Raw genomic sequence first — 40,574 nt, 5'->3', positions numbered from 1 at the left:
TATGGCACAAAGAAAATAGTTGCATATCAAATATCTAAACAAAATAATAATCAAATCGTTAAAGATACTTTTAATCAAATAAAGAGAAAGATAATTCCAACAAAAACAATGATTCATAGTGATCGAGGATTTCAATATACTTCTCATTTCTTTAAGCACTTTATAGAAAAAGGACAAATAACACATAGTATGTCACGTCCTGGCAGATGTATCGATAACGGACCAATTGAATCATTCTGGGGAACATTAAAGGAAGAAGTATATCGTTTATATCATTTCAAAACCTATGAGTCTCTCTTCAAGAAAGTTGAAGAGTATATCCACTTCTATAATGAGAAAAGAATTACTTTATCAATGGGGTTAAAAATCCCTGCATAAACAAAAAGACGAGTTCTTATGAACTCGTCATACAATTTAATTATTTTCCTGTCTACTTGACAGGGTGCACTTCAATGTTACATTTTGCTTTTTTGCTCTTTACTGAATTAACTTGTCAATCGCCTTAATAACGCCATTGTTTTCATTGGTATCTGTTACGATATCTGCAATAGCTTTTACTTCTTCGCTGGCATTTCCCATTGCAATCGCAAGTCCTGCATATTCTAACATTTCGATATCATTAGCTGCATCTCCAATAGCTGCGATTTCACTTGGTTGAATGTTTAATTTTTGGGCTAATTTTTCTAATCCAAAAGCTTTGTTCACACCTTTTGTTAGAACCTCTACTAAATACTTTTGACTACGAACCACATAAAATTCATCTCTCCACTCTTCTGGAATAAATGTTTCAAACTCATTAAGTTGTTCTTCTTCTCCCATTAGTAGAATTTTATAGAAATCAGTGTTTAAAGACTCTTCGGTTGGAATTCTTTTCAGCTTGCCACTCACAAGTTTTACATCAAACTCCATCCATTCTGTTGGATCCTCATCGAATGAATAATAGTAATCAACACCAGCCCCCATAACGCTAACTCCGTGTTTCTTGCCTAGTTCAATCCATTTTTGAATTGCAGCAGAATCAACAAAGGCATCCATCACGCGTTTACCGGTTTGACTCTCATAAATGTTCGCACCATTTTGGCTAATAATATAGTGGTTTTCTTCTAAATAGCCTAAGTCTTTTAAATAAGGACGAATTCCACTCTCAGGGCGTCCAGTACAAAGAACTAATAAAGTATCCGTTCCTTTTTTATGGAAATCTTTGAAGTATTTTTTTGTATCTTCTAGTATTTCTTTTTTACTGTTTAATAATGTGCCATCCATGTCGATAGCTACTAGCTTAATCATAGAAATCCTCCTAGTTCTAAGTTGCTAATATCTATTTTATCAAATTAACAACCATTTAACCATTCAAAAATGACATCGTTTGTGACAAAGGATGCTCCATTCTGACAGTGAAGCTCACTAAAGTATTTTTCTTTATCAAATACAACTAATCTCTTTTCTTTTATACTGAGTGAATGGTAGTATTCGATCCCTAATGACGAATCATAATAGTTATCTTTTTTTGAAACACAAATTAACACTGGATTTTTCACCGGAAGCTCTTCAAATTCCCTACAATAACGAATAAGTTCATTTAAGGAGCTCCTTCCAAACACCCATTTTGCGTTTTCTATTTGCCAATTTAAGAATGGAACTTTCTTGATATAGAAAGAAACAATTTTCTCAATTGCTATTGGGAATCCAGTTTCAAGATAACGATGAAGGAATTTTGGAATATTCATTTTAAAGGAATCTAGTAAGGACGGAAAATAATTATACAATACTACTTTGTCTAATACTTGTGGATTTAAATTAGAAGTACGAGCCATAAGTAAACCACCTAAAGATAATCCAATTCCAATTTTAGGAGATACAATTTCATCCTTGTAAGCATCTACTACCTGAGAAACAACCGTATCCCAGTTGGGTATAAAAGCTTTATGTTGATAGCGTATGACATTGGATTGCCCTGGTCCTTCAAAAAGGATACAATTATATCCTTCGTCTAAAGCTGCTTTAACATTTGTGAAATAAAGTTCCTCCAACAATCCATCAAAACCACTACAAATTAGTAAAGTTCCTTTACAATTTTTTGTTGTTCTAAATGATAAAGTACGTAAAGTCACTTCTTTAAAATGTATGTTTTTCATTTGATACGGAATTCGTAAAAGGTCTAATCCACGATAAAAGTATTCAACGGAATTGTTATAGACTTCTAACTTCCGAGAGTCAGTTGGATGTAAGAAAAATTCAGCAGCTTGATAATAACGACTAGCTCTTAAAAAAGTCTTTCCTTTAGAGATATCACTTATATAAAATCTACTTGTTAATAAATCCCCAACCTCCTTCCACTCAGTATACCAAGACTCATAGTCTCTTTCTTTAATTTTTTCTGAAGTAGTAGAAACCTCAGCAAAATCACTTCCCCCATATGGGCAGTACCACATTAAGCGTCTCGTCTCAAAATCAAATTCAAACGTCTTAAAAAACATTTTTATCCTCCTTAATAGTCTAAATACATGTTAATATGTATAATTATAAAGAATAATTATACAATTAATAGAAGTTACTTTGAGGTGCCTGCACATGGAAAATGAAACATATTTACGAAAATTAGCTCTCCCCTTGTTAGGAAAATGGAGTGTCTTTATCTTATTAACTCTCGAAAAAGAAGAAATGTATTTTGCGCAAATTGAAAGAACACTCGGTTCCATTTCTCGTAAAGTCCTTACCCAATCTTTAAATGATTTAATCGAAATCGACATTCTATACAAACGTGGTATGGCCAGTACTGGTCATAAAACCTATTATGGATTGACGCCTTTAGGAAAAAGGCTACTTCCCCTGATTCATCAAATTAAAGAATGGATTCGTGAAAACAAAGACGAATTAGAAAATTAAATCATAAAAGAATATTAATAACAAAAAAACACTCTTGGTCTCAAGAGTGTTTTTTTGTTATTTTAAGATTTTAATTGTAACTGTTCTTCTTCCCCATTGATTGGCTTGATCGACAGAAACGAAATGAAGGTCAATTTTATTTCCCTTTATCGCACTACCAGTATCTCCAGCAATTGCAACGCCATAACCAGGAACCTCAATCAAACTTCCTAAAGGAATGACACTTGGATCGACTGCAATAACGGTTGGATTAGAGCGCAAATCAATTCCTGTTGCTGTATAGTATCCTAAACCAGGTTCATTATATGAATATCCAGTTGCGACTACTTGTAGTGTTCTTCCGCTAGATTGTGAGGAACTTGAACTGTTTGAGGTTGTCGTTGGCGTCTCAGTCGTAGTAGGAGCTGCTTGAGTCGTCGACGTTGAAGGCTCAGCGGCTACTGGTTTAGCAACGGTCGTATCCTGACTCGAAGTAGATGGCGCCACCTGATTCGTTTGTTTGGAATCACTCGTTAAAGCAGCAATTGTAGGTGAAAAAGCTACTTTTGCTTCTTTCTTTTCCTTTTCCATCTTCTCAAATGTTGCTTTATTATCAGCAATCAACTGCTTAAGTCCTTCAATTGAACTTTGGTAGGATTGACTTTCAGAAGTTAATTTTTCTTTCTTGGTTTCTAAATCACTTTGTGCCTGAGAAGCTTCAGTTTTCAAACGATTCAACTCATTCACTTGATCTGCCAAGCTCTTCAATACTTCTTCATCGGATTGGAAGAACTGTTGAAACACAAATAAACGATTTAGAAAATCTGAAATACTTTCTGAATTTAGTAAGTGAAGGATACTATAAGTTGCCAAATCTGAAATTTGCATCAATTGCAATCTTTTGCTAGCAACCACTTTTCGTTCTTCCACTTTCGCTTCTTGAGTTTTCACTTTTTCCGCAAGGGTTTCTTGCTCTTTATGAAGCGATTCAATCTGTTGGTTTAAACTTTCAATTTCTTGATACTTTGTATTCACTTTTTGTAGTTCTGACGATAATTGAGCTTCTAATTTTTGCACATCCGTTTCTTCTGCAAACACAGAAGGAGCTAAAGGTCCTGCAACTAAAAAGAATGCTGTTGTTGTCAAAAATAGTTTTTTCATCTTTTTCAAAAGCGATATTCACCACACTTTCTCCAACATACTCCTTATTTTACAAGAGGAACATATGGAGAACGTATCAGTTATATTACAAAGTTGTAACAAAAGTTTACAGTTTTATGATTCCTTAAGATAGGCTTTTAGAGCTTCTAATAATTCATCACTGCTAGAAACAATCTCTCCACGAAGTTTTACCAAGCCTACTGTATATAAATTAACATAGCTAAATTGGGATTCAGCTACCTCTTGCAAGGCAGCTATTTTTTGAGGATTATCTGCTCCTTGTTGACGACTGTCTGTGTATAAGCCAAGTATCGGCATGTCTGCATGGTATGCTACTCCAATTTCACTTGCAACACCAACATCAATGACCGCTCCATCTAATACCGCAATCATTAAATCTGAATCTAATAATGCATCTGTATCGTACTGTGCAATCATCGTTGAGTCCGCATACGAGCTCTTATCATTAATCGCCATTTGTTCTTGTGGCAAATACACCTCTACTCCTGGAAACTGATGGCGAATTTTTTCTACGAGTACTTTGTTAAAGGCTATTTCCATTTCCGAGAATAATGGACTTGCAAAATAAATTTTTGTCATTTGAATACCTCCTCTAATAACTTTATCCTACACTAAAAACACCAAAAAGACCAGAAGACTTTAATCCTTCTGGTCTAATAATTTATTAATTGTATAAAGCATCTACACGTGCTTGAACTGCCTCATCTTCAAGGAACTCATCATAAGTAGAGCCAAGTCGGTCTACAATGCCTTTTGGTCCAATTTCGATAATGCGGTTTGCTGTTGTTTGAATGAACTCGTGGTCATGACTTGAGAATAGTAATGAACCTTTGAACGCGATTAAACCATCATTCAATGCTGTGATTGATTCTAAGTCTAAGTGGTTTGTTGGATCATCTAAGATTAACACGTTTGCTTTAGAAAGCATTAATTTAGATAACATACAACGCACTTTTTCTCCCCCTGAAAGAACGGTTACTTGTTTCATAACATCGTCTCCGGAGAATAACATACGACCTAAGAAGCTACGTAAGAAGGTGTTATCTTGCTCTTCCACTGGCGCGTATTGACGTAACCACTCTAAGATGTTTAATTTTTCGTTTGAGAACTCATCTGTCATATCTTTTGGTAAGTATGCTTGACTAGTTGTAACACCCCATTTGAATGTACCACTGTCAGCTTCCATTTCGCCTGTTAAAATCTTGAATAATGTGGTGATCGCAATATCTGAACGGCTTAAGAACGCAACTTTATCATCTTTAGATAATTGGAAGCTTACGTTTTCGAAAATCACTTCGCCATCAATTGTTTTTGATAGGCCTTCGACTAATAATAAGTCATTCCCAATTTCACGCGCTGGTGAGAATCCAACGAATGGATATTTACGGCTTGAAGGTTGAATATCATCCAATGTAATTTTATCCAACATTTTCTTACGAGAAGTCGCTTGTTTTGATTTAGAAGCATTCGCAGAGAAACGAGCGATGAATTCTTGTAACTCTTTGATTTTTTCTTCTTTTTTCGCGTTTTGGTCTGCTAATAATTTCGCAGCTAATTGGCTTGAATGTAACCAGAAATCATAGTTCCCGACGAATAATTTAATCTTACCAAAGTCAACGTCCGCCATATGTGTACACACTTTATTTAAGAAGTGACGGTCATGGGAAACAACGATGACTGTGTTATCAAAGTTGATTAAGAACTCTTCTAACCATGCGATTGATTTTGCATCCAAACCGTTTGTAGGTTCGTCTAATAAAAGAACGTCTGGTTTACCGAATAACGCTTGTGCAAGTAACACTTTAACTTTGTCTGCTTCGACTAATTCGCTCATTAATTTGTAGTGTTGGTCTTCAGTGATTCCTAAGCCTTGTAATAATTGAGAGGCATCACTTTCAGCTTCCCAACCGTTTAATTCAGCAAATTCGCCTTCAAGTTCAGCAGCACGGATACCATCTTCATCAGAAAAGTCTTCTTTCATGTAGATAGCGTCTTTCTCTTTCATAATGTCATATAAATGTTTATGCCCCATGATTACAGTATCGATTACACGTTCATCTTCGAATGCGAAGTGGTCTTGTTTTAAGACTGTTAAACGTTCATGTGGATCTAGAATCACTTCACCAGTTGTTGGTTGTAATTCTCCAGATAGGATTTTTAAGAAAGTTGATTTTCCGGCACCATTCGCACCAATAACCCCATAACAGTTTCCTGGTGTAAAAGTGATGTTTACATCATCAAACAATTTACGGTCTGAAAATAATAGACTTACGTTTTGTACTTTTAGCATTTCGTTCTCCTTTGTTTTTGAATTCGATTCATTCTATCATACTCTCACTCTTTTTTAAACCTTTGTACTAACTGTGACATAAAAATAAGCTAGCCTGCTTCAGACTAGCTCACTTGCTTACTTGGTAAATTTTAATTCAACCTTGTATCCATTTTTTGCAGCCAAATCAATAATGGTCGATAGTCTTGAATTACTCTTCCCGTTTTCAAGAATGGAGACTTTATTTTGCATTAGTTCATTCGCTTTGGCGTATTTTCTCTGAGAAAGTCCCGTTTCCAATCGCAGCTCAACTAACTGCAAGGCAATCTTTTGCTTCGAATACTCCTTATTAAAATCCTCTACAAATTCAGGATAAGTAGACTCTAACTCTGTGTATAACTTCTTTTGGTATTGGCCCATTTGGTACACCTTCCTTATAGTTTCTGGATACTTCGAAAACTAAAGTATCACGATTATCCTTAACCTCTCCCCATTTTTCCCAGACGGATGGCGTAATCCCTTCCTCTTCAACAATGGTCAGTATCGCAAGTATTTTTACTAACTCATCATAAGGAAAATCTTTAATCTGCTCGTATGTCGATTCTCCAATTTCATATGTTTCCCCCATAAACATCCCTCCTAATCTCATTATACTTTATAAGAGTGATACCGTATACGGTATCACTACACTTTTACAAAAAAATCCGTAGACAAAATGCCTACGGATAATTTAATTATTCAGTTACAATAACCGGACGTTTTAAACGTTCCACAGTTTCAGCAATGTTTCTGAAATGGTCACTCACACGTTCTAAGTTACTGAGTAGATCCATAACAAAGATTCCAGATTCCGCTGAAGCAATTCCTTTATTCATACGTTTCATATACTTATCGCGTACTTCAATTTTTAATTTATCAACGTCACGTTCAATTTGGATTGCTTGTTGGACTTTATCTTGGTCACCAGTAGATAATGCATCAATGGATAACGCAAAACCTCTTTTAATAAGCTCATAGATTCCGTCTAATTCTTTAACGGTATCTTCATCAAGAAAAATTTCACGTTCGATAATCGATTTTGCAAAGTCAGCAATATTTTCTGCATGATCCCCGATACGTTCAATATCATTTGCAGTACTAAATAATTCATCGATTGTTTGCTGGTCTTTAGCAGAAACTTTTTGTTGAGAAATTTCCACTAAATACTTAACAATCGCTTTTTCATAAGCGTTGATATTCTTCTCGTTCTCAAGTGCCTTTTTAACAAGCTTTTTATCTCTGTTACGAGCAGCACCTACTGCATTATCAAGAGCTTGAATGGTTTCTTGAGCCATTGCCGCAAATTCATACATGGTATTTTCTAAGGCGATTGAAGGAGTAACCAAAATGCGTTTATCAAGATAACGCGTAATGCTTTCTTCTTCATCTTCCCCATCTGGAATAATCATTTGGATTAATTTCACTAGAAGATTTGTGAATGGGAATAAGATAATTACATTTACGATATTAAAAATCGTATGCGCATTGGCAATTTGTCGAGCCACATTCCCTGGATCAATGCTTTCAACGACATTCACAAGAATGTTACTTAAGAAAAGCATGAAGTAAATTGTACCAATGATATTAATCATTAAGTGGAATAAAGCTACTTGTTTTCCTCGGCGAGAAGTACCCAAACTACTAATTAATGCGGTCGTACATGTTCCAATGTTATCACCAAAGATAATGAAAATAGCAGTTGTAATTGGAAGCATACCTTGACTAGCAAGAGCAATTAAAATCCCGATCGTTGCTGAAGAACTTTGCAACACAAATGTCATTAAAAGACCGATTCCTACACCCACGAATGGATTGCTACCATATTGAAGAATCCAGTTTGTAAATTCAGGTAATTCTTTTAGAGGTTCTAGTGAGTTACTTAATGTACTCATCCCGATAAATAGAATCCCAAAACCAATAAAGATTTCACTCGCTTCTTTTACTTTTGGATTTTTCGTTAGCATGTTGGCTACTAAACCAGCAGCTATGACAAGCGGTGCCCATTGTGACAAATTAAAAGAAACCATTTGTCCTGTAATGGTCGTCCCAATATTTGCCCCGAAGACAACTCCAACTGCTTGAGCGAGTGTCATAAGACCAGCATTTACGAAACCAACAACCATTACTGTCGTTGCTGAAGAACTTTGAATAATCGTAGTTACAAACATCCCTACTAATACGGACATCAAACGATTTTTTGTCAATCTACGAATGATTCCTTTCAATCCTTCACCTGCAACTTTTTGCAATCCGTCGCCCATCAATTGCATCCCGTATAAGAATAAACTGAGTCCTGCAATTGCGCCTAGAATCATCTGCGTGTACATAAAATTGTAACTCCTTTAAAGTATAACGTTTAGGTATAAATTCATTTTCAGAAAGATTGTAACACATCAATTTTAATTACGAAAGTGTTCGCTTTATATCAGCTTCTTCAAAATGGTTTACAAGCGGTTTGATATCTTGAACATATTCAAGACAGCCCATATATTTCCCTTCTTCATCCCAAACAGTATGGTAGGTCACATGAACCATTTTATCTTCTGTTTTAAACCACATTTCTTCTTTTTCTTTTTGTTTTGATTTTAACTGTTCAAAAATAGTTTGGACCGTTTCATGGACACGAGGCGGGTGACACAGAATAACATCTCTTCCAATTGCACTTGGGGTTCTCTTAAAGATTTTTTCTTCGCCCTTTCCTTCGTTGTAGTACTTAACTATATTTTGATCGTCAACAAAAGATAATTCCATCGGTAATAAATTTAAAATTAAATTCAATTCTTTTAACGAAAGCGAACCGGTAGATAAAGGAATATCTCCCTCTGATTCAACTTGTGTTTCCTCTTTTACTGGGGAAAACGATTTCTTAACAGCCCATTCTTTTTCAGGTTTAACGATACAGTATCCATATTCAGGTGACTGAGACGCTATTGCTTCCCAATCGTCTACATGAAACACTTGCTCTACCATTGGGATTAAGATATTTTCTTCTTTTTGAATCATCTCTAACATTTCGTCACGGGCTATTTGAAATTCTTCCAAAGTGGATTCTTTACCATCGTTCAAAGCTTTTTTGAAATCACGGTACAAATCTCTTATTTGGTCGTGTACTCCCCACATCACTTTTGGTGGGGCTGTAATTCCCTTTTTTTCCATTAAAGGAAACATTGCATACTCTTTACGTTGATAATGATTTTCAAACTGATCCAGCAAAGAAATTTGTCTTCTTAATCCTTTTTCAATTGTAGAATCCTTTGTTTCGAGATAATTGACTAAGAGGCGCTCCACTCTATCTAAAGCCCCTCTAATAGCCAAGTTTTCCATTTTCATCACGTGAACTGGATGTCCTGGTTGTTCAAAGTCCGCTACAGTTGTCTGCGTATTCACTTTAGAACCCATCAAATTGGCGTGAACATTACATAAACTCATGATTTCAGCAAAAGTAATACCTTCACTCATTAAGTTTCTTTCCATCAATTGAATCTCGTATGGAGAAATCTCGTCAAACACTTCATTGAACTCTTCTTGAATAACTTCTTTATCCTCACCCGCGTGAAGTCTGAGCATTAGATTTTTTAGAATTTCTTGACGTTCTTCCATAGTGTAATCTTCTTTAGCCATCTAATCCCTGCTTTCTTTTACGATATATCCATTCGCTTCAAGAGTTTCTACAATGGTAGTCAGTGGAATTTTAGCGATCTTTGACCCTTTTTTTAGACTCGTTATTCTCCCCACTGTTTGTACCATTTGTGGTTGATTTAAGGGGGTAAACCCGATTTCCACTAACAAATCCTTTACTTCTGGGTGTTCCTTTAAAGTAGTAAATACAGTGTCTTCTAAATAGATTGTATTCATTGTAAACCTCCTAGAAACCACGTTGGATAAAGTAAATTCCAACTGAATAGTACAATATCACTAGAATATATAAAACAATCTGCCATTTAGTAAAAGTGATGAACCCAATTCCTTTAAAGGCATGATTCTCACTAATGTAAGCTTTAATCTCTGGTAATTTTGCAAATAAAATATAAATTAATAGAACAAATCCTAGAAGTTCTAAAATCGAATGGAGTGGATGTTTGTCTATCACAATGGCAGGAGAAAGGTAAACATCCACAATAATTGCAAATATAAAGTTATTAATCATATGAAACGCTACAGCCCATTGGAATCCATACTCAAATGCAATATAGGCTAACAGAATTCCCAAGAAGAATGTAAAAATTTCTTGTGATAAATTTGCATGGAATAAAGAGAAAATCATTGCAGAAAAACCAATCGCAAATATTTTCCCATAGCGTTCCATTCGGTATCCAATAAAACCTCTAAAAATAACTTCTTCAATAAATGGAGCAACAACGCCTAAATAAAGTACAAATACAATACTACTCGTAATTTCTGGAGAAGCATCTCCTAAAAGCGTAGCAGGAATCCCCATTTGTGTAAATAATTTATCGATTCCTATTAGAATCAACTTAGAAACGAAACGAATCCCAAAAATGGAACCAGATATTAAGAAGAAAGTTCCTACGTTCATTTTCTTAGGAGCAACATGTTCAAAAATCCGTTTAAATGGGAATTTAGTTTTAACGACCCAAGCAATAAGGCCAACAAACGCACCAATGTACAAAAATACAGCTGTAATGGTATAAACAAAGCTAGTATCCATCAGTAAATAATGATATTTTGAATCTAATTGCATTTGTCTTAATACAGATCTTCCTAAAAGACTAAAGAAGAAAAAGATTATAAAATAGATTAATAGTCTTCTTGCAATTGATAAAATATCTTTCTTGTATTCAGATTTTACATTCTCTTTTGAAGGAGAAGTTTCCTCAATATTAAAATCATCATTTTGTGTTTGATACATCATTTCCACCTCTATTAATTTTATTTTTAATAACAGCTCGTTTTAGACGAAAGACTAAAAACGTGCAATTGGACATTAAGCCCAAAATTAATCCTATCCAATATGAAAATGGACCGAAATTAAAACCATAATGTAAAAGGAAACCAATGGGTAGCCCAATGAGCCAATATCCAATTAAACACAAGATAAACGGCATTTGAACATCCTTAAATCCTCTTAAGATTCCTTGGATAGGAGCAGCAATAGCATCAAATAGTTGAAAAAGTAAACTATATGCTAAAAATTGAATAGTAAGTTTAATAAACTCCTCTTCACTTCCATAGAAACTTGCTATGGTATTCAAATTTAACGCTAAACATATAAGCGTCACAACTGCAATGATAAAGGATGTCAAAATCCCTATCTTACTATATTGAACCGCTGATAAAATATTTTTCTGCCCAACTTCAAAAGATACAATAATCGTTAAAGCAGTAGAAATACTAATAGGAAAAGCATAAATCAATGTAGCAAAGTTCATAGCAGCTTGGTGAGCTGCTATAACCGTTGTTCCAAAGCCAGCCATTAATAATCCTACAAAACAAAATATAGCAACTTCTGCAAAAATCGATAATCCAATGGGAAATCCAATTTTAAAAGGTTCCTTCCATAAGGATAAACGGATTCCTTCCCACTTAAAAATGGGATATTCTTTTAATTCTGAGTGCCATTTAAAAACAAAATATGCAATGACCAATAGTCCCCAATAAGCTAAAGCCGTTCCCAGCCCTGCTCCTGGCCCTCCCATTTCTGGAAAACCAAATTGACCGTAAATCAGAGAATAGTTAAAAAATACGTTCAATGGAACTACTAAAACCATTAATAGCATTGAAAGTTTGGTTAACCCTAGGGCATCTACAAATGATCGCATTACGCTAAATAATAGTAAAGGTACTAACCCAAGAGATAACCAGGATAAGTACTCAAACGCAATCATTTCTACTGACAACTCTAAATTCATGATTCCTAAAGTGGGCTTCAAAAATATACAGCCAAAAAGAAATAATAGAAAAGCTAGAAATATTCCAATCAGTAAATATTGACGCATGACTTCTATAATTTTCTCTTTTTTCTTTTGACCTAAATATTGGCCAACGATTGGAACTAACCCAGAGACTATCCCTGTCAACATTGTAAAGAACGGTGAGTATAGGCTTCCTCCAATCGAAACCCCAGCTAAATGAACTTCATTGTAACGTCCTGTCATTACTGTATCGATAAATTGAGCTGAATAATTCGCTAACTGATAAATTAAGACAGGAATCAATATTTTTAGTAAATGTTTTATTTTATGATTTTTTTGAGTAGTAAGTTCCATTAATTCTCCTTTATTAACTCCTCGATGGAATTTACTTTAACGAATGCGGTTTTAAAACAATTCTCATTGTCTTCGTTATTCACAACAGCTACAAAGCCTGCAGTATGACTCGCAAACTCTTCATCAATAGAAGAATCTCCAATATAGATCATTTCATGAAATAATACGTGGAACTCATTCGAAATAACCTCTAATGCGTCGATCGCGGGTTTAGAAGGAAATTCATCAGTCGTTCCGATAAAATCAAATAAAGATTCTACCTTCAATACTTCTAATACGGCTTTAGTTGGTAATTTGGAATCATTTGTTACTAAAGCTAACGTAAAACCCAACTCTTTGAATCGTTGAAGAGTCTTTTTAACATTCCCAAGAGCGATAATTTTATCTGGATTGGAAGTAATATATTGATAAAAAAATTGAACCGTAAACTGATAAATCTCCTCAATATCAAACTCTCCAAATTGAGCAATCACTTCCAGCATGTCTCGAACGCTTCCTGTTGCAATAACACTATTTTCAATTATTTCAGAGCTGGTAATTCCTAACTTTTCATATAAAGTCCGATTTTTCTCTTTATCTAAACGCATTCCATTTCTCGCTAATAAAGCTTCGATAACTTGTAAAGTAGGCTCCAACCATAAAGCGGAAGTATCTGTAAGCGTCCCGTCTTTATCAAAAATAAGAACCTTAATCTGATGATGATTTAAATAATCCAAAAATTTCATTGTCATTATTCAATACTTTGGAGCTCAACGGAAATAATATTTTCTAATGAGCTGATTTCCTTCAATAATTCTTCTACACTAACAGTTGCTTCAGAAATATCAATCATAATTTGAACAACCGCTACACTATGAATGGCTAATCCTTGGAATATCGTTAAAATATTCATGTTACGACTCGCAAATACATCTAGCGTTTTCGTTAACGTTCCTCTAATGTTCTTCATATGAATATTAATAGAAGCTTTTCTTCCTGCATTCACAGAGGAGAAACCTTGTACTTTGCGATAATATTTGTAGTACACACTTCTGGAGATACCAACCATTTTCACTACTTCGGTTACATCTTTTGCTTGTCCAGTAGCAAGTAATTCCTTTGCTTGCAAAACTTTAGAAAAAACCGGTGGCACAGCATCTTCTGATACTAAAAAATGTTTTTGTCTATTCATTTGCTGTCCTTCTTTCATAATCATTTGTATTCATTTTACCTTATATCAAAGACAGATATCAATTGATTCCTGGAAAAACAAAAAAGAAGTCAGAAAAAATTCTAACTTCTTCTCATAAAGTCATATGGAGAAAGATTCTCCATTCCAATCATCGGTGAAATCAAGTCCTCATCGATCATTCTCATATTTAACACGACGTTTTCTTTTGAATGGGACTCCTCCACATTAAATGAATGAGTATCACTGCTATCTTCTACAATTTTTTCTGCAAATTCGTCAAAAGCATTTGTACTCAAATCTCTAAGGAATTCTTGTAAAAAAGTTGCTCTTTTAGGGGAAATGGTGGTCGCGCTTTTTTGAAAGGCTCCAGCCTCTCCACATAAAATTAAGTACTGTTGACTTCTAGTAACTGCTGTATACAGAAGATTTCTTTGTAGCATTCTAGAATATTGATTAACCATTGGTAGAATCACCATTTTAAATTCGGAGCCTTGCGCCTTATGAATAGAACAGCAGTAGGCTAAAGTTAATTGTTGCCAATCCGTTCTAGTGTACTCCACCTCAGTTTGGTCAAATAAAACATAAATCTTGTCTACTTGATCTTCATTTTCTTTTGCAAATTGAATTGCTGTAATCTCCCCAATATCACCATTATAAACATTTTCCTCAGGCAAATTCACCAATTGGAGAACTTTATCTCCAACACGAAACACTCTATCAAACGATTCCACCTCACGAGCACTATTTCCAATTTTCGGATTTAATATTTCTTGCATCATTTGATTAATGGCGTTTATTCCAGAGTCTCCCTTGTACATAGGAGCTAATACTTGAATATCTTTTTTCGTGTAACCTTTTTTCAAAGCTGCGACCACTACTTGTTCGATAATCGACACTAGGCGCTCCGGAGTACATGGTAGAAAACTTCTATCTAGCTGTTTTTGAGCGAAATTATTCGGTAAAAACCCATCTTTAATACAGTGAGCTAATTCTACAATAGAAGATTGATTTGTCTGACGATGGATTCGTTTCAACTCCATTGAAGGAATTGATTTTGTTTCAAGTAAATCTGTAAGGACTTGACCAGGTCCAACCGAAGGCAATTGGTTACTATCACCGACTAACAATATTTTCAAACGATCAGGAGAAGCCTTTAATACACGATTCATTAACCACGTATCCACCATTGACATTTCATCAATGATTAAAAACTCACCATTAATCTCTTTATCTTCAAAACTTTCTTCGGGACTATCAATAGCAATTCCCAGCAAACGATGGATTGTTGATGAAGGAAATCCCGTGAGTTCATTCATTCTTTTAGCCGCACGCCCTGTCGGAGCAGCTAAAACCAGAGCATCTTCTACATCTTGAATTTCGTTCAATTGGCAATAGACATCAATCACAGCATTTATAATCGTTGTTTTTCCCGTACCAGGTCCACCTGTTAATACAAATATCGGTTCATGCATAATTTGATCAATGGCCTCTTTTTGGGATTCATCATAAGTGATGTCAAATTTTTCTTGAGTTCTTTGAATCGCTTTACTAATGGATTCTTTAGAAAGAGTGTCTTTTTCATTAGTCACTCTTCTAGAAATTGCATTTCGTATTCCAAGCTCTGCATAATAAAGAGAAGCGATAGCAATTCTACTTTCATCTGAATAAACAACGCCTTCTCGAATTAAATCATTTAAAGCATCTACCAATTTTTCAGGATCAATTAAATAATTCTGACAGGATTCTAACAAACGCTGCGCCTGAGTAATTAAGACTTCACTTGAAATATAAGTATCGCCTGTCTGGTAGCAGAAGTCTCTAGTAACAATAAATAAGGCACCTTTTAATCTTGATGCATCATCAGGATCAATTCCCATTGATTGAGCAATACTATCCATCCTTCTAAATCCAAGACCTTCAATTTTTTGTAACAATAGATAAGGATCTTCGTCTAGAATCTGTTTAGCTTTGTCCTTAAACATTCCAATAATCTTTTGCGCGATAGAAGGTGTAAAACCTAAATTCGTTAACTCAAACATCAATTTTTCCGTGCCTTGATTTTGAGTAATAACTTCACGAATCATTTCCTTTTTCTTTTTCGTTAATCCTGTAATTCCATCCAGAGCATTGCCGTCATTTAATATGCGTTCGAGGGCATCTTCTCCTAATTTTTCGACGATTTTCTCGGCAGTTTTCTCCCCAATTCCTGGAAAATGAGCGCTTGAAAAATATTGAATAAGACCTCTTTTTCCAGTAGGTTGTGTTTGTTGATAGTTATCTGCTTGGAATTGTTCTCCATATTTTGGATGTGAGACAATTTTTCCATTAAAACGATAGGAGATATCCGAATGAATTTGGCCGAAAATTCCTGTAACAACAATCTCGTCATCTACTGATACACAGTTTGACTCAATCACACGGACCAACAAAACTTTGTAAAAATTTTGTGCATTCTCAAAAAATGTTGTCAGTACTTCTCCAACAATATAATTAGGCTCACTCATTTGGAATCTCCTTTCTTTATTTTATTTATACGTATTGACGTTCTTCCCCGTTCATATACGCTTTATCAATGATGCCTCCACCAAGACATTCTTCTCCGTTATAAAAGACAACAGCTTGACCAGGTGTAATCGCACGAACAGGTTCATCAAAAACTACTGTTGCCCGCGTTGGGTCCTTTTCATCTAACACAACTTTCACTTTTGTATCTTGTTGACGGTATCTAAATTTAGCCGTACATTCAAATGTTTGCTCTTTTGGTAAGTCATTTGTAAATTGAATATCTGTTGCTGTTAAGCTATCTGAGTAAAGGTTTGGATGATGGAATCCTTGACCAACATATAATGTGTTTGTTGATAAGTCTTTCCCGATAACGAACCATGGATCATTCGTCTTACCACCGCCACCGATACCAAGACCTTGGCGTTGTCCAATTGTGTAGTACATCAGTCCAGCGTGGTCGCCTTTTACTTCTCCATCAAGGGTCACCATTTTACCAGGTTTAGCTGGCAAATAGTTTGATAAGAACTCATTGAAGTTACGTTCTCCGATGAAACATACTCCAGTTGAATCTTTCTTCTTAGCAGTCGCAAGATCATACTTTTCAGCAATCTCACGCACTTCTTTTTTCTCTAAGTGTCCAATTGGGAACATCGCTTTTTCTAATTGTTTTTGGTTTAATTGACTTAAGAAATACGTTTGGTCTTTATTATTGTCCTTTCCTCTTAATAGGTGAACAATTCCGTTTTCGTCCTTCTCAACACGAGCATAGTGGCCCATTGCCACATAATCTGCTCCTAATTGCAGTGCATAATCTAAAAACGCTTGGAATTTTACTTCTTTATTACACATCACATCTGGGTTTGGTGTACGTCCTAGACGATATTCGCGAAGGAAGTATTCAAATACACGGTCCCAGTACTCTTTCTCAAAATTTACTGAATAATATGGAATACCGATTTGTTCAGCAACAGCAGCAACGTCTTTATAATCCTCTGTCGCAGTACAAACTCCATTTTCGTCCGTATCATCCCAGTTTTTCATAAAAATACCGATGACATCGTATCCAGCCTCTTTTAATAAAAGAGCTGTTACGGAAGAATCCACTCCTCCACTCATGCCAACGACAACCCTAATTTTTTCATTACTCATTTTTTCACCATCATTTCTTTTTATTTCCTGAACTAGTCGATTTGAAGGTCGAGTTGTCAGATTTATCCTTAATTTTAAATTTATTTTTTAATTTTTCAAAAAAATTGCTTGAAAATCATTGAAAATGCGATAGTACTGGGATTTTTGCCCAGTCGTGCTTTTGACAAACGATTTCATTTTCACTATAATTATATTGAGAAAAAGGGGGCGAAGGTGTATGATGATCTCTTTACGAGCAGCACGGGTTAATCGTAATTTAACACTGTTAGAAGCCGCCAAATATCTTAAAATAAACAAAGATACGCTTACGAAGTATGAAAAAGATTCAACCAATCTTCCATATTCTTTAAGCAAGAGAATGCAGGAGCTATATGAAGTTCCTAGCGAGAATCTTTATTTTGGCGATACCTTAAGCTTCGTAGCACAATTCAAACCGCTACCAGAAGTCGAATAACAGTCCATAGGGTACTCTGCCCGTGCATGATAAATGAGACAGTTCAAATTGAACTGTCTCTCTTTCTTTGTCCTTACTTCGTTGTTACTTCTAGAACTCCACGTTCTACTAAGCCTTCTAAAATGAATTCCAATTTTTCAACAGCCATTGCTGTATTTGATTTTCCATACAAATCTACTGTTTGAAGACCATTCTTAGTAACCGTTGAAATTTTTAATGATTTTTTATCTTTGTCAACCATCACTTTTAATTTTAAGCCACGGTGATCATCAATGGTATTATCTAAACTACGAATTAGTTGAAAATTCCCAGATTTTGTCTCTGTAAAGCCATTATCACGTAATGTGTATCCTTTACATGTTGGACTAACCGAAAATACTTGGTTTGACCCTTTTAATGATGCAGTTGGTGTAAATGCCATATACGTTTCTCCTCTTTCTTTTTCTACAAAATTAGTTTACCATATTTTCCCTTTAAACAAAAGCTCTCTTTTACTAGAAAGCATCCACAAATGCATCAATATCCCCTTTTGTTGACCCCATTCCAAATGAAAGTCTGATGGACTCTTCAAGACGACTCGTTTCATCTGGATACATTGCAGATAATACCGGACTAATTTGCACGCTTCCAGCTGAACAAGCAGATCCAGCAGATACTGAAACATCTTTCAAATCATTAAAGATTAATGTTTGCGTCGCTTTTCTTCCTTTTAGCCACAGGTTACATATATGTGGATTCTTTGGATTAGCTACGCCGTTAAACTCAAATTCAATGCCTCTTTCAGACAACTTCGCGATTAGATACTCTCGTAACTCTTGATAATTTTGAACGATCTCATCTCTTTTCGTCACAACAATTTGTATTGCTTTTTCAAGACCTAGAATATAAGGAACGTTCTCTGTTCCTGCTCTAAACCCTAACTCTTGTCCACCACCCTTAATTAAAGCATGAATTGGCGCATTTTTTGATTTATATAAGAATCCAATCCCTTTTGGTGCGTAAATTTTATGCCCAGAAGCTGTTAAGTAGTCGATACCATCAACATTAAATTCTTCTTGTGCAAAGGCTTGAACAGCATCTGTATGAAAATAAGTAGGCGTTTCTTTTAAAAGAGCTGCAATTTCTTCGATTGGAAAGCGGGCACCTGTTTCATTATTAACGGTCATAATTGAAACAAGACGAGTATCCTCTCTAAGAGCTTTTTCAACCGCTGACACCTCAACACTTCCCTCTTTATTCGGAGCTAAATACGTCACCTCAAAGCCCTCTTGTGCTAAAAATTCAGCTGATTTACGAACAGAAGGATGCTCTACTGCGGAAACAATAATATGTCCTTTTTCCTTTGCAAAATGCTCCCGAATACTCTCGAATACTAAATTGTTTCCTTCTGAACCTGAGCTTGTAAAAATAATGGCATCGTGTGGAGAGGCTTGTAGTTCTTTTAAAATAGCTTTTCTCACACGTTCGATTTTTTGTTTTTGTTCACGACCAATGCGATACACACTAGATGGATTCCCAAAAGATGACATTTCCTTTGTAATCACTTCTAAAACTTCCGGATGAACCGGCGTTGTTGCTGCATAATCTAAATAATTCACCATGCATTCTCCTCACTTTCAAACAATTTTATTATAAGGGAAGTCTATTTATTGTCCTAACAAGATGTTTTAATCTTTCCTATTATATCATTCTTTCAACTTATGATACACTTAACTTAAAGAAATTTAAGGAGGAACTGAAATGAACCACCAACCGCTCGCTTACCGCATGCGACCTCGAACGATTGAAGAAGTGATTGGTCAAGAGCATCTTGTCTCTCCTGGAAAAATCATCAATCGTATGGTTGTGGCTAAACAATTATCATCTATGATTTTATACGGACCTCCAGGAACTGGAAAAACTAGTATTGCAAGTGCTATTAGCGGAAGTACGAAAGTAACCTTTAGGCAACTAAATGCAGCAACTGATACAAAAAAAGATTTGCAAATCGTTGCCGAAGAAGCCAAGATGTCTGGTAGTGTCATTTTACTACTTGACGAAATTCATCGACTAGATAAAACGAAACAAGACTTCTTATTGCCGCATTTAGAAAACGGTCGAATTATTTTAGTGGGAGCAACGACAGAGAATCCATATATTTCTATTAACTCAGCAATTCGCAGTCGTACACAAATTTTCGAACTTAAACCACTCTCTCCTGAAGATATTATAAAGGCGCTCGTCAATGCAATTGAAGATGAAGAACGCGGATTAGGAAAACTCAATTTAGACGTCTCAAAAGAAGCCTTAAATCACTTTGCAAGTAGTACCAACGGAGACGTTAGAAGTGCCCTAAACACGCTTGAACTAGCGGCAAAGTCTACTGAACCTAGTGAAGATGGGTTAATTCATATTACGATTCAAATTGCCGAAGAATGTATCCAAAGAAAGGCACTCTCCTACGATAAAGACGGAGACCAACATTACGATGTCATCTCTGCTCTTCAAAAATCCATTCGCGGTTCAGACGTGAATGCAGCCTTGCATTACGCTGCTCGTTTAATGGAAGCTGGAGATCTTACAAGTTTAATGAGACGACTCTTAGTCATTGCCTACGAAGATATTGGACTAGGAAATCCTCAAGGAGCTGCTCGCGCTGTTTCAGCCGTGCAAGCTGCGGAAAGACTAGGTTTACCGGAAGCTCGAATTCCACTAGCAAATGCGATTATCGAACTTGCCCTTTCACCTAAATCAAACACCGCTATTCGCTCAATCGATTGTGCCTTATCGGATGTCAGAAAAGGTCGTGCAATAAGTATTCCAGACTACTTAAAAGATGCTCATTATTCGGGTGCTCCAAAGTTAGGACGTGGCGTTGGATACAAATATCCTCATGATTATCCAGGACACTTTGTGAAGCAACAATACTTGCCAGATGCTCTTAAAAATGAGGAATATTTCAAAGCTGAAGCAACCTCTTCCTACGAGGAAGCTTTGATGAAACAATACCAAAAATATCGTCAAAATAATTAGTGATTTCTTAAGAAATCGGTACCAAAAATTTATTGCATTTCCCCTATTCATGTGCTACTATAATGACATAGAGATCTATGATGTGCGCGGTATTTACTAAGTGTTGACCGAACAATTTACGACTTTTTAGGGATTCAGATTGATGTTACTGATAACAAGCCTTTTCACTTGGTAGTTAGGAAGTAATACATAGAAGCCCACCTGCTTTAGATGCGGGTTCAAACTAACAAATACATCAAACGGCATCGTTGGAAATCTATATAAAGTTATTAACTTTAGGCCACTCTTCGTGAGTGGTTTTTCTTTTACCTAAATTCCCATTTTCTTCCTTTTTGGTTCCCTTTTCATTCCCTTCATTTAGGTGTATAATAAGTGTATCAAGAATAAGGATGTGATTTTATGTTTCATGAATATGAAAAAATTCTCGTTCCAATTGATGGTTCAAAAGAAGCAAAGTTAGCCTTTGACAAAGCCATTGAAGTTGCCAAACGAAATCATGCGAAGCTTCTATTATCACATGTCATCGATACTCGTTCTCTTCAAACACCTACTGGATTTGAAGGAAATTTTTCAGATGAAATTCGTAAACAAGCTGAAAACTTATTTGCTGAATATGTTGATTATGCTAAATCTCATAACTTTACTGATGTTGAAACCGTACTTGAATATGGTTCTCCTAAAGTGGTCATTTCTAAACAACTGACAAAAGATTACGATATAGACCTTATCATGATGGGAGCTACCGGCTTAAATGCTGTAGAACGTCTCTTCATTGGTTCAGTTTCTGAATACGTGATTCGGAATGCCTCTTGTGACGTTTTAGTCGTGAGAACCGACTTAGAAAACAAACGTCCATAATCATTTGATTAAAAAATAAGCACAGGTGAAATCCTGTGCTTTCTTTTTTTATTGATTTTTTGTATCGAGTAAAATCGTTACTGGTCCATCATTCACAAGACTGACTTGCATATCCGCCCCAAACTCTCCAGTTTCAACAGTTAAGCCATACTCTTTGCGAAGTATATCATTGAATTCTTCATAAAGTTGGTTCGCTACTTCAGGACTGGCAGCCCCTGTAAAAGAAGGTCTATTCCCTTTTTTCGTATCCGCAAACAGTGTAAACTGCGAAACAGATAAAATCTTTCCGCCAACTTGTTCAATCGACAGATTCATCTTTCCATTTTCATCACTGAAGATACGCATGCTTGCAATCTTTCTAGCTAAATAGGAAGCATCATCCCTATTATCATCAGCACCTACACCAACTAATAAGAGGAACCCTTGATTGATTTCACCGACAATAGCTCCTTCAATCGATACACTTGCGGACTTCACTCGCTGTAATACTATTCTCATGAACTCCTCCTATGAAATCACACGACGTACACTGTATACATCTGGAATTTGCTTAATCTTATCCACAATAAAGTCTAATTGTTGCGTATTCATAATTCCGATATTGACGGAGATGGTCGCCATCTTATTCGCATCAACTTTCCCATTTACTGAATTTAACGATTTCGTCGTACTGTTGATAACATTCAAGACTTCATTCAACAATCCATTACGGTTATATCCTTCAACAACTAATTCTGTATCGTATTGTTGACCCGTGTTGGCAGCATCCTCCCAATCCACTTCGATTAAACGGTTTTGTTCGCTTTCAGGCAGTTGAACATTTGGACAGTCTTTTCTATGAACGGAAATACCGCGTCCTTTTGTAATATAACCAACAATGTCGTCCCCAGGAACTGGATTACAACAACGGCTTAAACGAATTAAAAGATTGTCTACTCCTTCAATAATCACGCCACCTTCGTGACGAATTTTCATCTTTTGACTTTCTTTCTTCTGTCCTTGAGTTGTTGTTTTCTCAAAAGCAGTTTCAACAACTTTTTGGTCCTCGATTTCTTTACGAGCTTTATCGGTCATCTTATTGGCAACTGTTTGATAAGAGACTTCTCCAAAGCCAATTGCTGCTAACAAATCTTCTTCCGTTCCAAAGTTGAAGCGAGAAGCAATGTCTTTCATGCCTTGTTTTGTCATAAAGTCTTTGAAGTTAAATCCAAGCTCAGTAATTTGTTTTTCAAGTAACTCTCGTCCTTTGATAATATTTTCATCACGATCTTGTAACTTAAAGAAACGTTTGATTTTATTTTTTGCACGAGTCGTATAAACAAGATTAATCCAGTCACGAGATGGTCCAAATGAATTAGCAGAAGTCAATACTTCAACAATATCCCCAGTCTTTAACTGGTAGTTCAATGGAACAATCTTATTATTGACTTTGGCCCCTACTGTTTTGTTACCAACCTCAGTGTGAATATTATAAGCAAAATCAAGTGGTCCAGAACCTAGAGGAAGCTCAGATACATCTCCTTTTGGCGTAAAGACGTAAACCTTATCTCCAAAGATGTCTCCCTTCACACTATTCATAAAGTCTTTTGCATCTTTAGTTTCATTTTGAAGTTCGATTAAGTCCTTAAACCAATCTAATTGTTTTTGCAATGGGTCGTTCGTAACTTTTTCTTTATTTCCTTCTTTATAAGCCCAGTGAGCTGCAACCCCGTACTCAGCTACTTGGTGCATTTCGAAGGTACGGATTTGAATTTCCACAGGTCTTCCACCAGGACCAATCACGGTTGTATGAATGGATTGATACATATTCGCTTTTGGAATCGCAATATAGTCTTTAAAACGACCTGGCATTGGTTTCCATTTCGTATGAATCGCTCCAAGTACTGCGTAGCAATCCTTAATACTATCCACTAAAACACGGATCGCAAGTAAATCGTAAATCTCGCTAAACTGTTTCTTTTGATCTTTCATTTTACGGTAAATGGAATAAATATGTTTTGGACGTCCGTAAATGACCGCTTCAATTTCCAAATCTTTAGTCGCTTCTTTAATATTTTCAATCGTCGTTTCAATGTACTCTTCACGTTCATCACGTTTTGAATTCATGAGATGAACAATACGATAATATTGTTGTGGGTTTAAATAACGAAGAGACGTATCTTCTAATTCCCACTTAATTTTGTTCATCCCTAGACGATGTGCTAACGGTGCATAAATTTCAAGCGTTTCTTCCGCAATCATTCTTTGTTTTTCAGGCTTATGAAATTTTAATGTACGAAGATTATGTAGTCTATCAGCTAGTTTTACCATAATTACACGCAAATCATTAGCCATCGCAAGAAGCATTTTACGGTGATTCTCCGCTTGTTGTTCTGCGTGAGATTTATATTTGATTTTTCCTAATTTTGTGACACCTTCTACAAGAAATGCTACATCTTTTCCAAACTCATACTCAATATCATCGATACTAAACCCTGTATCTTCAACGACATCATGAAGAAACCCTGTTGCAATAGTATCAGGATCCAGCTTTAATTCCGCAAGAATCCTAGCAACTTGGATAGGATGAACAATATACGCTTCACCTGATTTACGCACTTGTTCCTTATGAGCGAAGGTTGCGAAATAAATCGCTTTTTCTATAAATTGAATGTGCTTCTCATTCATGTACTCCTTACACATTGCAAGGACATCATCTGAGGTATAAGTCTTATTTTTAGACATTTGAATCTCCTTAAGCATTTCTTGATTGCATGTAGTAATTTATAGTACCGCTCTAAACGAATATCGTCAACTGAAGTTTATTGGAGTAATTCACATTGGTATGATAATGCACTTAAAGCATATAAAGGAGCCGTTTCTGCTCGTAAAATTCTTGGCCCTAATGAACAAGTATGAAACTCATTCATTTGTAATTTGGCTACTTCTTTTTCGTCAATGCCGCCTTCAGGACCAAAAACGAAAACAATCTTTTCTCCTTCTTTTAAAGCTTGTAAACTCTTTACAAGTTGAACCGTTTCGCCTTCTTTTGCAGCTTCTTCATAGGCAATTAATTTTGCTGATACGGTTTTGTGTATTCAATCAAACTGTCGATCGTCATTACTTCACTAACAAAGGGTACTTTTAATCGATGAGATTGTTCGCTTGCTTCTTCTGCTATCTTTTGTAGTCTTTCAGTTTTTTTGCTAGCTTTATCCTTGTTCCATTTCACAACATTTCTAGACATCTCAATAGGAATAATTTCATTAACTCCTAATTCCGTTGCTTTTTGAACAATCCAATCTAATTTGTCTCCTTTTGATAAACCGACTGCAATTGCGGTGAATACGGGAAGTTCTACCTTTTGATTTAAGGTCTTAATAACTCTTACTTCAAAAGGTTCTAAACAAACTAGTTCAACTATGGCTAAGGTACTATTCTCATCCACAACTTCAAACTGCTCTTCTACTTTCATTCTCATTACTTTTTTCAACTGATGAATCTGTTCTTTTGAAAACTCAAGTGAATGAGTCGTTTCGCTAACGATTCCTTTTACAAAATAACGTTGCATTTACTCAACATCCTTTTTCATAATAAAACAATTCCACTCTCTCATTATCATTCTTTCAACAAGAGTAAATCCAGCTTTTTCAAAAGCTTGCTTCACTTCATTTGCTTTTGACTCTATGATTCCAGATAAAATTAACCTTCCATCATCATTCAGATTTCGATAAGCATCTTCGGGCATTTGAAGTAAAATTTCAGCCAAAATATTCGCAACGATTAAGTCACTCTTCTGATCTACTCCAACAAGTAAATTATTTTCATAAACTTCGATTTCACCAATGGTAGGATTCAATGCAATGTTTTCTTTTGCAACTCGAGTAGCCATTTCATCAATATCAAATGCAGTCACCTTACTTGCACCTAATAGTTTAGAAGCAATACTTAAAACACCAGATCCTGTACCTACATCCAAAACACTCTCATTTCCTCGAATCGTTTGCTCTAAAGCTGTTAGGGACAATTGAGTCGTTGGATGTGTTCCTGTTCCAAATGCTAAACCAGGATCCAATTCGATTAATAACTCATCATCTTGTTCCTTTTCATAATCAACCCAACTAGGAACCACTGTTAAAAATCTCGTGACACGCACAGGAAAATAATATTGTTTCCATGCATTAGCCCAGTCTTCTTCTCCTACTTCCTTCACCTGAACGGATAGCGGTCCTGTTTGTAAGCCATAAACTTTTATTTCCTCTAGTTTTTCATGAAGAAGGACATCTGAATCCTTTGACCACTGTGAAGGTTGAAAATATCCTTTAACGATTACTGTATCTGTTTCGTAAAGATCTTTTTGTTGAACTTTTAACCATTCAAGTTGTTCATCCGTTAATTGATAATAGTCCTGTGGATCTTCAATAGAAACTCCTTTGGAACCTAATTCAATCAGAATAGAGCTTACTACTTCTACACTTTCTGAATGTGTATTTACCGATACTTCTAACCAATTCATGATAATCCTCTACTTTACAAGTTTATTTTTAAAAATTATATCAAATTTCATTAAAAATAACTAAAAATAACTCTGTCGTATTTGTATTTTTCTAGTGATTTTAGTATCATAAAGAAGATAAATTAAATTAATGATTATTATGATTGATTAAAAAAGGGGAAAGCAATTATGGCGCGTATTTCATTAAGTACAAAAGATATTTTACAAAAACAATTTAAACGCTCATTCAGAGGTTTTGATATTGAAGAAGTCGATGCATTTTTAGACTTAATTATTCGTGATTATGACACATTCCAAAAGGAAATCAGCTTTTTACAAGCAGAAAACGAACGTTTATTAACGAAAGTAGACGAATTATCTCGTCAAGCAACTGTATCAAAAGTAAATCGTACTTCTAATGTTTCTTCTTCAGGAGTGACTAACTTTGATATTTTAAAAAGACTTTCAAATCTAGAAAAACATGTTTTTGATTCGAAGTTAGAGGAAGGAAATGGTGCTCATTCTTCATTGGATTCAACAGAAGATGATGACGATTTTTATAAAACACGTGTAATTACACCATTACGTGACAACGATTATTAATCATAAATGTATCAATATTGATACATTTAACTAATTACTAAGTAAACTTTGAGTAATCGCGGCATTCAATGCTGAGGAAAGTCCATGCTCGCACAAGCTGAGATGCTTGTAGTGTTCGTGCTTAGCGAAACAATAAGCTAAGGCAACTTCATGTTGACGGCAGAAAAACGTGCTACGGCAATGCTATGCTCTAGTATTCTTGAAAGTGCCACAGTGACGAAGCAATTTTGGAAACGAAATTGGTGGAACGCGGTAAACCCCTCGAGCGAGCAACCCAAACTTATGGTAGGGGCACTCTTACTAGGAAATGAACGAAAAAAGAGACACATCATGTGTAGACAGATGATTACTGAAATTTAATAGATCCTGCTATTAAATGGAACAGAACATGGCTTATAGAAGTTTACTTCAGGATTTTATCAAATGGTAAGGAGTGAGGCCTTGTGTCCACTCCTCTTTTTACGAATAAAGGAGAAATCTATGACAAAATATAAATTAGTAGCAACTGCTGCTGCCGGTATCGAAGCTCTTGTGGGTAAAGAATTACGCAACTTGGGATACGAAGTTCAAGTCGAAAACGGAAAAGCCTTCTTTGAAGGTGACGACTACGATATCGCTCGTACAAATATTTGGCTTCGAACTGCAGACCGTATCAAAATCATTATGGGACAGTTCACTGCAAAAACTTTCGACTCGCTCTTTGAACAAACAAAAGCAATTCCTTGGGAGAAAATTCTTCCAGTCGATGCTGAATTCCCAGTTTCTGGTAAATCTGTGAAATCCACTCTTCACAGTGTTCCTAACTGCCAATCCATCGTTAAAAAAGCGATTGTCAATCGTTTAAGCGAGGCTTACCACCGTCGTACTCACTTACCCGAATCTGGTGCCCTCTATCCTATCGAAGTCGCAATTTTAAAAGATGTTGTGACTCTTACAATCGACACGAGCGGAACTAGTCTCTTCAAACGTGGTTACCGTACTGAAAAAGGTGGAGCACCGCTGAAAGAAAACATGGCTGCGGCTCTTGTGATGCTTACAAGCTGGTATCCTGATAAACCGTTCTACGACCCTACTTGTGGTTCTGGGACAATCCCAATTGAGGCAGCTCTGATTGGTAAGAATATCGCTCCTGGATTGAATCGTTCGTTTGCTGCTGAAAAATGGACTTTTTTTACTCCAGGCGTATTTGATAAAGTCAGAGAAGAAGCAAGAAAAGAAATCCGCACTGATATCCAACTCGATATTCTTGGTGCCGATATTGATGGCTCAATGATTGAGATTGCTAAACAAAATGCGATTAAAGCAGGAGTCGCGGACCAAATCGAATTCAAACAAATGCAGTTGAAGGACTTTCGCACAAAGAAAGAAAATGGAATTATCGTGGCAAACCCACCATACGGAGAACGTCTTCTTTCTGAAGAACAAGCTCAAGCCATCTATAAACAAATGGGTGAAACCTATGCACCACTGACAACTTGGAGTAAATATATTTTAACGAGTGACTTAACATTTGAAGATTACTATGGCCAAAAAGCGACAAAGAAACGCAAACTTTATAACGGCGCTATTCGTACTGACTACTTTCAATTCTGGGGTATTAGAAAACGTCGTATTCAAGAAGAACAATAAAGCAAAAAACGCAATGGACAAATGTCCATTGCGTTTTATTTTTACCTATTATTCATTCTTTCCGATGACTTCAAATGTCACATGATCAATTCCTAAATCACATTTCACTTGGTCGCCTGGAAGGATGCTTGCACGGATGATTTCTTTAGCAAGTGGCGTTTCAATTTCACGTTGAATATAACGAGAAATTGGACGAGCACCGTACACTGGATTATAAGCATTATCTGCAATCCAATCTTTCAATTTATCTGTGAAGCTTAGGACGATTTCTTGATCTTCTACACGTTTGGCTAATTGTTTCAACATCTTCGTAATGATTCCACGAATATTGTCTTTAGAAAGTGGTGTGAAGAAGATTGTTTCGTCGATACGGTTCAAGAACTCTGGTTTGAAGGTTGCTTTTAGGACACCCTCTACTGCTGTACGAGTTTCTTCATCGATTGTTTCACCTTGATTTTCAAGCAAGAATTGTGAACCGATATTACTTGTCATAATCATCACTGTATTCTTGAAGTCTACTACACGTCCTTTAGAATCGGTTAAGCGTCCATCGTCTAATACTTGTAATAAGATATTAAATACATCTGGATGCGCTTTTTCAATTTCATCTAAAAGAACAATTGTATAAGGATTGCGACGAACAGCTTCTGTCAATTGGCCTCCTTCTTCATATCCAACATATCCTGGAGGAGCTCCCACTAAACGAGACACTGAATGTTTTTCCATATATTCACTCATGTCGATACGAACCATATGGTCTTCTGAGTCGAATAAATCTTCTGCAAGAGCTTTAGCAAGTTCTGTCTTACCTACCCCTGTAGGTCCTAGGAACAAGAAGCTACCGATTGGACGGCTAGGATTTTGCAAGCCTGCGCGAGAACGAAGGACTGCTGAAGCTACTTTTTGTACAGCTTCATCTTGACCAATCACACGTTCATGAAGAATATCTTCTAAGTGAAGAAGTTTTTCACGTTCACCTTCCATTAATTTTGTTACAGGAATACCCGTCAAGCGACCCACTACTCGAGCAATTTCTTCAGACGTTACTGATTCTTGAACGAGACGTTGCGTGCTTTCAGCATTCGCTTTATTTTGTTCTTCTAATTCCTTCAATTCTTGTTCAAGAGCTGGAATACGTCCGTGACGAAGTTCGGCCGCTTTTTCAAGATTGTAATCAGCTTCTGCTTGTTCTAATTCACGTTTAACACGGTCGATTTCTTCACGTTTATTACGGATTTTATTGACTTCTTCTTTTTCGATTTCCCATTTCATTTTGAGGTTATTGGCTTTTTCACGTTGTTCTGCTAATTCCTCTTGTAAAATAGCAAGACGTTTTTGAGAAGCGTCATCTTTTTCCATTTTCAATGCTTGTTCTTCGATTTCAAGTTGCATCAAACGACGAGTGACTGCGTCAAGTTCAGTTGGCATTGAGTTCATTTCAACGCGGATTGTAGCACAGGCTTCGTCGACTAAGTCAATCGCTTTATCTGGCAAGAATCTGTCAGTAATATAACGGTTTGATAAAGTCGCAGCAGCCACTAACGCACTGTCGTGAATATTTACACTGTGGTGGATTTCGAAACGTTCTTTCAACCCACGAAGAATTGAAATAGTGTCTTCAACAGTTGGTTCTTGAACAAGTACTTTTTGGAAACGACGTTCTAACGCTTTGTCTTTTTCCATATTTTCACGGTATTCGTCAAGAGTTGTAGCACCAATACAATGTAGTTCACCACGAGCCAACATTGGTTTTAGTAAGTTACCAGCATCCATTGAGCCTTCTGTCTTACCAGCACCCACAATTGTATGAATTTCATCGATAAATAAGATGATGCGTCCTTCAGATTTTGTTACTTCTTTAAGAACAGCTTTCAAACGTTCTTCGAATTCACCACGGTATTTTGCCCCCGCGATTAAAGCACCCATATCTAATGAGTAGATTAATTTATCTTTTAAGTTTTCCGGTACGTCTTTTTTAACGATACGTTGAGCTAATCCCTCAACGATAGCCGTTTTACCTACACCAGGTTCCCCGATTAAGACAGGGTTGTTTTTTGTTTTACGAGATAAGATTCGAATTACATCTCGAATTTCTTCGTCACGTCCAATGACTGGATCTTGTTTACCAGATTGAACGGCTTCATTTAAATTACGTGCATATTTTGATAATGCTTCATATTGTTCTTCTTGATTTTGATTTGTCACACGTTCTCCCCCTCTTAGCTCTTCAATACGAGCTCTCAAATTTTCTTTGGTTATATGATGTTGTACTAAATAGCGTGTTAATGGATGATTTTGTAGTTCCATTAATGCAAGTACAACTACCTCTGTAGATAAGTAATCGTCTTTAAAGCTTTCTCTAATCTTTTCTGCTTCTGTAAAGAGTCGATATAAGTTTTGACTCATACTTTGACCGTATTGGACATTTTGCCCTTCCACTACAGAAATACGGTCTAATTCTTTATCAATTAATTCCTCAAATTCTTTGTCATTCACTTGTAAATCACTATATAAATTTCTAGCAAAGTGATTTGGTTCCATAAATACTTTCCATAAATGAGGAATATCTATTTCTTGATGTTTACGGACCATCGCAATTTGTTGCGCTTGGCCTAATGCTTGTTGCATTGTTGTTGTCATTTTTTCAATATTCATCTTCATTCCTCCTTTTGTGGTCTCTTGACCATGAATTAAGTATACACCTTTAGTCAGGAAAGGTCAATAGTTTTATTTGACTTTTTTTGACCTTAATAAAAATTTAAAAGCAGCCACTTGAGTAGCTGCTTTTACTATTACATTTCTATTCGAATAGCTCTTCTTATACAATAATATCCTGCTGCTAATTTTCCGTTTGGATCAACAAAAAGTGGCAGATTTACTGAATAGTAAGAAGAAAGAGGTAATAAATTTAACACAGGTGCTTTAAAGTTTTCTTCAAGCCAAGCCCCTTTGGTATATGGACGACCTTCTATAATTTCTGGTCCGAATTCAGCGTTTGCAATTTCTAAACCAAACATATTCTCTTGCCATAAAGGAGACTTGAACTCATCCTGCAACAGAGTTCTATGTAGTTGATTTCCCCATTTAAATAAACGTCTCGTTCCACTACCGCAACAATATTCCCATTCATCTTCATTTAAAAGTCCCATTCCGGATCTTTCTATCTCTTTGCGTCCTTCATCATAACTAACTGGATCTGCTACATAACACGCAAAAAGATCTGGATTTTGAATATCCTGTTGCATGAAGTACTGATCGACTCTTACTGCTCTTGGAAATTCTTGAAAAAGAGCTTCTAAAGAACTATCTGGAGTAATGGCCTCTTCTAAAATAGATAATGTTTCACTTGATACCATGTCTTCCCCATCTATCTGACCAGTGACCACAGAATAATGACCAATAAATTTTAAGCCAACGAAATTAGGCTTTTTTTCAACTAACATTGCTGGAATATCAACTTTTCTTAATTCAGATGTCATCAAATTAATGCCATCTTCAACAATTTGCGTAGTTAGCTTTTCAGAAGAAAGATCTTTCTCTTGAACATTTTGATTTAAAAACATAAACCCCGTTACGTGTTGGTTCAAATAACGTTTAAACGCATATCTTAGTTCTTGCCTCTCTTCACTACAGTCAAGACCTGAAAGTCCTGACAAACCGCTATCCCACCCAAGAACAACCTCTTTCTGACCAGGTACAAAAACAAAAACTCTACCATCAATCGTTACTTCAAACGTATCATTTGTAATACCAGCGTAATCATATTGTACAAACTTTAAATCTTCAATTGTTAGTATTGGGTTCACGAAAAAGCGTAGTATATTTCGAATTACTACTTCTTTTGATTCTCTACTTAAATTTTTCCAAGTAGGATTTAACACTCGCTCAAAAAAATCATTAGCCATACTTTCACCTCATCTTCATTATACGTTATTTCTTGCAAAAATCACTCTATTTTAACTTTCATTTATGCTATAATTGTGAAGAATCGAAAGGAAGTATTTCATGAATTTATTTATTTTTGGAAATCCGATGTCTGGCAGTTTTTCAGGCCAGCAACAAATCAATCATATTGTTGAAGTTTGTACAGAAAAAGGAATTCCCTTCAAGTTATTTCAAACTCAAAGAGCTGGAGAACTTCCCGAATTGATGGACAAACATCTACAGCAACGAAATCAACATACCGTAATCGTTATTGTTGGTGGTGATGGCACTCTCAATGAAGCTCTTCAATATTTAAAACAACAGAACATCTTTGTACCTCTTAGCTATTTACCGGCTGGAACTGGGAATGATTTTTCACGGGAAATGAATTTAACTCATCACGCGAGAAAGTTTATAGAAAACCTTTCAAAGAATCATATTATTGACTTAGAGTTTCTTACTTATTCAGAAGAAAACTCACAAACAACTGGTATCATTTTAAATTCGATGGGATTTGGGATTGATGCTGCTATTTGTGAAATAAACCAAAAACAAAGGCAAGCACTCCTTCAAGCTAAAGGAATTAAAAAAGCTTCTTACTTAACACCTATTATTAAGGCTTTTAAAGAACGCAAAGAGTTTGACGCCCTAATCACTCTTGATGACAAAGAAAGTTTTACTTCTACAAAAAATCTTCTACTTGGAGCTTTTAATCACGCCTACTTTGGAGGTGGGATTCGCTTTGTACCTTCTGCAACACAAGGAAGTCATCATTTTCAAATTGCAATTGCAAGAAAAGTTTCTCTTTTTACAGTTCTAAAAGCTTTTCCGTTTATTTTAACAAATGGGACTCATTTCAAACTGTTTCCCAAAAATTTAAAAGAATACTCATGTACAAAAGCCAATATAAAAATTAATGAACCTATAAAAGCTCAAAAAGATGGAGAATTTGTAACATATCCAACGGTGAATTTGAATCTTTCCATGGATCATTATCCTTTTCTACTTACAAATGAAATTTAAAAAGGCGAATGCTAAAGCATTCGCCTTTTTATTACTTTTTAAATAGTTTTTTCAAACTAAATAATGGTTCAGTTTTAACGATTTTATCATTTCCAATAAAATCTCTCATCATTTTAAGAGTTCGTCCAGCATCTGAAGAAATAAACTGAAATGTTCCAGCTTGTTTCGTATCAATATAGTATGCTCTAATAAAACGTCCTTTAAACATGACATGAGCCCTAACCAATTTAATTTCTTCCCATGGAATTTGAAGATAGCTTTCCGGGTTCTGATGATTATAGAATTCAAATGCGCGATCTCCAATAAGGATATCACCATTTTTAAATCCTAGTCCTCCATTAAAAAGGTTTGCTTTTGTTTTATAAATCGCTTTTGTATTTAATGAAACAGCCATAGTCTATCTCCAATCAAGTAGGATTAAGGAGCCATTACTCCTGTTAAACCAGCTAAAATACCTAAGACAAATAGCCCGAAGATAATGTAAATTGGTTTTACATTTTTCTTCAATAACCACATAACAAAGAATGTTAATAGTAAAGCAGCCAATCCTGGGATCAATTTATTCAAGTTGTCTTGAAGAGTAGTTACCACTTCAGGCGATAATTTTTTACCATCTAATAATTTAGCAACAATCTCTTGAAGTTGTCCACCAGTCACAACATCATCTTTTCCAGGTGTTTGAATATATTGATCAGCCGTCAATTGTACTTTTGTTAAGACAAGTGGGAATTTCATACTTGTCCAACGTTGTACTAAAATCCCCATTACAAACATCCCTACAATTGATGAAACTTTTGTAATAGATTGTAAAATACCACCAGATAAGTCTTTAGTAATCTCAGAACCTTGGCGATATCCTAACTCTTGTGTATACCACATAAAACCGATACGAATTAAGTTCCAAACAATAAAGAAGAATAATGGTCCAATGATTGAACCCGTTGCTGCTAACCCAGCGGCAATCGCACCTAAAATAGGACGAGCAGTAAACCAGAATACAGGGTCACCGATACCAGCTAGTGGTCCCATCATACCAACTTTAACCCCTTGAATTGTTGCGTCATCAATTGGCGCACCATTTGCACGGTCTTCTTCTAAAGCTAAAGTTACCCCAAGAATCGGTGAAGCAATATATGGATGTGTATTAAAGAATTCTAAGTGACGTTTTAACGCTGCTTTTGAATCTTCTGGATTTGGGTATAATTTTTTCAATGCAGGAATTAGGGAGAATGCCCATCCTCCATTTTGCATACGTTCATAGTTCCAAGAACCTTGTAAGAATTGTGAACGTAACATAACTTTTAAGCGGTCTTGTTTCGTTAAAGATACTTTTTTCTCTGTCATCTCATTCACACTCCTTAGTAGTCATTTAAAATGTCACCTAGTGGGTCTCCAGAACCTGAACGTCCACCAGTTGAACCATTTCCGCTGTTATTAGATAAGTTTAAGTAAATTAACGCTAAACTTAAAGCGATAACACCAGTTGCAATCAATGTTAACTCGTTTAAAGGAGCGATTGCGAAACCGATGAAGAAGAATGGCCAAGTTTCTTTAGAAGCCATTAAGTTAATAACCATTGCTAGCCCCACTGCAACTACCATGTTACCACCAATTGTCATACCATTAGCAAACCAATCAGGAATTGATTTTAAGTAACCTTGAACAACATCTGAAGGTAAGAATAAAAGTAATCCAGCTGGAATCATAATACGTAACCCTTGGCAACATAATGCAACATAATGCCAGAATGAAACTCCTTTGAAGTCTCCTTTTTCAGCCGCTGCATCCGCTCTATGGACTAATGCAACTGATAATGTACGTACCACCATTGTTAAAACTAAACCAACTGTCCCTAAAGTAACAGCAGTAGCAATAGCAAGGTTACGTCCACCTTCTGAAAAATCATTCCCTTTAATAAAAATAATAGCTGAAGCTACAGACGCTAAAGCAGCATCTGGTGCCACCGCAGCACCTACGTTTGCCCAAGCAAGCGCAATAATTTGTAAAGAACCACCAAGGATAATTCCCTCAGTTAAATGTCCTGTCGCAAGCCCAACTAATGTACAAGCAATAATTGGTTGGTGGAATTGAAACTCATCTAAAATCCCTTCCAAACCAGCTAAGAATGCGACAATTAGGACTAAAATAATTTGAAATACATTAAAATCCATAATAATCTCCTATCTCTCTATTATAGTTTCAAGCCTTCGTTAGACTTTGCTTCAATCAATTTAAAGATGTCGGCAGGAGAATCCGAAACAACTTTTCGAACATCCATTTTAACACCTAAGTCACGTAATTTTTTATAAGTTTCCACATCATCTTGGTCTAATGATAATGCATTACTTACTTGAACTTTACCTACAGAGTGTGCCATTGATCCAATATTTAATTCATCAATATGAACACCTTTTTCAATAACTTCTAAAGCCTCTTGCGGTGTTTCGAATAATAATAATGCCTTTGTATCCCCAAAACGTGGATCGTTATAAACTTCAACTAGTTTATTTAGTGGAATCACATGAGCACGAACTCCAGTAGGTGCTGCTTGTTCAATTAATTTCTTACGTAAGTCATCTTTTGCAACTTTATCAGAAACTACGATAATGCGGTTTGGATTTGTTGCTTTCGTCCAGCTTGTAGCTACTTGTCCATGTAACAAACGAGTATCGATACGAGCAAGAACGAATTTGATTTTCCCATCTCCAATAACTGTTCCTTCTGGAATGGCTCCGTTAGTAACAGGTGCTGAAGGTGCAGATTTTTCCTCTTTCTTCTCTTCTGGTTGAAGAGCTTCTGGACGAATCTTAACTCCTTCAATCGCAGTTGGTGCAATTGCCTTTGCGATTTTATGAGAAGTATTCATTGAAAAACGACTAGCGTACGATTCAATAAGCATTGGTAAGCTTAAACCAGCAACAATTGCACGATGTTCAGGATCTTCTTCGAACAAAATATTTGCTTGGTTAAATGGGCTTCCTCCCCATAAATCTACTAAAAATAGAATTTCTTCTGTCTCTAGTTTATCAACAGCCTCACGCAGTTTACGTTGTAAGTCTTCAGGGCCTTCACTAGGCATAAATGTAACTGATTCAACTTTTTCTTGGTTTCCAAAAATCATAGAACCAGATTGTTTTATCCCGTCAGCGAATTCACCATGACTTGCAATGACAATCCCTACCATAAAGCTACCTCCTTTATATAAATTTAATCATTTTATTGATTTAATTTATAATAACACAACACTGGGAATTTTTCACTAAAATCAACCGTTAATATACGCTGAATTGAGTGCTTTTTGAGCAATAAAAAAAGATAAAAAACCAGTCAAAAATGACTGGTTTTTTATAACATAAATTAATAGTTAGGACGAGCGTACCCAATGATATAGTATGCGGATAAGCGATGAGTGTGGCGCACTACTTTTGACTCATCAACATTCAAATGTTCCGTGGTATTTCCTTCAATAGTTACGATTTTCCCATCTTCTACTTTTTCAACAATTGCAATATGATCTGCAAGACCATCACCATTCCAGTCAAAAGTTACAATATCTCCAGCTCTTGGTGTTGATTTGCCAATCCAAATTCTCTTATTTTTGAAAATATTTATGTGATAAGGAACATACGCTTCTTTATCAATAAGGTCAATCATTCCCGCAATTTGGTACATAGATGAAACAAAAACATCGCACCAATCATCCCAGCTTTGTACTTTATATCCACTATAACTACTTGGTCCAGAATTATATTGATTCACCAAATATTGGTGAAGAGGATCATACTGTTCTACTCCAATAAAGCCTCGAGCTAAATCCAGTAAGATTTCTTTACGATTTTTAGCTTCGCTAATGTTGGAAACCCAAGCACCATCAGAACCTACATAATATTTAAAATTATCTACCCATTTATTGGTTGCCATCTTTCCATCATCTAAAAGATAATAACTTCCGACCCATTTGTTTCGGGAAGGAATACCATTTGAAAAATGATACCAATCACCGGAAGAGTTTTGTTTCCATCCATCTTTCCCTTTTTGGGCTTCTGGAATCCATTTTCCATCCTCATTGACATAGTATCGATTTTGATCGACCCATTGATTAACGAGCATCTCTCCCGTTTCACCCAAGTAATAATCACCTCTCCAAGCATTTTTAACTAGAGATTCTTTTCCTTCGTAAAAGTACCAATAACCATTCTCTTTTACCCATCCAGATTTCATCTTCTTATCTCTAATCCAAGCACCATTATCACCAACAAAATAACGATAATCATCTACCCATTTGTTCGTTGCCATTGTGCCATCTTCTTGTAGAAAGTAATTTCCTTTCCATACATTTCTTACTGGTAATCCATTTTCATAGAAATACCAAATAGAATCTAATCTAATCCAATTTTCTTTTTGCTTTTCTGGAATCCAAACACCATCTTTATCGACGTAATATTGGTAATTATCAACCCAATTATCAACACTCATTTTCCCATCAGATCCTAAATAATAATAAGAATCGACCCATTTGTTTCGAGTAAGATTTTCTTGTACGTCATAATAGTACCAAAAACCATCTTCCTTTTTCCAACCGGTTTTTTTGATTTTTCCTGGTATCCATTTTCCTGAAGAATCAACATAATAGCGATAATCATCTACCCACTTATTTGTCGCCATTTGACCATTATGTTCTAAATAATAGTCCCCAATCCATTTAGAAGTCTCTAGAACACCATTTTGATTATAATAGTACCAAATCCCATTTGAATCCTTCATCCATCCGGTGCGTTTCACTTCTTTTTCTTTATTAGGAGCCTCTTCTTTCTTTTTCAATACCGTTTCTTTTGTAGTGACTTCATCTTTTTCAGGCTTTGCAACGGTAGTAGTTTCTTCAGTAACATTTTTATTCACTGTTGATTCTGTTTGATTTTCATTTGCTAAAACCGCTTGTCCATTCATAAAAAGTAAACCTATAAAAATTCCCAAAGCTTTCTTAATTTTCATACTCCCCATCCTTTTAATGCAAAAATTTATTTCCACTGTCGTCAAAGTAGAAAGTAAATCCTTCTCCAATGACCTGATTTACATCTGTAATAATAACAAAGGCGTTCGGATCTATTTCATGAATGATGCGTTGAATTGGCATTAATTGTTGACGATTCACTACAACATAAAGAACTTGTCTTTTATCTTTTGAGTAAAATCCATGCCCATCAAGAACCGTGATTCCTCTGTCTAATTGCTCTTGAATTGTTTGACCAATTAGTTCGTACTGATTTGAAATAATCATTATTGCTTTTCGTGGGTTAAATCCTTCAAGTATAAAATTAATAACCTTACTTGCAATAAATAGCATCATTAACGTTAAAACAGCTTTCTCAAATCCTATTACAAAAGCTAAAGGAGTAACGACAATAGTATCAATTACCAATAATGAAGATGAAACTGGCCATCCAAGATATTTATTCATCATCATTGCAATAATATCTGTTCCAGCAGTTGTGCCTTTTCCTAAAATAACAAGTCCCAAAGCAATACCAACAAATACACCAGCAGCAGCCGAGGCTACTACTAGATTCTCAGGTACAAATACTGGCCATTCTTGAGTGTATTTTAGAAACATCGGCAATTCAAATACAGCAAGAACTGTATAAATCATTGTTTTCTTCTCTAAGTAACGATAACCGACGATTAATAAAAAAACATTTAAAACTAGACTTGATAATGCAGGATCAATATTTAGCGTATAGAACATAAGAAGTGTTACTCCCGTAAGGCCACCTTCACCAAAATGATTAGCTATTACTACAGCGTTAATAGTGTATGAAAATAAAAAACAGCCTAAAGTTACGAGCATAAACGATTTTAAAATATCTTTTTTAGAAATAGCTTGCAGTTTAATTACCTCCCTACTCTGGTTCTCTATGGAATCTTCCATAAAAGTTTTCTGTACTAATTTGATTGATAATCGCACGAGGATCCGCTTCTTTAATAACAGCTACGGCATCCATAACTTCATAAGATGAAATTACTGTATGTAATAGATACATTTTTTCTCGACTAAATCCTCCAATAGCGTCCACACATGATATTCCATGCCTTATATTCTTTAAATAAGATTGCATAACATCTTCCCCATAACGAGTCGTAATCTGTAATGTAACCCTATGATATCTCTGATGGAATGTGCTAATCACTTTCGTAGAAATGTATTGGAATATAATCGAATAACCTGCATTTCTCCATCCAAATAACGCCCCAAATATTACAAGTAATAATGTATTAAATAAGAATACTTGTTGCCAGATGGTTTTTCCGCTCTTATTCGAAACATATAATGCAATAAAATCCATTCCCCCTGTTGAAGCATTCCCTTTCAGTGCGAGCGAAACATACAAGCCGTTTAATACTCCACCAAAAATTACATTCAACATAGTGTCATCGACAAATAAAGGATCAAAATTTAAAACACGAATAAAGAAACTTCCAACAAAAACTTGAAGAATCGAATAAAACGTAAAACGAGCACTAATCCCTCTATAACATAAAATGGCCACAGGAATATTGAGTAATATTAATAAAATCGAAATGGATAACTCTACACCAAATAATTCGGATATTTGATTTATTAAAATTGCAACACCCAAAAAACCACTAGAAAGTAAATTTGAAGGTTGGATAAATACTTTTAATGTGAATGCTTGTAAAAATCCCGAAATAATAACGGCAATCACTGAAATAAAGTGACGAAATAGTTTATTTTTACGGTATTTACGATATGAGTATTTCTCAAGTAAGCTCATGAATGATCACCTACTTTGAAACAATATTCTATCCCATCTTTCGTAGGGACTTTTAAATAGGCATCATAATAATGAAAAGGAACTTGATTCATTTCTAAATGGAGAACAAGATTTTCTAGTTCCTTCATATTTGGAACCCGCCATTCAATCATGGAAAGCCCATAAATACTCTTACTATTCTTATTCCTTTCATTCCAGGAATTTATAGCTACTGAATATCCATCACGGTTTACTTTAAAGTTATTTCGCTTCGTTACATAATCATATGTTGTTTTAAACGAGAAGTTGTTTATTAAAAATTCAGTTGTTGCTTCTACGTCCATTACATTATAATGAAGTTGAGTAATTCTCGCACTTGCGGGAAATTCTTCAGAAGCTCCATCAATTCCATCAATAAAT

At 35.6% G+C, this 40,574-nt stretch carries 41 protein-coding genes and 2 other RNA genes (1 of these 43 cut by a window edge); 10 read left to right on the top strand and 33 right to left on the bottom strand.

What is annotated here, in order from left to right; genetic code table 11:
- Positions 1-378, top strand: a 378-nt coding sequence (locus tag ADH99_RS06120; RefSeq protein WP_049555512.1) for an integrase core domain-containing protein, incomplete at its 5' end; no start/stop codon positions are given.
- A gap of 99 nt (positions 379-477) precedes the next feature.
- Here the strand turns inward: ADH99_RS06120 and ADH99_RS06115 are convergent.
- Both ADH99_RS06115 and ADH99_RS06110 read right to left on the bottom strand, forming a co-directional pair.
- Positions 478-1,287, bottom strand: coding sequence for a Cof-type HAD-IIB family hydrolase (locus ADH99_RS06115; RefSeq protein WP_049555531.1), 810 nt, complete (start codon positions 1,285-1,287; stop codon positions 478-480).
- A 44-nt stretch (positions 1,288-1,331) separates the two neighbouring features.
- Positions 1,332-2,477 (bottom strand): hypothetical protein, encoded by a 1,146-nt coding sequence (locus tag ADH99_RS06110; protein WP_049555532.1) that lies wholly within the window; start codon positions 2,475-2,477, stop codon positions 1,332-1,334.
- A 94-nt stretch (positions 2,478-2,571) separates the two neighbouring features.
- On the opposite strand from ADH99_RS06110, the gene ADH99_RS06105 reads away from it, so the two are divergent.
- On the top strand, positions 2,572-2,886 hold the full coding sequence (locus ADH99_RS06105) for a winged helix-turn-helix transcriptional regulator (RefSeq protein WP_049555533.1): 315 nt from the start codon (positions 2,572-2,574) through the stop codon (positions 2,884-2,886).
- Positions 2,887-2,943: 57 nt separating this feature from the next.
- Here the strand turns inward: ADH99_RS06105 and ADH99_RS06100 are convergent, their stop codons facing one another.
- From ADH99_RS06100 to mnmA, 14 genes are all read right to left on the bottom strand, one after another.
- Complete coding sequence (locus tag ADH99_RS06100) at positions 2,944-4,026, bottom strand: 3D domain-containing protein (protein ID WP_049555534.1); 1,083 nt, start codon at positions 4,024-4,026, stop codon at positions 2,944-2,946.
- 114 nt (positions 4,027-4,140) lie between these two features.
- Complete coding sequence (locus ADH99_RS06095; RefSeq protein ID WP_049555535.1) at positions 4,141-4,626, bottom strand: nucleoside 2-deoxyribosyltransferase; 486 nt, start codon at positions 4,624-4,626, stop codon at positions 4,141-4,143.
- 85 nt (positions 4,627-4,711) lie between these two features.
- Entirely contained in the window at positions 4,712-6,337 is a 1,626-nt protein-coding gene (locus ADH99_RS06090; protein WP_049555536.1) for an ABC-F family ATP-binding cassette domain-containing protein, read from the bottom strand.
- Positions 6,338-6,454: 117 nt separating this feature from the next.
- Positions 6,455-6,736, bottom strand: coding sequence for a hypothetical protein (locus ADH99_RS06085; protein ID WP_049555537.1), 282 nt, complete (start codon positions 6,734-6,736; stop codon positions 6,455-6,457).
- Positions 6,684-6,944: a hypothetical protein gene (locus ADH99_RS06080; RefSeq protein WP_049555538.1), complete on the bottom strand. Its 261-nt coding sequence runs from the start codon at positions 6,942-6,944 to the stop codon at positions 6,684-6,686. The genes ADH99_RS06085 and ADH99_RS06080 overlap by 53 nt, the downstream gene beginning before the upstream one ends.
- Positions 6,945-7,050: 106 nt before the next feature.
- On the bottom strand, positions 7,051-8,682 hold the full coding sequence (locus ADH99_RS06075; protein WP_049555539.1) for a Na/Pi cotransporter family protein: 1,632 nt from the start codon (positions 8,680-8,682) through the stop codon (positions 7,051-7,053).
- 76 nt (positions 8,683-8,758) lie between these two features.
- Positions 8,759-9,976, bottom strand: coding sequence for a DUF438 domain-containing protein (locus ADH99_RS06070; RefSeq protein WP_049555540.1), 1,218 nt, complete (start codon positions 9,974-9,976; stop codon positions 8,759-8,761).
- Complete coding sequence (locus tag ADH99_RS06065) at positions 9,977-10,210, bottom strand: DUF1858 domain-containing protein (RefSeq protein WP_005605389.1); 234 nt, start codon at positions 10,208-10,210, stop codon at positions 9,977-9,979.
- A gap of 10 nt (positions 10,211-10,220) precedes the next feature.
- On the bottom strand, positions 10,221-11,228 hold the full coding sequence (locus tag ADH99_RS06060; RefSeq protein WP_082160288.1) for a CPBP family intramembrane glutamic endopeptidase: 1,008 nt from the start codon (positions 11,226-11,228) through the stop codon (positions 10,221-10,223).
- Positions 11,206-12,582, bottom strand: a complete 1,377-nt coding sequence (locus ADH99_RS06055) for an MATE family efflux transporter (RefSeq protein WP_049555542.1) — start codon at positions 12,580-12,582, stop codon at positions 11,206-11,208. Before ADH99_RS06055 ends, ADH99_RS06060 begins: the two co-directional genes overlap by 23 nt.
- Positions 12,582-13,313, bottom strand: a complete 732-nt coding sequence (locus tag ADH99_RS06050) for an HAD family hydrolase (RefSeq protein ID WP_049555543.1) — start codon at positions 13,311-13,313, stop codon at positions 12,582-12,584. The genes ADH99_RS06055 and ADH99_RS06050 overlap by 1 nt, the downstream gene beginning before the upstream one ends.
- Positions 13,313-13,753, bottom strand: coding sequence for an ACT domain-containing protein (locus ADH99_RS06045; protein ID WP_065427323.1), 441 nt, complete (start codon positions 13,751-13,753; stop codon positions 13,313-13,315). Before ADH99_RS06045 ends, ADH99_RS06050 begins: the two co-directional genes overlap by 1 nt.
- Positions 13,754-13,854: 101 nt before the next feature.
- Entirely contained in the window at positions 13,855-16,257 is a 2,403-nt protein-coding gene (locus tag ADH99_RS06040; protein WP_049555545.1) for an ATP-dependent RecD-like DNA helicase, read from the bottom strand.
- A 25-nt stretch (positions 16,258-16,282) separates the two neighbouring features.
- Complete coding sequence (gene mnmA, locus ADH99_RS06035) at positions 16,283-17,407, bottom strand: tRNA 2-thiouridine(34) synthase MnmA (RefSeq protein ID WP_049555546.1); 1,125 nt, start codon at positions 17,405-17,407, stop codon at positions 16,283-16,285.
- A 217-nt stretch (positions 17,408-17,624) separates the two neighbouring features.
- Between mnmA and ADH99_RS06030 the strand changes: the two genes are divergently transcribed.
- Positions 17,625-17,861, top strand: a complete 237-nt coding sequence (locus ADH99_RS06030; RefSeq protein ID WP_005605381.1) for a helix-turn-helix domain-containing protein — start codon at positions 17,625-17,627, stop codon at positions 17,859-17,861.
- A 73-nt stretch (positions 17,862-17,934) separates the two neighbouring features.
- Here ADH99_RS06030 and ADH99_RS06025 read toward each other — a convergent pair whose 3' ends face one another.
- Entirely contained in the window at positions 17,935-18,282 is a 348-nt protein-coding gene (locus tag ADH99_RS06025) for a cysteine desulfurase (RefSeq protein WP_005605379.1), read from the bottom strand.
- Between the two features lie 73 nt (positions 18,283-18,355).
- Positions 18,356-19,462, bottom strand: a complete 1,107-nt coding sequence (locus tag ADH99_RS06020) for a cysteine desulfurase family protein (protein ID WP_049555547.1) — start codon at positions 19,460-19,462, stop codon at positions 18,356-18,358.
- Positions 19,463-19,601: 139 nt separating this feature from the next.
- On the opposite strand from ADH99_RS06020, the gene ADH99_RS06015 reads away from it, so the two are divergent.
- From ADH99_RS06015 to ADH99_RS06010, 3 genes are all read left to right on the top strand, one after another.
- Positions 19,602-20,873 carry a replication-associated recombination protein A gene (locus ADH99_RS06015; protein WP_049555548.1) on the top strand — a complete coding sequence of 424 codons (1,272 nt, stop codon included), beginning with the start codon at positions 19,602-19,604 and terminating at the stop codon, positions 20,871-20,873.
- A 69-nt stretch (positions 20,874-20,942) separates the two neighbouring features.
- Positions 20,943-21,132: non-coding RNA, 6S RNA (gene ssrS, locus ADH99_RS10180), on the top strand.
- A 140-nt stretch (positions 21,133-21,272) separates the two neighbouring features.
- Positions 21,273-21,731, top strand: a complete 459-nt coding sequence (locus ADH99_RS06010) for a universal stress protein (protein WP_049555549.1) — start codon at positions 21,273-21,275, stop codon at positions 21,729-21,731.
- A gap of 48 nt (positions 21,732-21,779) precedes the next feature.
- Here ADH99_RS06010 and dtd read toward each other — a convergent pair whose 3' ends face one another.
- The 5 genes from dtd to prmA all read right to left on the bottom strand — a co-directional run bounded on the left by dtd (position 21,780) and on the right by prmA (position 26,226).
- On the bottom strand, positions 21,780-22,229 hold the full coding sequence (gene dtd / locus ADH99_RS06005) for a D-aminoacyl-tRNA deacylase (protein WP_049555550.1): 450 nt from the start codon (positions 22,227-22,229) through the stop codon (positions 21,780-21,782).
- A 9-nt stretch (positions 22,230-22,238) separates the two neighbouring features.
- Positions 22,239-24,455, bottom strand: a complete 2,217-nt coding sequence (locus tag ADH99_RS06000) for a RelA/SpoT family protein (RefSeq protein WP_049555551.1) — start codon at positions 24,453-24,455, stop codon at positions 22,239-22,241.
- Between the two features lie 77 nt (positions 24,456-24,532).
- On the bottom strand, positions 24,533-24,781 hold the full coding sequence (locus tag ADH99_RS10665; RefSeq protein ID WP_275452443.1) for an RsmE family RNA methyltransferase: 249 nt from the start codon (positions 24,779-24,781) through the stop codon (positions 24,533-24,535).
- Complete coding sequence (locus ADH99_RS10660; RefSeq protein WP_049555552.1) at positions 24,781-25,281, bottom strand: RsmE family RNA methyltransferase; 501 nt, start codon at positions 25,279-25,281, stop codon at positions 24,781-24,783. The genes ADH99_RS10665 and ADH99_RS10660 overlap by 1 nt, the downstream gene beginning before the upstream one ends.
- Positions 25,282-26,226 (bottom strand): 50S ribosomal protein L11 methyltransferase, encoded by a 945-nt coding sequence (prmA, locus tag ADH99_RS05990; RefSeq protein WP_049555553.1) that lies wholly within the window; start codon positions 26,224-26,226, stop codon positions 25,282-25,284.
- A 168-nt stretch (positions 26,227-26,394) separates the two neighbouring features.
- Here prmA and gpsB point away from each other — a divergent pair, with 168 nt between their 5' ends.
- From gpsB to ADH99_RS05980, 3 genes are all read left to right on the top strand, one after another.
- Positions 26,395-26,808, top strand: a complete 414-nt coding sequence (gene gpsB, locus ADH99_RS05985) for a cell division regulator GpsB (RefSeq protein ID WP_005605364.1) — start codon at positions 26,395-26,397, stop codon at positions 26,806-26,808.
- A gap of 44 nt (positions 26,809-26,852) precedes the next feature.
- Positions 26,853-27,209: RNase P RNA component class B (gene rnpB, locus ADH99_RS10175), an RNA gene on the top strand.
- 79 nt (positions 27,210-27,288) lie between these two features.
- Positions 27,289-28,437, top strand: coding sequence for a THUMP domain-containing class I SAM-dependent RNA methyltransferase (locus ADH99_RS05980; RefSeq protein WP_049555554.1), 1,149 nt, complete (start codon positions 27,289-27,291; stop codon positions 28,435-28,437).
- Between the two features lie 48 nt (positions 28,438-28,485).
- On the opposite strand, the gene clpB is transcribed toward ADH99_RS05980, so the two are convergent.
- Positions 28,486-31,092: an ATP-dependent chaperone ClpB gene (clpB, locus tag ADH99_RS05975; RefSeq protein WP_049555555.1), complete on the bottom strand. Its 2,607-nt coding sequence runs from the start codon at positions 31,090-31,092 to the stop codon at positions 28,486-28,488.
- Positions 31,093-31,229: 137 nt separating this feature from the next.
- On the bottom strand, positions 31,230-32,342 hold the full coding sequence (locus tag ADH99_RS05970) for a hypothetical protein (RefSeq protein ID WP_049555556.1): 1,113 nt from the start codon (positions 32,340-32,342) through the stop codon (positions 31,230-31,232).
- 100 nt (positions 32,343-32,442) lie between these two features.
- On the opposite strand from ADH99_RS05970, the gene ADH99_RS05965 reads away from it, so the two are divergent.
- The gene (locus tag ADH99_RS05965) at positions 32,443-33,384 is read left to right on the top strand and encodes a diacylglycerol/lipid kinase family protein (protein ID WP_049555557.1); all 942 of its coding nucleotides are present in this window, start codon (positions 32,443-32,445) and stop codon (positions 33,382-33,384) included.
- 31 nt (positions 33,385-33,415) lie between these two features.
- Here ADH99_RS05965 and ADH99_RS05960 read toward each other — a convergent pair whose 3' ends face one another.
- From ADH99_RS05960 to ADH99_RS05925, 8 genes are all read right to left on the bottom strand, one after another.
- Positions 33,416-33,778 (bottom strand): DUF956 family protein, encoded by a 363-nt coding sequence (locus ADH99_RS05960; RefSeq protein ID WP_049555558.1) that lies wholly within the window; start codon positions 33,776-33,778, stop codon positions 33,416-33,418.
- 23 nt (positions 33,779-33,801) lie between these two features.
- Complete coding sequence (locus tag ADH99_RS05955) at positions 33,802-34,728, bottom strand: PTS system mannose/fructose/sorbose family transporter subunit IID (RefSeq protein ID WP_049555559.1); 927 nt, start codon at positions 34,726-34,728, stop codon at positions 33,802-33,804.
- A 14-nt stretch (positions 34,729-34,742) separates the two neighbouring features.
- Positions 34,743-35,555 (bottom strand): PTS mannose/fructose/sorbose transporter subunit IIC, encoded by an 813-nt coding sequence (locus ADH99_RS05950; RefSeq protein ID WP_005605354.1) that lies wholly within the window; start codon positions 35,553-35,555, stop codon positions 34,743-34,745.
- 20 nt (positions 35,556-35,575) lie between these two features.
- On the bottom strand, positions 35,576-36,568 hold the full coding sequence (locus ADH99_RS05945) for a mannose/fructose/sorbose PTS transporter subunit IIA (protein WP_049555560.1): 993 nt from the start codon (positions 36,566-36,568) through the stop codon (positions 35,576-35,578).
- A 173-nt stretch (positions 36,569-36,741) separates the two neighbouring features.
- Entirely contained in the window at positions 36,742-38,376 is a 1,635-nt protein-coding gene (locus tag ADH99_RS05940; protein WP_049555561.1) for a CHAP domain-containing protein, read from the bottom strand.
- A 13-nt stretch (positions 38,377-38,389) separates the two neighbouring features.
- A complete protein-coding gene (locus ADH99_RS05935) occupies positions 38,390-39,229 on the bottom strand; it encodes a YitT family protein (protein WP_049555622.1) in 840 nt (279 codons plus the stop codon).
- A 52-nt stretch (positions 39,230-39,281) separates the two neighbouring features.
- Positions 39,282-40,175 carry a YitT family protein gene (locus ADH99_RS05930; protein WP_005605346.1) on the bottom strand — a complete coding sequence of 298 codons (894 nt, stop codon included), beginning with the start codon at positions 40,173-40,175 and terminating at the stop codon, positions 39,282-39,284.
- Positions 40,172-40,574, bottom strand: partial view of a VOC family protein gene (locus ADH99_RS05925; protein ID WP_049555562.1) — the 3' end only. It continues 476 nt past the right edge of the window; 403 of the gene's 879 nt are visible here — the last part of the coding sequence; its start codon lies off the right edge, out of view; the stop codon is at positions 40,172-40,174. Before ADH99_RS05925 ends, ADH99_RS05930 begins: the two co-directional genes overlap by 4 nt.

It is taken from the genome of Granulicatella sp. 572.rep1_STHE, assembly GCF_001073445.1.
Taxonomy (GTDB): Bacteria; Bacillota; Bacilli; order Lactobacillales; family Aerococcaceae; genus Granulicatella; species Granulicatella adiacens.
Note: the sequence above shows the minus strand (reverse complement) of the source record. Positions and strands in the feature narration are given on the sequence as shown.

Excerpts from the sequence above, each read along its gene's own strand:
- ADH99_RS05945 (WP_049555560.1), bottom strand. The coding sequence starts at position 36,568 with ATGGTAGGGATTGTCATTGCAAGTCATGGTGAATTCGCTGACGGGATA.
- ADH99_RS06090 (WP_049555536.1), bottom strand. The coding sequence starts at position 6,337 with ATGCTAAAAGTACAAAACGTAAGTCTATTATTTTCAGACCGTAAATTG.
- ADH99_RS06010 (WP_049555549.1), top strand. The coding sequence starts at position 21,273 with ATGTTTCATGAATATGAAAAAATTCTCGTTCCAATTGATGGTTCAAAA.
- ADH99_RS05955 (WP_049555559.1), bottom strand. The coding sequence starts at position 34,728 with ATGACAGAGAAAAAAGTATCTTTAACGAAACAAGACCGCTTAAAAGTT.
- ADH99_RS06060 (WP_082160288.1), bottom strand. The coding sequence starts at position 11,228 with ATGATGTATCAAACACAAAATGATGATTTTAATATTGAGGAAACTTCT.
- ADH99_RS06055 (WP_049555542.1), bottom strand. The coding sequence starts at position 12,582 with ATGGAACTTACTACTCAAAAAAATCATAAAATAAAACATTTACTAAAA.
- ADH99_RS06065 (WP_005605389.1), bottom strand. The coding sequence starts at position 10,210 with ATGAATACAATCTATTTAGAAGACACTGTATTTACTACTTTAAAGGAA.
- ADH99_RS06015 (WP_049555548.1), top strand. The coding sequence starts at position 19,602 with ATGAACCACCAACCGCTCGCTTACCGCATGCGACCTCGAACGATTGAA.
- ADH99_RS05980 (WP_049555554.1), top strand. The coding sequence starts at position 27,289 with ATGACAAAATATAAATTAGTAGCAACTGCTGCTGCCGGTATCGAAGCT.
- ADH99_RS05950 (WP_005605354.1), bottom strand. The coding sequence starts at position 35,555 with ATGGATTTTAATGTATTTCAAATTATTTTAGTCCTAATTGTCGCATTC.
- ADH99_RS06025 (WP_005605379.1), bottom strand. The coding sequence starts at position 18,282 with ATGGCATTTACACCAACTGCATCATTAAAAGGGTCAAACCAAGTATTT.
- ADH99_RS06040 (WP_049555545.1), bottom strand. The coding sequence starts at position 16,257 with ATGAGTGAGCCTAATTATATTGTTGGAGAAGTACTGACAACATTTTTT.
- ADH99_RS06075 (WP_049555539.1), bottom strand. The coding sequence starts at position 8,682 with ATGTACACGCAGATGATTCTAGGCGCAATTGCAGGACTCAGTTTATTC.
- ADH99_RS06110 (WP_049555532.1), bottom strand. The coding sequence starts at position 2,477 with ATGTTTTTTAAGACGTTTGAATTTGATTTTGAGACGAGACGCTTAATG.
- ADH99_RS06030 (WP_005605381.1), top strand. The coding sequence starts at position 17,625 with ATGATGATCTCTTTACGAGCAGCACGGGTTAATCGTAATTTAACACTG.
- ADH99_RS06095 (WP_049555535.1), bottom strand. The coding sequence starts at position 4,626 with ATGACAAAAATTTATTTTGCAAGTCCATTATTCTCGGAAATGGAAATA.
- ADH99_RS06080 (WP_049555538.1), bottom strand. The coding sequence starts at position 6,944 with ATGGGGGAAACATATGAAATTGGAGAATCGACATACGAGCAGATTAAA.
- prmA (WP_049555553.1), bottom strand. The coding sequence starts at position 26,226 with ATGAATTGGTTAGAAGTATCGGTAAATACACATTCAGAAAGTGTAGAA.
- ADH99_RS06045 (WP_065427323.1), bottom strand. The coding sequence starts at position 13,753 with ATGAATAGACAAAAACATTTTTTAGTATCAGAAGATGCTGTGCCACCG.
- clpB (WP_049555555.1), bottom strand. The coding sequence starts at position 31,092 with ATGAATATTGAAAAAATGACAACAACAATGCAACAAGCATTAGGCCAA.
- ADH99_RS05970 (WP_049555556.1), bottom strand. The coding sequence starts at position 32,342 with ATGGCTAATGATTTTTTTGAGCGAGTGTTAAATCCTACTTGGAAAAAT.
- ADH99_RS06050 (WP_049555543.1), bottom strand. The coding sequence starts at position 13,313 with ATGACAATGAAATTTTTGGATTATTTAAATCATCATCAGATTAAGGTT.
- ADH99_RS06070 (WP_049555540.1), bottom strand. The coding sequence starts at position 9,976 with ATGGCTAAAGAAGATTACACTATGGAAGAACGTCAAGAAATTCTAAAA.
- ADH99_RS06100 (WP_049555534.1), bottom strand. The coding sequence starts at position 4,026 with ATGAAAAAACTATTTTTGACAACAACAGCATTCTTTTTAGTTGCAGGA.
- ADH99_RS06020 (WP_049555547.1), bottom strand. The coding sequence starts at position 19,462 with ATGGTGAATTATTTAGATTATGCAGCAACAACGCCGGTTCATCCGGAA.
- ADH99_RS05940 (WP_049555561.1), bottom strand. The coding sequence starts at position 38,376 with ATGAAAATTAAGAAAGCTTTGGGAATTTTTATAGGTTTACTTTTTATG.
- ADH99_RS06000 (WP_049555551.1), bottom strand. The coding sequence starts at position 24,455 with ATGTCTAAAAATAAGACTTATACCTCAGATGATGTCCTTGCAATGTGT.
- mnmA (WP_049555546.1), bottom strand. The coding sequence starts at position 17,407 with ATGAGTAATGAAAAAATTAGGGTTGTCGTTGGCATGAGTGGAGGAGTG.
- ADH99_RS05960 (WP_049555558.1), bottom strand. The coding sequence starts at position 33,778 with ATGGCTGTTTCATTAAATACAAAAGCGATTTATAAAACAAAAGCAAAC.
- ADH99_RS06085 (WP_049555537.1), bottom strand. The coding sequence starts at position 6,736 with ATGGGCCAATACCAAAAGAAGTTATACACAGAGTTAGAGTCTACTTAT.
- ADH99_RS05930 (WP_005605346.1), bottom strand. The coding sequence starts at position 40,175 with ATGAGCTTACTTGAGAAATACTCATATCGTAAATACCGTAAAAATAAA.
- ADH99_RS06105 (WP_049555533.1), top strand. The coding sequence starts at position 2,572 with ATGGAAAATGAAACATATTTACGAAAATTAGCTCTCCCCTTGTTAGGA.
- dtd (WP_049555550.1), bottom strand. The coding sequence starts at position 22,229 with ATGAGAATAGTATTACAGCGAGTGAAGTCCGCAAGTGTATCGATTGAA.
- gpsB (WP_005605364.1), top strand. The coding sequence starts at position 26,395 with ATGGCGCGTATTTCATTAAGTACAAAAGATATTTTACAAAAACAATTT.
- ADH99_RS05935 (WP_049555622.1), bottom strand. The coding sequence starts at position 39,229 with ATGCTCGTAACTTTAGGCTGTTTTTTATTTTCATACACTATTAACGCT.
- ADH99_RS06115 (WP_049555531.1), bottom strand. The coding sequence starts at position 1,287 with ATGATTAAGCTAGTAGCTATCGACATGGATGGCACATTATTAAACAGT.
- ADH99_RS05965 (WP_049555557.1), top strand. The coding sequence starts at position 32,443 with ATGAATTTATTTATTTTTGGAAATCCGATGTCTGGCAGTTTTTCAGGC.
- ADH99_RS10660 (WP_049555552.1), bottom strand. The coding sequence starts at position 25,281 with ATGCAACGTTATTTTGTAAAAGGAATCGTTAGCGAAACGACTCATTCA.